General features: G+C 51.6%; 53 protein-coding genes and 1 pseudogene (1 of these 54 running past the window's edge). 28 read left to right on the top strand and 26 right to left on the bottom strand.

What is annotated here, in order from left to right; genetic code table 11:
* Positions 1-483, top strand: the 3' portion of a protein-coding gene (gene hslO / locus FFS57_RS18455; protein ID WP_137939287.1) for an Hsp33 family molecular chaperone HslO. 384 nt of this gene lie to the left of the window's left edge; 483 of the gene's 867 nt are visible here — the last part of the coding sequence; the start codon falls outside the window, past its left edge; it ends in the stop codon at positions 481-483.
* Here the strand turns inward: hslO and FFS57_RS18450 are convergent.
* Positions 477-1397 carry a transporter substrate-binding domain-containing protein gene (locus FFS57_RS18450; RefSeq protein ID WP_137939286.1) on the bottom strand — a complete coding sequence of 307 codons (921 nt, stop codon included), beginning with the start codon at positions 1395-1397 and terminating at the stop codon, positions 477-479. The genes hslO and FFS57_RS18450 overlap by 7 nt on opposite strands.
* Positions 1398-1532: 135 nt before the next feature.
* Between FFS57_RS18450 and FFS57_RS18445 the strand changes: the two genes are divergently transcribed.
* A complete protein-coding gene (locus FFS57_RS18445; protein ID WP_137939285.1) occupies positions 1533-2189 on the top strand; it encodes a fumarylacetoacetate hydrolase family protein in 657 nt (218 codons plus the stop codon).
* Positions 2190-2194: 5 nt separating this feature from the next.
* Here FFS57_RS18445 and FFS57_RS18440 read toward each other — a convergent pair whose 3' ends face one another.
* A complete protein-coding gene (locus FFS57_RS18440; protein ID WP_137939284.1) occupies positions 2195-2599 on the bottom strand; it encodes a putative zinc-binding protein in 405 nt (134 codons plus the stop codon).
* A gap of 321 nt (positions 2600-2920) precedes the next feature.
* On the opposite strand from FFS57_RS18440, the gene FFS57_RS18435 reads away from it, so the two are divergent.
* Together FFS57_RS18435 and FFS57_RS18430 are read left to right on the top strand one after the other, a co-directional pair.
* A complete protein-coding gene (locus tag FFS57_RS18435) occupies positions 2921-3703 on the top strand; it encodes a carbohydrate-binding protein (protein WP_171014055.1) in 783 nt (260 codons plus the stop codon).
* 78 nt (positions 3704-3781) lie between these two features.
* Positions 3782-4576, top strand: a complete 795-nt coding sequence (locus FFS57_RS18430) for a carbohydrate-binding protein (RefSeq protein ID WP_137939282.1) — start codon at positions 3782-3784, stop codon at positions 4574-4576.
* A 40-nt stretch (positions 4577-4616) separates the two neighbouring features.
* On the opposite strand, the pseudogene FFS57_RS18425 reads toward FFS57_RS18430, so the two are convergent.
* From FFS57_RS18425 to FFS57_RS18415, 3 genes and pseudogenes are all read right to left on the bottom strand, one after another.
* Positions 4617-5395, bottom strand: a pseudogene (locus FFS57_RS18425) (tRNA(His) guanylyltransferase Thg1 family protein).
* Positions 5385-5864, bottom strand: coding sequence for an AAA family ATPase (locus tag FFS57_RS18420; protein WP_349306747.1), 480 nt, complete (start codon positions 5862-5864; stop codon positions 5385-5387). The pseudogene FFS57_RS18425 and the gene FFS57_RS18420 overlap by 11 nt, the downstream one beginning before the upstream one ends.
* Entirely contained in the window at positions 5861-6445 is a 585-nt protein-coding gene (locus FFS57_RS18415; RefSeq protein ID WP_137939281.1) for a methyltransferase, read from the bottom strand. Before FFS57_RS18415 ends, FFS57_RS18420 begins: the two co-directional genes overlap by 4 nt.
* 112 nt (positions 6446-6557) lie before the next feature.
* Between FFS57_RS18415 and yoaA the strand changes: the two genes are divergently transcribed.
* The 4 genes from yoaA (at position 6558) to aspS (ending at position 11438) form a co-directional block, all read left to right on the top strand.
* The gene (gene yoaA / locus FFS57_RS18410; RefSeq protein WP_137939280.1) at positions 6558-8591 is read left to right on the top strand and encodes a DNA repair helicase YoaA; all 2034 of its coding nucleotides are present in this window, start codon (positions 6558-6560) and stop codon (positions 8589-8591) included.
* 100 nt (positions 8592-8691) lie between these two features.
* Positions 8692-8964, top strand: coding sequence for an FmdB family zinc ribbon protein (locus tag FFS57_RS18405; RefSeq protein WP_137939279.1), 273 nt, complete (start codon positions 8692-8694; stop codon positions 8962-8964).
* A 14-nt stretch (positions 8965-8978) separates the two neighbouring features.
* Positions 8979-9596 carry a DUF502 domain-containing protein gene (locus FFS57_RS18400; RefSeq protein WP_137939278.1) on the top strand — a complete coding sequence of 206 codons (618 nt, stop codon included), beginning with the start codon at positions 8979-8981 and terminating at the stop codon, positions 9594-9596.
* A gap of 48 nt (positions 9597-9644) precedes the next feature.
* Positions 9645-11438 carry an aspartate--tRNA ligase gene (aspS, locus tag FFS57_RS18395; RefSeq protein WP_137939277.1) on the top strand — a complete coding sequence of 598 codons (1794 nt, stop codon included), beginning with the start codon at positions 9645-9647 and terminating at the stop codon, positions 11436-11438.
* Between the two features lie 165 nt (positions 11439-11603).
* On the opposite strand, the gene FFS57_RS18390 is transcribed toward aspS, so the two are convergent.
* The 4 genes from FFS57_RS18390 to FFS57_RS18375 all read right to left on the bottom strand — a co-directional run bounded on the left by FFS57_RS18390 (position 11604) and on the right by FFS57_RS18375 (position 13577).
* Entirely contained in the window at positions 11604-12383 is a 780-nt protein-coding gene (locus FFS57_RS18390; protein ID WP_137939295.1) for a peptidylprolyl isomerase, read from the bottom strand.
* Between the two features lie 71 nt (positions 12384-12454).
* A complete protein-coding gene (locus FFS57_RS18385; protein ID WP_137939276.1) occupies positions 12455-12727 on the bottom strand; it encodes a BolA family protein in 273 nt (90 codons plus the stop codon).
* Positions 12724-13026 carry a YciI family protein gene (locus FFS57_RS18380; RefSeq protein WP_137939275.1) on the bottom strand — a complete coding sequence of 101 codons (303 nt, stop codon included), beginning with the start codon at positions 13024-13026 and terminating at the stop codon, positions 12724-12726. The genes FFS57_RS18385 and FFS57_RS18380 overlap by 4 nt, the downstream gene beginning before the upstream one ends.
* Complete coding sequence (locus FFS57_RS18375; protein ID WP_137939274.1) at positions 13026-13577, bottom strand: septation protein A; 552 nt, start codon at positions 13575-13577, stop codon at positions 13026-13028. The genes FFS57_RS18380 and FFS57_RS18375 overlap by 1 nt, the downstream gene beginning before the upstream one ends.
* Before the next feature lie 288 nt (positions 13578-13865).
* Between FFS57_RS18375 and FFS57_RS18370 the strand changes: the two genes are divergently transcribed.
* The 10 genes from FFS57_RS18370 (at position 13866) to FFS57_RS18325 (ending at position 22120) form a co-directional block, all read left to right on the top strand.
* Positions 13866-14705: a 3',5'-nucleoside bisphosphate phosphatase gene (locus tag FFS57_RS18370; protein WP_137939273.1), complete on the top strand. Its 840-nt coding sequence runs from the start codon at positions 13866-13868 to the stop codon at positions 14703-14705.
* 30 nt (positions 14706-14735) lie between these two features.
* On the top strand, positions 14736-15368 hold the full coding sequence (locus tag FFS57_RS18365; RefSeq protein WP_137939272.1) for an L-threonylcarbamoyladenylate synthase: 633 nt from the start codon (positions 14736-14738) through the stop codon (positions 15366-15368).
* Positions 15365-16006, top strand: coding sequence for a site-2 protease family protein (locus tag FFS57_RS18360; RefSeq protein ID WP_171014054.1), 642 nt, complete (start codon positions 15365-15367; stop codon positions 16004-16006). Before FFS57_RS18365 ends, FFS57_RS18360 begins: the two co-directional genes overlap by 4 nt.
* Before the next feature lie 24 nt (positions 16007-16030).
* The gene (locus FFS57_RS18355; protein WP_137939271.1) at positions 16031-17233 is read left to right on the top strand and encodes a tryptophan--tRNA ligase; all 1203 of its coding nucleotides are present in this window, start codon (positions 16031-16033) and stop codon (positions 17231-17233) included.
* Between the two features lie 75 nt (positions 17234-17308).
* Positions 17309-17662: a LiaF transmembrane domain-containing protein gene (locus FFS57_RS18350; protein ID WP_137939270.1), complete on the top strand. Its 354-nt coding sequence runs from the start codon at positions 17309-17311 to the stop codon at positions 17660-17662.
* Positions 17652-18506 (top strand): DMT family transporter, encoded by an 855-nt coding sequence (locus tag FFS57_RS18345; RefSeq protein ID WP_137939269.1) that lies wholly within the window; start codon positions 17652-17654, stop codon positions 18504-18506. Before FFS57_RS18350 ends, FFS57_RS18345 begins: the two co-directional genes overlap by 11 nt.
* Positions 18506-19327: a segregation and condensation protein A gene (locus tag FFS57_RS18340; RefSeq protein ID WP_137939268.1), complete on the top strand. Its 822-nt coding sequence runs from the start codon at positions 18506-18508 to the stop codon at positions 19325-19327. The genes FFS57_RS18345 and FFS57_RS18340 overlap by 1 nt, the downstream gene beginning before the upstream one ends.
* Before the next feature lie 144 nt (positions 19328-19471).
* Positions 19472-20059 (top strand): SMC-Scp complex subunit ScpB, encoded by a 588-nt coding sequence (scpB, locus tag FFS57_RS18335; RefSeq protein ID WP_502705928.1) that lies wholly within the window; start codon positions 19472-19474, stop codon positions 20057-20059.
* The gene (gene rluB / locus FFS57_RS18330) at positions 20043-21332 is read left to right on the top strand and encodes a 23S rRNA pseudouridine(2605) synthase RluB (RefSeq protein WP_249384064.1); all 1290 of its coding nucleotides are present in this window, start codon (positions 20043-20045) and stop codon (positions 21330-21332) included. The genes scpB and rluB overlap by 17 nt, the downstream gene beginning before the upstream one ends.
* 95 nt (positions 21333-21427) lie before the next feature.
* Positions 21428-22120 (top strand): GAF domain-containing protein, encoded by a 693-nt coding sequence (locus FFS57_RS18325; protein ID WP_137939267.1) that lies wholly within the window; start codon positions 21428-21430, stop codon positions 22118-22120.
* 55 nt (positions 22121-22175) lie between these two features.
* Here the strand turns inward: FFS57_RS18325 and arsC are convergent, their stop codons facing one another.
* From arsC to FFS57_RS18300, 5 genes are all read right to left on the bottom strand, one after another.
* On the bottom strand, positions 22176-22532 hold the full coding sequence (arsC, locus tag FFS57_RS18320) for an arsenate reductase (glutaredoxin) (protein WP_137939266.1): 357 nt from the start codon (positions 22530-22532) through the stop codon (positions 22176-22178).
* A 5-nt stretch (positions 22533-22537) separates the two neighbouring features.
* Positions 22538-23365 (bottom strand): metal ABC transporter permease, encoded by an 828-nt coding sequence (locus FFS57_RS18315; protein WP_137939265.1) that lies wholly within the window; start codon positions 23363-23365, stop codon positions 22538-22540.
* 5 nt (positions 23366-23370) lie between these two features.
* Entirely contained in the window at positions 23371-24096 is a 726-nt protein-coding gene (locus tag FFS57_RS18310) for a metal ABC transporter ATP-binding protein (protein ID WP_137939264.1), read from the bottom strand.
* Entirely contained in the window at positions 24093-25001 is a 909-nt protein-coding gene (locus tag FFS57_RS18305; protein WP_137939263.1) for a metal ABC transporter solute-binding protein, Zn/Mn family, read from the bottom strand. The genes FFS57_RS18310 and FFS57_RS18305 overlap by 4 nt, the downstream gene beginning before the upstream one ends.
* Before the next feature lie 210 nt (positions 25002-25211).
* The gene (locus FFS57_RS18300; protein WP_171014053.1) at positions 25212-26474 is read right to left on the bottom strand and encodes a peptidoglycan DD-metalloendopeptidase family protein; all 1263 of its coding nucleotides are present in this window, start codon (positions 26472-26474) and stop codon (positions 25212-25214) included.
* A 262-nt stretch (positions 26475-26736) separates the two neighbouring features.
* Between FFS57_RS18300 and tyrS the strand changes: the two genes are divergently transcribed.
* Positions 26737-27939, top strand: coding sequence for a tyrosine--tRNA ligase (gene tyrS, locus FFS57_RS18295; RefSeq protein WP_137939261.1), 1203 nt, complete (start codon positions 26737-26739; stop codon positions 27937-27939).
* Between the two features lie 93 nt (positions 27940-28032).
* Here tyrS and FFS57_RS18290 read toward each other — a convergent pair whose 3' ends face one another.
* Together FFS57_RS18290 and FFS57_RS18285 are read right to left on the bottom strand one after the other, a co-directional pair.
* Positions 28033-29799: a PAS domain-containing hybrid sensor histidine kinase/response regulator gene (locus FFS57_RS18290; RefSeq protein WP_249384063.1), complete on the bottom strand. Its 1767-nt coding sequence runs from the start codon at positions 29797-29799 to the stop codon at positions 28033-28035.
* 154 nt (positions 29800-29953) lie between these two features.
* A complete protein-coding gene (locus FFS57_RS18285; protein ID WP_249384062.1) occupies positions 29954-31297 on the bottom strand; it encodes an HD-GYP domain-containing protein in 1344 nt (447 codons plus the stop codon).
* 156 nt (positions 31298-31453) lie between these two features.
* Here FFS57_RS18285 and FFS57_RS18280 point away from each other — a divergent pair, with 156 nt between their 5' ends.
* From FFS57_RS18280 to FFS57_RS18245, 8 genes are all read left to right on the top strand, one after another.
* Positions 31454-32143: a TetR/AcrR family transcriptional regulator gene (locus FFS57_RS18280; RefSeq protein ID WP_137939259.1), complete on the top strand. Its 690-nt coding sequence runs from the start codon at positions 31454-31456 to the stop codon at positions 32141-32143.
* A 28-nt stretch (positions 32144-32171) separates the two neighbouring features.
* Positions 32172-34625, top strand: a complete 2454-nt coding sequence (locus FFS57_RS18275) for an acyl-CoA dehydrogenase (protein WP_249384061.1) — start codon at positions 32172-32174, stop codon at positions 34623-34625.
* A gap of 52 nt (positions 34626-34677) precedes the next feature.
* Positions 34678-35088: an acyl-CoA thioesterase gene (locus FFS57_RS18270; protein ID WP_137939258.1), complete on the top strand. Its 411-nt coding sequence runs from the start codon at positions 34678-34680 to the stop codon at positions 35086-35088.
* Positions 35089-35296: 208 nt separating this feature from the next.
* A complete protein-coding gene (locus tag FFS57_RS18265; RefSeq protein ID WP_171014051.1) occupies positions 35297-36901 on the top strand; it encodes an OmpP1/FadL family transporter in 1605 nt (534 codons plus the stop codon).
* 113 nt (positions 36902-37014) lie between these two features.
* Entirely contained in the window at positions 37015-39387 is a 2373-nt protein-coding gene (locus FFS57_RS18260) for a 3-hydroxyacyl-CoA dehydrogenase/enoyl-CoA hydratase family protein (protein ID WP_137939256.1), read from the top strand.
* 108 nt (positions 39388-39495) lie between these two features.
* Positions 39496-40701, top strand: coding sequence for an acetyl-CoA C-acyltransferase (locus FFS57_RS18255; RefSeq protein ID WP_137939255.1), 1206 nt, complete (start codon positions 39496-39498; stop codon positions 40699-40701).
* A gap of 255 nt (positions 40702-40956) precedes the next feature.
* Positions 40957-42192: an ABC transporter substrate-binding protein gene (locus FFS57_RS18250; protein ID WP_171014050.1), complete on the top strand. Its 1236-nt coding sequence runs from the start codon at positions 40957-40959 to the stop codon at positions 42190-42192.
* Between the two features lie 165 nt (positions 42193-42357).
* Complete coding sequence (locus tag FFS57_RS18245) at positions 42358-42924, top strand: chalcone isomerase family protein (RefSeq protein WP_137939253.1); 567 nt, start codon at positions 42358-42360, stop codon at positions 42922-42924.
* A gap of 79 nt (positions 42925-43003) precedes the next feature.
* Here FFS57_RS18245 and FFS57_RS18240 read toward each other — a convergent pair whose 3' ends face one another.
* Positions 43004-44620 carry a cyclic-di-GMP receptor FimW-related protein gene (locus FFS57_RS18240; protein WP_137939252.1) on the bottom strand — a complete coding sequence of 539 codons (1617 nt, stop codon included), beginning with the start codon at positions 44618-44620 and terminating at the stop codon, positions 43004-43006.
* 202 nt (positions 44621-44822) lie between these two features.
* Positions 44823-45989 carry a pyridoxal phosphate-dependent aminotransferase gene (locus FFS57_RS18235; protein WP_137939251.1) on the bottom strand — a complete coding sequence of 389 codons (1167 nt, stop codon included), beginning with the start codon at positions 45987-45989 and terminating at the stop codon, positions 44823-44825.
* 261 nt (positions 45990-46250) lie between these two features.
* Here FFS57_RS18235 and FFS57_RS25290 point away from each other — a divergent pair, with 261 nt between their 5' ends.
* Entirely contained in the window at positions 46251-48104 is a 1854-nt protein-coding gene (locus FFS57_RS25290; RefSeq protein WP_137939250.1) for an HD domain-containing phosphohydrolase, read from the top strand.
* A gap of 928 nt (positions 48105-49032) precedes the next feature.
* On the opposite strand, the gene FFS57_RS18225 is transcribed toward FFS57_RS25290, so the two are convergent.
* The 8 genes from FFS57_RS18225 to trxB all read right to left on the bottom strand — a co-directional run bounded on the left by FFS57_RS18225 (position 49033) and on the right by trxB (position 57271).
* Positions 49033-50076, bottom strand: coding sequence for a bifunctional UDP-4-keto-pentose/UDP-xylose synthase (locus FFS57_RS18225; protein WP_137939249.1), 1044 nt, complete (start codon positions 50074-50076; stop codon positions 49033-49035).
* A gap of 19 nt (positions 50077-50095) precedes the next feature.
* Positions 50096-51019 carry a formyltransferase gene (locus FFS57_RS18220; protein ID WP_502705927.1) on the bottom strand — a complete coding sequence of 308 codons (924 nt, stop codon included), beginning with the start codon at positions 51017-51019 and terminating at the stop codon, positions 50096-50098.
* Positions 51019-51963, bottom strand: a complete 945-nt coding sequence (locus FFS57_RS18215; protein ID WP_137939247.1) for a glycosyltransferase — start codon at positions 51961-51963, stop codon at positions 51019-51021. The genes FFS57_RS18220 and FFS57_RS18215 overlap by 1 nt, the downstream gene beginning before the upstream one ends.
* Positions 51964-52213: 250 nt before the next feature.
* Complete coding sequence (locus FFS57_RS18210) at positions 52214-53338, bottom strand: DegT/DnrJ/EryC1/StrS family aminotransferase (RefSeq protein ID WP_137939246.1); 1125 nt, start codon at positions 53336-53338, stop codon at positions 52214-52216.
* On the bottom strand, positions 53338-53709 hold the full coding sequence (locus FFS57_RS18205; RefSeq protein WP_137939245.1) for an SMR family transporter: 372 nt from the start codon (positions 53707-53709) through the stop codon (positions 53338-53340). Before FFS57_RS18205 ends, FFS57_RS18210 begins: the two co-directional genes overlap by 1 nt.
* On the bottom strand, positions 53706-55361 hold the full coding sequence (locus FFS57_RS18200) for a phospholipid carrier-dependent glycosyltransferase (RefSeq protein ID WP_171014049.1): 1656 nt from the start codon (positions 55359-55361) through the stop codon (positions 53706-53708). Before FFS57_RS18200 ends, FFS57_RS18205 begins: the two co-directional genes overlap by 4 nt.
* Before the next feature lie 194 nt (positions 55362-55555).
* On the bottom strand, positions 55556-56179 hold the full coding sequence (locus FFS57_RS18195; protein WP_137939243.1) for a Smr/MutS family protein: 624 nt from the start codon (positions 56177-56179) through the stop codon (positions 55556-55558).
* 138 nt (positions 56180-56317) lie between these two features.
* Positions 56318-57271 carry a thioredoxin-disulfide reductase gene (gene trxB / locus FFS57_RS18190; RefSeq protein WP_137939242.1) on the bottom strand — a complete coding sequence of 318 codons (954 nt, stop codon included), beginning with the start codon at positions 57269-57271 and terminating at the stop codon, positions 56318-56320.
* Between the last annotated feature and the right edge of the window lie 400 nt (positions 57272-57671).

Genomic DNA, 57671 nt, shown 5'->3' with positions numbered 1-57671 from the left:
CTGGAAGGGGACTCGATTGCGGCGATGCTGGAGAATTACATGCTGCGCTCCGAGCAGCTGGAGACCCGGTTCTGGTTGGCCGCTAATGATCAACGGGCCGCCGGGTTGTTATTGCAGAAGCTACCTGATGATAAGGGGGATGCCGATGCCTGGGATCGCGCCAGTCATCTGGCGGGTACATTGACCCAGGCGGAATTGCTTGAGCTGCCGCTCGGTGAAGTGATGCATCGCTTGTTTCATGAAGAAACCCTGCGTGTATTTGACGAACACGCAGTTGTCTTTCGCTGCTCCTGCTCACGTGAAAGGGTTGGCAGCATGCTAAAGATGGTTGGTGTAGACGAAGTGCGCAATATTCTGGAAGAGCAGGGTGGCATTGATATCCAATGCGAGTTCTGTAATACACGCTACCAGTTTGACAAGGTCGATGTGGAGCAAGTATTTGCTGATCAGCTCGTTCAGCCTGCCAGTGATACTCGTCACTGAGTCATGTGTGGAACGCCTTGCTGTAGGCCGGTTTGCGTCTTGCCAGGCTGATACCAAAGTTCCGGTCGATCAAGTGGGGTCAAGGGTGGGAGCAGCGGATTGTTCAATTCCAGCACTACCCGTTTCTCCAGCTGTGCAGCCTTCAGGTAAGGCCCCATATGTGCTTGGAACAGCTCGTCAAAGCTGCCGTCTTGGATGGCTTTTTCCAATCCACTGCGAATCAGCCTGGCTAGCTCCGCATTACGTTTATTGACAAAGAAATAGAAAGCGGTAGGGTAGTGCAGGGCAATATGGCGATCCACCACTACGCCGTCACTAGCATGCATGTCAGCTTCCGCCCAGATCTCGGCAACCGATCGCGGAAAATAGTCAAACCGGCGCATTGCCAAGGTTCGAAACAATGCATTGTATTCACCGATTCCCATGACTTGTAGCTTGTTGGCACGCAGAATTTCAGTATCTGGCCAATCATGTCCTTGTCCCGCGACAAACTTCGCCAAGTCTTGGACTGATTTCACGTTGGACAACAAATCCTGGCGATTTGCACTGATAAATGGAATACGCCAACCAATCAGTCCTTTGTAGATCGGGATGCGGATTGGTCGAAGGCGTTCCTCTCGATCGATGGATGTCATCGACCACACGACATTGACCTCACCCATATTGTGTTCCAGCAGGGCTAGTGCACGCCCTTGCTGCATATAGGTTTTGCTGGGCTGCAGGACATAATTGGCACCTGATTTCTTCAGAGCGAGCGCCAGCAGCAGGGTGGGATAACGGGTCCGATCGTCGGTATCGGTTTCTGGTTTTGGGTAGACGATGACCATTCGGCCTGCTGCTTGGGCGATTTGAGGCATGGCAGCAGTCGCCAGCAGGATGACCAGCGTCAGGCTGATTGCATACAAGGCAGGCATGATATTGGGCGTGACAACGAATGGTTTCGTTATAGCACTTGCGGTCCAAACCCCGCAGTGGCCTCGCATCATTGAGTGGCAGCCCAGCTTGTCGATTGCGCTACAATCTCAGCCTTGTTCAAGGAGAGCGTACCTATGCCGTTTGTCACTCTGCAGCCGACAGCGCAGCCAGTTCCTGTCGGCAATATTTATTGCATTGGCCGAAATTACGCCGCGCATGCAGCCGAATTGGGGAATAAGATCGAGGAGACACCACTGGTCTTCATCAAGCCAACGTCTTCCCTTCATCATCCAGACCAACCCGTCGCATTACCGGCATTTTCAAATGACGTACATTTTGAAACCGAATTGGTGATACTGATTGGCAAAGGTGGTAAACACATTGCTGAAGCCGATGCATTGCAGCATGTAGCGGGTTATGCGGTAGGGTTGGATTTGACTGCACGTGACGTGCAAAGTGCAGCCAAGGCCAAAGGGTTACCGTGGACGTTGGCAAAGGGATTCGACGGCGCCGCGTGCATTTCGGATTTCGTTGAGCCTGACGTGGTGGGGGATGTGGGACAGATTCAGTTCAGCCTGATGCTGAATGGTGTCCGTCGCCAGGCTGGCAATACGGCGATGATGCTGTTTCCGGTACCCTACCTGATCCACTATTTGTCGACAGTATTCACGTTGCAGCCAGGTGATCTGATTTATACCGGCACCCCGGAAGGTGTGGGTCCATTAACCAGCGGTGACGAGCTGGTGCTGAGCCTGGGTGACCGTACCATGGCGACTTTCAGCATTGCCTGAATGATTCAAGCGGCCAGCGGGCCAGGTGTCGTGGCGGGCTGACCGCTGGCAAGTTCACGTGCGGCAGCCTCAATCCAGGGCAATAGCTGGACTGCCTGGGCTGCATCAAAATCCGCATGTTTGTGTTTTTTGACACCAAAGGCCGATAATGTCAGGTGACATTCGGCCTCAACCTCAGCTTGCGCCAGACAGGCTTTCACACAATGCATCACACAGCCATCCAGTGCCAGTATCGGCCGACCGGATTGCGCCAGTTTGACCAAACCCGGCACCCCACCGCCCACGCCGGCAATGCACGACATTTCTGCCAATCCTGACCGATCCAGTTGCAAGGCCAGGTGATTGGCCAGCTGCGCTGCACTGGAGCAGCCCGAGCACGAATACACCAAGGGAAGTTTGTTCGTTTTCATGCAGGCAGTGTGCAACTGCTGTGGCGGGGCTTCCTTGATACAGATCAAATCATGTGTGGCACGCGGGTATCCCCGAGCCTCACCTCACACATTGCCGAAAATGTCTTTTCATTTCTGTTTTATGTCTTGTTCTGGATATCCGAAAGTCGTATCTCACGCACCAAAATAGGGCTGAAAGCCTTACTGGTAAAGGGTTTTCACTAGCTTGTGCATCGCAGCATGCTGGCCAAGAATGACCGTGAGTCATCATGATGGATATGCCCCCACACAGATTCGATGGTGACTAGAGAGGCAGGTCAAACCAACAAGAAAGGGCATAACATGAAACCCGTTTACCTGGCGTGGGGATTCGCGTCCATGGCGGTCGCATTACCGACATTGGCGAATGACGAGGTCGAGCTGATTCACGCGCGTAGTATCGTCAGCACCAAATACGGTATTTCGGTTCAAACTACCCAATTCAGTGTCAGGGTGAAAAATCTTGGCTACGCAAAGCAGGTCGCCATCCATTATCGACAGGCAAATGGCCAATGGCAGGATGTGGCGTTGCAATACCATGGCCCTGCGGAGCAGGGGGCCGAAATTTGGGCAGGCCAAATTCCCAACTATGGAGAAACAGGGCAGCCCGGCATGCCAATGGCACTTGACTTTGTCATTTCGTACCGAGTGAGTGGCAGGCAATTCTGGGACAACAATGCCGGCCGGCATTATCAACTCGCTCCGACGGCGGGTGATGCGTTATTTGGACGGAATCTGTTTGTTCCCAATCATGCGCCGACTGTCGATCATTTTTGGGGTGGCCAGTACTACGGCAACGTCGTGCTGAAGAATCTTGGTTATGACAAAGATGTGCAAGTCGTTTACACCACAGACCAATGGCGCACGCAACGTGTTGCCCATGCCAGCTTCTCACCGCATTACTGGGCCAGCACCTATGCACACACAGCCAACCCGAATCCGGCCGGCCAGGAAGTCTGGTCCTATACGCTGGATGTAGGGGCTGCGACCGAAGTCGAATACGCCGTGCGTTATCAGGTCAACGGCCAAACCTATTGGGACAACAACTTTGGCCGCAATTACCGAACCAGCCTGAAACAGCGGTAGCGCATAGGGCTTTTTGCTGCCGAACATAGCCTGGTTTGCACAAAGCCATGGCAAAACCGCAATCCAATTGAATCTGTGATGAAAGCCCAACACATGTACGCACGCCTGTTGTCGATGAGTATCGCCTTCGTTCTGATGAACCAAAACGCGTTTTCTGCTGATGAGATCAGCCTGATTCATGCTCGTAGCACTGTCATGACCAAGTATGGCTTGTCGTGGCAAAGCACTCGTTTCGACGCCAAGGTCAAAAATCTCGCTTATGACAAAAAAGTGATACTCGAATACCGCCTCCCAGATGGTCAATGGCGTCAATCAGATCTCAGCTATAACCGTCCTGCAGGGGGCGGCAGTGAAATCTGGAGTGGTGCCATTGGCAGCTACGGTCCGGCTGAACCACCACGGCTGCCCGGTGCCCTGCAATTCAGGGTCAAATATCAGGTGAACGGCAACGAGTATGTCGATGACAACCATCATCAGTACTTTCACCTGGCGGCCAATGCGGGCGATATGTTGACGAGCGCGACTGTGCTGGTGCCGGATCATGCCCAAATGGTTGATCAGTTCTGGGGAGGCCAATACCACGGCAGTGTGGTGGTGAAAAATCTGGGGTACGCCAAGGATATCCAGGTGCACTACACGACCGACCGCTGGCAAACCCAGCGAATTGCCTATCCGCAATATTTACCTTATTTCACCTATGGCTATTCGACAGTGGCAAATCCCAATTCCGAGGGCGTCGAAGTCTGGCCCTTCAGCTTGGATGCGGGCGGCTCAAGTGAGCTGGAGTATGCAGTGCGTTACAGTGTGAATGGGCAGACTTATTGGGATAACAATTTTGGGCAGAACTACCGTGTCGTGACCCGTAGAAATTGACTTGAAAGCGAGCAGCGTATTGTGCTGCTCGCACTTTTTGTCAGTCCTGTTTGTTCTGGGTTTGTTCGAGACGCTGCGCAATAAACAGGCTGTACTCGCCGCGCATGGGCAGCTCCATGTCGACTGTCAGACTGATGCGTTGGGTGGCAGTGGTTTCGCCGGTTTTCGGGTTGAAGCCCTGTTTGGTCATATGGTTCCAATACACGCCCACCCCTCATTTTTGCAAGTTGGGCTGGTGTTGAAGTTGATGCCTTGCTGGAACAGGAATTCATTCTTTTCTGCCATCGATAGGCGTTCGATCTGTTGAAACGCCACTTTTGGACTGATGCCTTGTTGGCGTTACAACCAGTAACAATGCGCGTTCAGTGCATTGCGATGGGCATCTTCGTGTCACCAGCGGAAGTAGTCGACAACCGGTGGGTTGGATGGTAGCTGCGATATTCGGCAGTCGAAGCACGCGACACGACCCAATAACAAGGAAAACTTGGCACTGGCCTCACCAGCTAGGATCGATTGATACTTGTGTAGCTTGCGGTTAAACGCGTTTTCGTGCGGATGGAGTAGTAGAGAGATCGCATTACTTTGGTTGTAACCGTAAATGACCTGAAAGCCGCAACCCATCAGAAGATGCTTGACGGTTTCGATCATCATATCCCGAAAACCAGAGTGAAAAAGTGCTTCAAAGTTACACAGATCCTTAGTCAGTCGGGTAAATCCCTGTCCATCCAAGCGCACCACCATCTGTAAGCTTGGTAAAACATAATGGTCATGGGTGGTTTCGAATACGCGCATCCTTTGGTCGAGTTCATCAAACTTCACGTTGCCATTCCTGAATCAAGAAACCTGCTGCTGTGTCCAGTGATACATAGTACAAGTGATCAAACCCTTCCTTATAGCTGGGTCGTTCCAGCTTGCGCAAAGTGGCGCGCAAACCGGCGTCAGGTACTTGCTGATGTGTGGGGCGATGAGTGTTGCGAACCAACGCGTCCTCCAGTTTCGAACTGAAATAGTACCCTACGATCTTAAATCCGGCAGCCTTGGCTGGCTGGATGTAGCGGGCACGATCGGTCGCCGTCGGATTGGTGTTGTCGACAACGAATGACTGCTTGGCCTGAATACAGCAGTTCAACAACAAGGCTTCACGATGGCGAGTTTTCAGCATGTCCAGATTAAGGCGTAGATGGGTGTCATACAGTCGTTGTTTGACAAAGGTAGATTTGCCAGTTGCCTGTAGTCCAATCAGGATCACGGCTTCCATGCCGGTTTGATGTTGGCATTGTTCGGTCATGCTTGTTTAGCCCAAACTTGCCACCACTCATGGTCCACGAACACCGGGATGGATTCGGGTGCCCGTCTTGATTCGATCAGCTTGAATTGTGTACTCAACAAACTGTCCAGTTCTGTTTGGCTGGTGCCGAAGGGTGGGCCCTTGGGGGTGTCTTTCAAAAAGAAGAAGCCGGCCAGTAAGCCTGTTTCTCTCAGAAGCGCTGCTTGTCGATGGGCGTAATCCACCCACAGAGACCGAGGCAGGGCACAAAGAAACGCGCGTTCATAGACCAGATCGAATCGCAGGCCAATATCAAATTTGAAGAAGTCACCAAATTGAACGTGCTTTGCATATGAGCCCAGTGTCTGTTGTGCTTGCTGGATGGCACCTTCGCTAAAATCAATGGCGAGGACATCCCAGCCGGCTTCGATGAATGCGATTACTTCATGGCCGCTGCCGCAGCCGGGAATCAATACGCGCCCCGGCTGTTGTGCGGCAAGCCAATGCAATAGGGTGGGTGGAACCTGGCCTGCATCCCAGGGGGTGGCTCGTGTTTGGTAGCGTGTTTCCCAGAATTCGGGTAGGGAACTGTCTTGTGCCATGGTGAAGGGCCTTGATTCGATCAGAAAGGTGGTTGTTGGAGGAGGCCGTGAGTCATGCAAGGTTGAACGTCGGCTTCTGGTACTATTAGGCGTTTGATTGTAGCGTGAGACGATGGCGGACCTCGATTTTCTGTTCAGCGAGACCGGGCCTTTGGCCGAGACAATTGCTGGTTTTCGGCCGCGCCGCCAACAGCGCGAACTGGCCCAGTCGGTACACGATGCCATCGAAAGCCAAGGTATTCTGGTTGCCGAGGCGGGTACGGGCACGGGAAAAACCTATGCATACCTGGTGCCAGCACTGACCTCTGGCGGTAAAGTCATCATTTCCACCGGTACCAAAACGCTGCAGGATCAGTTGTTTCAGCGTGATATCCCAACAGTGCGTCAGGCGCTGAAGGTGCCCGTCACGATTGCCTTGTTGAAAGGCCGTGCCAATTACGTATGTCACTACCATTTGGAAAAAGCGGCAATGGATGGCCGCTTCATGTCGCGGGACGATATCAGGCACCTGCAGTTGATCCGCTCCTTTAAAAATACCTCCTCAACAGGTGATAAAAGCGGGTGCGCCGGTGTGCCGGAAAACGCACCGATCTGGTCACATGTTACCTCCACCAAGGAAAATTGCCTGGGTGCCGACTGCCCTTATCACAAGGAATGCTTTGTGATGCAGGCCCGCAAGGAGGCTATGGCAGCCGATGTGGTGGTGGTCAATCATCATCTCTTTTTTGCGGATGTCTGGCTACGTGACGAAGGTGCGGGTGAGTTGCTACCAGCCTGCAATACCGTCATTTTTGATGAGGCCCATCAACTGCCGGAAGTCGCCAGCCTGTTTTTCGGCAACAATCTATCCAGTGGTCAATTGCTGGAACTGGCGCGCGATAGCCGTGCTGAAGCATTGACCGAAGCCAAAGATTTTCCAGCCTTGCCCGTCGCTTGTGGCAAGCTGGAAAAGGCGATCAAGGATTTCCGACTGGTGTTTGAGCAGGACAATGTACGTTTGCCCAAACATGCATTATCCAACAATGACAAGTTCAATACCGCCCTGGATGACTTGGCATCGGCTTTGATTGACCTGTTGAATTTACTGGAAATACAGGCTGAGCGAGGTGAAGGTTTGAAAAGCTGCTACGAGCGTGCCATGGCGTTGAACGATCTGTTACATGCTTGGCAGGCAGGCCCGATTGAACAGCCTGAGGTTGCAGAAGGTGAGATCAAGCCATGCCGAGAGAGTGAATCAGTACTTTGGGTGGAGGTATTCAGCCACGCATTTCAATTGAACAGTACGCCTTTGGACGTGGCTGAGGTTTTCCGAAAGCAGATCAATATCCAGAAGCGGGCCTGGGTGTTTACCTCGGCTACCTTGGCGGTTAATGGCGATTTCAAACATTATTGTTACGAATTGGGTCTGTTTGATGCGGCCACTGGGTGTTGGGACAGCCCATTCGATTACAAATCCCAAGCACTGCTGTATGTCCCCAAGCACATGCCGGAACCGAATTCACGCGAGTTTACTGCTGCAGTGGTAAACGAAGCGTGGCCAGCGCTGAAGGTGAGTGAGGGCAGGGCATTTCTGTTGTTCACCAGCTTGCGTGCCATGCGTGAAGCCTACGAGATGGTCAAGGCCCGTTTGGAGGAAGAGGGTTTGGCCTATCCACTGCTACTACAGGGTGAGGGTTCCCGTACCGAATTGTTGGAACGCTTTCGTGCTGCCGATCACGCCATCCTGGTCGCCAGTCAAACTTTCTGGGAAGGTATTGATGTGAAAGGTGATGCACTGCAGCTGGTTGTGATCGATAAGCTGCCATTTGCACCGCCGGATGATCCCGTGCTGTCGGCACGGGTGGATCAGATCAATAAGGCTGGTCGCAATGCCTTCATCGAGTATCAGTTGCCGCGGGCTGCCATTACCCTAAAACAGGGTGCTGGACGCTTGATTCGTGACGAACGCGATTCGGGTGTGCTGATCATCTGTGACACGCGGCTGGTCGATAAACCCTATGGCAAGCGCATCTGGCAGAGCTTGCCGCCAATGCTGAAAACCCGGGATGCAAACGTCGTGCCGCGCTTCTTTGCGCAAATTGCGTTGCGTCGCCAAGCTGATGATGCGCTAGATGTGCCTCAAGTAATTGAAAATGATCGAGATTGACCCAATATTGTGCAGTGCGTCCCCGAGTTGGGGACTTTCGCATCTCAATGTTATACTTCCGGGCTTTTACGCCTAGTCATTTGTTGCCAGGAGCGAAATCATGCCGATCTACGAATACCGTTGCTCGAGCTGCGGCCATCAAAAAGAAGTCATGCAAAAAATGAGTGATTCGCCATTGACCGTCTGCCCTTCCTGCAATCAGGCCACGTTTTCCAAAATGTTGAGCGCTGCTGGTTTCCAACTGAAGGGTTCTGGCTGGTATGCCACTGACTTCAAGGGTGGCAGCGGCGCTACTGCTGCTACCACCTCGAGTAGTACAACCGAAAGTGCACCAGCCAGCACGCCCTGTGGCGGCAGCTGCGCGTGTCATTGATCACGACCCTCTGAATGAAAAAATACTTTATCACTGGGCTGCTGATCTGGGTGCCGTTGGGGATCACGCTATGGGTGTTGAATACACTCATCGGTACCATGGACAAGAGCCTGCTGCTATTGCCAGAGCAGTTTCGCCCTAAGGCCGTATTGGGATATGACATCCCTGGCCTAGGTGCTATTTTGACGGTGCTTTTCGTCTTTCTGACTGGGTTGTTGACCGCCAATATCATTGGCCAACGATTGGTTGATTTCTGGGAGTCATTGTTTCATCGCATTCCCATCTTCAAATCGATCTATTCAAGCGTCAAGCAGGTGTCCGATACACTGTTCTCCAGCAGTGGTCAGGCATTTCGCAAGGCATTGCTTGTGCGATACCCGCATCAGGGCGCCTGGACCATCGCCTTTCTGACAGGTACTCCCGGTGGTGACGTGGCAAGACATCTGGCTGGCGACGACTATGTCAGCGTCTATGTCCCCACTACACCCAATCCAACTTCCGGTTTCTTTCTGATGATGCCGAAGAAGGATGTTGTCGAACTCGACATGAGTGTTGACGAGGCATTGAAATACATCATCTCCATGGGTGTCGTTGCACCCAATGGCAATAGTAATAATTCGAACGCCGGCTAAACCAGCCGGTATTCCATTTTTCCAAATCCATCCATCAGGTTAGAAAAAATGCGTACCAACTACTGCGGTCTGATCGACACACAATATCTGGATCAAATCGTCACCTTGCAAGGCTGGGTGCACCGTCGTCGTGACCACGGCGGCGTAATTTTCATCGACTTGCGCGATCGCGAGGGCCTGGTTCAGGTCGTAGTCGATCCGGATACCAAAGCAGCATTTGCTGTTGCTGATAGTTTGCGGAACGAATTTGTCGTGCAAATTCAAGGTAAAGTGCGCCGCCGGCCGGATGGCACCACGAATGCAAACCTGGTTTCTGGTGAGATTGAAGTGCTGGCAAAGGAAATCGAGATTCTGAATCCGTCGATCACGCCACCTTTCATGATGGATGACGATAACCTGTCGGAAAATACCCGACTGCTGCATCGTGTGCTGGACCTGCGTCGTCCAGACATGCAAAAGAATCTACGCTTGCGCTACAAGGTAGCACTGTTGGTCCGCAACTATCTGGATTCGGCTGGCTTCATCGATATTGAAACGCCGATGCTGACCCGCTCCACCCCGGAAGGCGCACGTGACTATCTAGTACCGTCTCGTGTGCATCCCGGCCAGTTCTTCGCACTGCCGCAATCGCCACAGTTGTTCAAGCAGTTGCTGATGGTGGCGGGTTTTGATCGTTATTACCAGATCACCAAGTGTTTCCGTGATGAAGATTTGCGTGCGGATCGCCAACCTGAATTCACCCAGATCGACTTGGAGACCTCGTTCTTGAACGAAGAGCAGATCATGGACATCACCGAGTCGATGGCTGTGCATGTGTTCAAAGAAGCAATCGGCATTGATCTTGGCAAGTTCCCGCGTATGACATACGACGATGCCATGTTCTATTATGGTTCGGATAAGCCGGACATGCGTGTCTCATTGCAGTTCACTGAGCTGACGGATGTCATGAAGGATGTACCGTTCAAGGTATTCAGCGGTGCGGCCAATATGGAAGGCGGTCGTGTCGTTGGTTTGCGCATTCCCGGAGGTGCGGCACTGAGCCGTTCGGAGATTGATGTCTACACTCAGTTTGTTGGCATCTATGGCGCCAAGGGCCTGGCTTACATCAAAGTTAATGACAAGGCCCAGTTGAACGATATGGGCCTGCAATCGCCAATTGTCAAGAATCTAACTGAGGCAGCGTTGAAGGCGATTATTGAGCGTACTGCTGCAGAGGACGGTGACTTGATCTTCTTTGGTGCAGATAAGGCCAAGGTAGTTAACGAGGCGATTGGTGCGCTGCGTATCAAAATCGGCCATGAAAAGGGCGAGGCTGGTGGTTATTTCGTCAGGGAATGGCGACCTCTGTGGGTTGTTGACTTCCCAATGTTTGAGCATGACGAGGAGGGGGATCGTTGGGTCGCATGTCATCACCCGTTCACGAGTCCGAAATTTGGTCACGAAGATTGGCTGGAAAGCAATCCGGGTGCCTGCCGTGCTCGTGCGTACGATATGGTGTTGAACGGTTGGGAAATTGGCGGTGGTTCCGTTCGTATCCATCGTGCAGATGTACAGTCCAAGGTTTTCGATGCGTTGAAGATTGGTCCCGAAGAGGCGCAAAACAAGTTTGGCTTCCTGCTGGACAATCTCAAGTATGGTGCACCACCACATGGAGGCTTGGCATTCGGCCTGGATCGTCTGGTTACACTGATGGCGGGGGCGGAGTCGATCCGTGATGTAATTGCTTTCCCGAAAACCCAGCGAGCGCAATGTCTGTTGACCAATGCGCCAAACGAGGTTGATGAAAAGCAGTTGCGTGAAGTGGGTATTCGACTCCGTCAGAAAGCTGAAACGACTGCCTGATTGTTGGTAGTGCTCAGCTGAAAAACGCCGTCAAATGACGGCGTTTTTGTTTGCTTGTCCAGTGCCATCGATTGGATGGTTTTGGTGCTTTCCCGGTTCGATGGGGTGGTGTCGATAAAAAAGGAGCCCGAAGGCTCCTTTGAAGTTCACATTGTTGCGGAAGGATTACTCAACCTTGGCTTTCGCACGTAGGTCTTTCATCAGGCTTTCCAACTGTTTTTGCTGCAGGAACTGAGCAATCTGCGGCTTCATTTCGTCCAGTGACGGTACAGGTGCTTCGCGAGTGTCTTCCAGCTTGATGATGTGGTAGCCAAACTCACTCTTCACCGGCTCCTGGGTGACTTGGCCCTTTTGTAGTTTGGTCATGGCATCAGCAAACGGCTTTACATAATTGCCCGGCGTACTCCAGTCCAGATCACCACCTTTTGCGGCGGAGCCCTTGTCCTCAGAGTGCTTAGAGGCCAGTTGATCAAACTTGGCACCTTTCTTAAGTTGAGCGAGCAGATCCTTGGCTTGCTTTTCTTCCTTTACCAGAATATGGCGTGCGCGGAACTCTTTGCCATTGGCGGCTTGGGCTTCTTTAAACTTGTCATATTCAGCCTTGATTTCAGCATCTGCAACCGGATGGCTCTTGAAGTAGTCTTGTACGAACGCGCGGAACAGTACGCCTTGGCGGGCGACTTCCAGCTCGGCCAGTACTTCCGCGGATTTGTCTAAGCCTTTCTTCGCTGCTTCCTGTTCGATCAGCAGGCCGGTGATCAGGCTGTCTTTAACCGCATTGCGCAATTCAGCGGAATCTTTCTGGCCACGTGCTGCCAATACCTTCAGCTGAGCTTCCAGCTTGGCTTGTGGAATGGCAACGCCGTTGACCACGGCAATATTGCCGTTGGCAGCAGGCTTGGTTTCTTCTGCAATGGCAGTAGCAGCCAGCGCGCCGGCAGTCATTGCAACGATCAGACGGGTAGTCAGTTTCATGTGTGGTTGGTCCTGATTAGAGTGAATATGTTTTATTGGGGTTACATTTCTTCTGGCGTATAAGCTTTGATGCTTAGCGCATGAATGCGCTGTTGCATCAGATCGCCTAATGCATCGTAGATCAGGCGGTGGCGTTCAATCCGGCTGTGACCGGTAAACGTTGCCGATACGATAGTCATCCAGTAGTGCCCGCCACCGCCCTTGGCACCTTCGTGGCCGGCATGCTGGGATGATTCATCCTGAATATCGATCGATTCAGGCGCGAGCACGCTCAAGCGTTCTCGCATCAATGCTTCGATAGGTGTGCTGATCATGTGGGCAGCACCTTTTTGAATGGCTTGACGGAGATGTGGCTGAAGACGCCTTTTGTGACATATACATCATCGTTAAACCAACGCTCCGCCGCTTCAAGTGAATCGAATTCAGCAATGACAATGCTGCCGCTGAATCCAGCAGGGCCAGGGTCAGGGCTGTCGATACTTGGACAGGGGCCAGCAACAAGTAACCTGCCTGCATCTTGAAGGGCTTGTAATCTAGCCAGGTGTGCTGCGCGCACGCTTAAGCGGGTATCAAGCGAATCTGGGGCATCAGTGCCAATCATTACGTAGAGCATCAGTCATTCTTTTCGGGGGCGTCTTCGATGTATTTCGACAGCATGAGGCTCTGAAGGATCACAAATACCAGCATCAGGCCCAGGCCGCCAAACATTTTGAAGCTGACCCAAGTGGCTTCACTGAAATTGAAGGCAACCAGTAGATTGATACCACCCATCATCAGGAAGAAGCCAACCCAGGACCACATCAATTTTGACCAGACTGGATCTGGCAAGCTCATCTGGCTGTCCATGACACTGCGGATCAGGTTTTTGTTGAATGCCAATTTGGCAATCGACAATACCACTGCAAAGGCCCAGTACAGTGCAGTTGGCTTCCACATGATGAAAGTCTTGTTATGGAGCAACAGCGTGGCGCCACCGAGCACAACGACCAGGCCCAACGACAGCCAAAGCATGCCATCTACCTTCCGGTGCTTGAGCCAGGTCCAGGCCACTTGTGCAATGGTGGCGATGATGGTTACGCCTGTTGCAGCGTAGATGTCATTATTGGTGACAAAGTACGTTGCAAAAAACAGGATGATTGGAAATAAGTCGAACAGAAATTTCATAGCGGGCGATTATGCAATGGGTCTAACAGCTTGTCCACGATCAACAGGATAAAGGTGTAAATAGACTTGATCTGAGGCGAACAGTTCCCTGGTTGCTCGGATAGTTTGTCGAGTGAGGATTGATGCAATGATGTGGTCATGGTTCCTTCGGGTGTGCTTGGTAAAGTGTGTGTCATTACTTGAGCCCAGGCCAAACGGAAAGATCAAAGTTCAGGTAAACCATCCCCATTGATTGGTCCATGTGGCTTATTTTGTTACCATGTAGAGGATTTCATATTGTCACTTATCATGCCCAAGATTGATCTGCATTGCCATTCCAATTGTTCTGACGGCGCTTTGCCGCCCGCAGAGGTCGCTACGCGTGCGGCTGCCCGGGGCTGTGAGGTATGGGCATTGACGGATCATGATGATGTACGTGGCTTAGCTGAGGCACGGGTGGCGGCTGAATCTGCGGGTATGCGATTTGTACCGGGTGTGGAAATCTCTGTCAGCTGGGATCGAATTACGGTGCACATTGTCGGTTTGAATATCGATCCTGAAAATGCAGTCTTACTGGCCGGTTTGGCTTATGTCAGGAGCGGGCGAGTACGACGTGCTGAGGCAATGGGTGAGGATCTTGCTCGCGTGGGCATTCAGGGTGCGTTTGCCGGAGCGTTGGCACGGGCGGACAACAAGGAAATGGTTGGGCGTACTCATTTTGCACGCTTCCTTGTGGAGAATGGTCATGTCAAGGATGTGAAAACAGCCTTCAAAAAATATCTGGTCAAGGGTAAGCCGGGTTATGTGCCTCATCAATGGGCAGAGATGTCAGATGCAATTGCTTGGATTCGGGCTGCTGGCGGGCAAGCTGTCCTTGCTCACCCTGGGCGTTACGAGATTGGAAAAGCCCGGATGCTGGACCTGATTGCTCATTTCAAGGCCGCTGGAGGAGAGGCGCTGGAAGTTGTTACTTCCAACCACACTGCCGAGCATGTCTCGCAATTTGCCCGTATGTCAGTTGAGCATGGATTGACTGCTTCATGTGGCTCGGATTTTCACAGCCCTCTTGATGGCTGGTGCGATCTGGGGAGCCTGCCGGATTTGCCCGCCAATGTCACGCCGATTTGGCACAACTGGCCCGAATGTTGATTCGGTGCCAGATTACCTTCACTTTTTCTCATGGCACAATTTTTCTCCATTCATCCTGACAATCCACAAGCACGTCTGATTGGGCAGGCCGTCAAAATCATTCGGGATGGCGGGGTGATCGTTTATCCGACAGATTCCTGTTATGCGATTGGCTGTCAGATCGGTAATAAGGAAGCGGTTGATCGTATCCGGCACATTCGTGATGTAGATGATAAACATCACTTCACGCTGGTCTGTCGAGACTTGTCCGAGTTGGCTACCTATGCCCGAGTGGATAATGCGCAATTTCGCTTGTTGAAATCGGCTACCCCGGGCTGTTATACCTTTCTGTTGATGGCAACCAAAGAAGTTCCTCGTCGTTTGCAGCATCCCAAGCGGAATACCATCGGATTACGTGTCCCGCAACACTCAGTGGTACAAGCTTTGCTGGCAGAGCTGGGTGAGCCATTACTGTCTTCAACGCTGATGCTGCCAGGGGATGAGTACCCGCAAACCGATCCTTATGAAATTCGTGACCTATTGGAACATCAGGTGGATCTGGTGTTGGATGGTGGGTACTGCGGTATGGAACCGACGACTGTCGTGGATCTGACGGAAAATTCGCCGGTGTTGGTGAGAAAAGGGAATGGCAATCTCAAGCCGTTCGGCTTGGAGGACGTGTGAACGAATTAAATCTGATTCAAAAAATTTGTGTTTATGCCATTCCTGTATTGTTTGCAATTACCCTGCATGAGGCTGCACACGCTTATGCGGCGATGCGTCTGGGCGATCGGACCGCTCATCAATTGGGGCGGTTGAGTCTGAATCCGATCCGTCATGTCGATCCTGTCGGAACGGTGCTGTTGCCTTTGATCTGCCTTGCATTAGGGAATTTTCTGTTTGGCTGGGCGAAACCCGTACCAGTTGATTTCAGGAATTTGCGCCATCCGTTACGCGATATGGTTTGGGTGGCCGCCGCTGGGCCTGCGGCTAATTTGATCATGGCAATCGGCTGGATATTGTTGTTCAAACTGGCTGTGTCCAATCCAGGTAACTATTTTGCTGCACCGCTGGCCTATATGGCAGAGGCGGGGGTCAGTATCAACGTATCGCTGCTGGTGCTGAATCTGTTGCCCATCCCGCCATTGGACGGGGGCAGAATCGCAGTAGGGTTATTGCCACGCAGCCTGTCGACGCCCTTGGCCGCGCTGGAGCCTTATGGCATGTTCATTCTGATCGGGCTGATGGTAACGGGGCTCCTGACATACATCATGCAGCCCTTGTTTGCGATTACGCTCGGCTTTTTATCATTAATCATTTAAAACCTGAACGACGGAATACAACACATGTTTCAAGACCGAGTCCTATCGGGTATGCGCCCGACCGGCAGTCTGCATCTGGGGCACTACCACGGGGTATTGAAGAACTGGGTAAAGCTGCAAAGCGAGCATGAGTGCTTGTTTTTTGTGGCAGACTGGCATGCGCTGACCACCAATTATGATGATCCGCAGATCATCGAGAGAAGTGTCTGGGATATGGTGATTGATTGGTTGGCCGCAGGTGTGGATCCGTCACAGGCGACACTGTTTATTCAATCACGCGTTCCAGAGCATGCCGAGTTGCATCTGCTGTTGTCGATGATGACGCCGTTGGGCTGGTTGGAGCGGGTGCCAACCTATAAGGATCAGCAAGAGAAACTGAGCCAGAAAGATCTGTCGACCTATGGTTTTCTGGGCTATCCACTGCTGCAATCGGCCGATATCCTGATTTATCGTGCCAATCAAGTGCCTGTGGGTGAGGATCAGGTGCCACATATTGAGCTGACTCGGGAAATTGCACGTCGCTTCAATCATTTGTATGGGCGTGAGCCCGGGTATCAAGAAAAGGCCGAAGCTGCAATCAAAAAGATGGGCAGCAAGAAAGCCAAGCTGTACGAAGAGCTGCGTAGCCGGTATCAGGAACAGGGCGACACCGAAGCGCTGGATGCAGGGCGAGCGTTGCTGGGTGAGCAGCAGAACTTGAGCCATGGCGATCGTGAACGACTGTTCGGGTATTTGGAAGGGGGTGGGAAAATGATTCTATCCGAGCCGGATGCGTTGCTGACAGAGGCTTCCCGTATGCCAGGGTTGGATGGACAGAAAATGTCCAAATCCTATGGCAATACCATCACCTTGCGGGAAGATGCCACCACCGTCAGCAAGAAAATTCGTACCATGCCGACCGACCCACAGCGAGTCCGTCGCACGGATCCGGGTGATCCAGCCAAATGCCCTGTGTGGCAGTTGCATGAAGTCTATTCCGCTGATGAAACCCGGGCATGGGTACAACAAGGCTGTAAGAGCGCGGGAATTGGCTGTATAGAATGTAAGCAGCCCGTGATTGATGCTGTATTGAAGGAGCAGGAACCAATGCGGGAACGCGCACAACTGTATCTGGATGACCCAACGCTGGTGAAGAACATCATTGCCGATGGCTGTGAAAAAGCCCGTAAACTGGCCCAGGAAGCCATGCGTGATGTGCGCGAGGCAATGGGCCTAGGTTATAGTTGATGAATCGCTTGGTTGGCCATGGTCGTTAGTAGTGCATGGCCATCCTGTTCAATTTCAGTTTGGGGATTGGATGTTGTGAGAACTGCATTAATACCGGTGGCGTTGATTGTCATTGGCTTGGCATGGCTGTTGGAAGAGTTTCATTTTTTTCCTGAGGTCAGCTGGCTCTGGATTACGGCGTTCGTTGCGGGTGGCGTGGCCATTCTGGTGATTGATGGCATCAACAAAAGCTCTGTTATCACCGGCCCGTTATTGATTGGTGCCGGGTTGACGACATTCCTGAGACAGCATTTTGATTTAAGCCTACGAGTGCAGTTGCCAGTGTTGATGGTGTTGTTAGGTGTGTTGATGCTGATTGCACGTTCACCGTCAATTCCCGACATATCGGACAACCGTTCTTCACGCCGACTGGATCGCAATGAGCCCTAAATCGCCTAATGGCTTGGCATTGGCGGCCATAGTTTTGTGGGCAAGTCTGGCGACCTTGAGTGTGAAACTTACCAACGTCCCCCCTTTTTTGTTGGTTGGATTGAGTTTGATGATTGGCAGTTTGGGGAGTGTGCATCGTATTCGTGAATGGCGTGTGCCACTCCGCACATTGCTCATCGGGTGCGTGGGATTGTTTGGTTATCATTTTTGCCTTTTCCTGGCTTTACGCTGGTCTCCAGCCCTGTCTGCTAATTTGCTGAATTACCTATGGCCTTTGTTATTGGTACTATTGTCACCAATGCTATTGCCTGGCTACCAAATAGGTGTAAACCATATTTTGGGTGGCATACTGGGTTTTGCTGGTGCGGCATTATTAATTGTTGGCGGAGATGGTTTGCAGATTCGTGCGGATCATGCCTGGGGCTATTTACTGGCTATCGCGGCCGCGGTTATTTGGGCAGTCTACTCCTTGTTGACAAAGCGGCTGCCTGCTTTTCCAACCAGTGCTGTTGGCGGGTTTTGCGCCATATCTGGCATGTTGGCATTGCTTTGTCATCTCTTGTTGGAGCCCAGTTATCAGCCTGTGCTTGCAGAATGGATTCAAATTGCCATGCTTGGTATTGGCCCCTTGGGTGCGGCATTCTTCCTGTGGGATGCAGCGTTGAAGCGTGGTGACCCGCGTATGATTGGTACATTGGCCTACTTGACACCGTTGCTTTCTACGGCTTCATTGGTATTGTTGGGTGGTTCGGAGCTGACCCCAATGTCGCTGGTATCGCTTGGATTGATTCTGGGTGGAGCATGGTTGGGCAGTCGACCTGCGCGACAGTCGGCTCTGGTGTAATGGATACTGTTGTCAACGAAGCAGCGCCGATTGCCAGCCTGTTTGGCGAACCCGTGCTGGAAATGCCACGTGATCTGTATATTCCACCAGATGCATTGCGGGTCTTTCTTGAGGCCTTTGAAGGTCCATTGGATCTATTGCTTTACCTGATCCGGAAGCAGAACATCAATGTCGTCGATATTCCGATGGCACGGATTACCGCCCAATACTTGGATTATATTGAATTGATGCAGCAGAATCGGCTGGAGCTGGCGGCTGAATACCTGTTGATGGCTGCTGTATTAATTGAGATCAAGTCGCGCATGCTGTTGCCACGTCCGGCAGTGGTGGGCGACGATGAGGGAATTGATCCGCGTGCTGAATTGGTGCGACGTTTGCTTGAGTATGAGCAAATGAAGCTAGCAGCGTTCAATCTTGAGCAATTGCCGCAGGCGGAGCGTGATTTTGCTTGGGCAAGTGCAATGATTGATCGCGTTGCAATTCAGCGACTTCCTGACATGGGTATTGATGATTTGCGTGATGCTTGGATGGCTATCATTGCGCGCTCGCAGGTTAATCGTACTCACAAGGTAACGCGGGAAGAGTTATCGGTGCGGGAGCATATGTCCCGTATATTGCGGCTATTGGCTGATGGCCGGTTCATCGAGTTTTGTCAGTTGTTTGATTTGGAGGCAACCAGACCCGTACTGGTTGTCAATTTCATCGCAGTGTTGGAGCTGGTGAAGGAGAGTCTGGTCTTCGTCAGTCAGGAAAAGCCTTACACACCAATCTATGTCAGGCTGAGTGTAGCAGCGGATCGGGTGGTCATGGCTGCCGAGTAGATCTGAGTACATGATAGGTTAAGTATACTGAGAGGCGGCAAGATTGTATGATCGCGATGAAATCGAAGCATGCCGCTATCTCCTGGCAGCGTGTGACGTTAGAATATACGGTTTTCATGCCACACCATCTTGAGTTGTCTGGTCGTGCGCATCTTGCCCTGGATTGCAGCATTGACCACCCATTCCCATCTCAAACTGGTGATTGAAGCCGCTTTGTTTGCGACAAGCGAGCCCTTGTCAATCTTTGACATCAAACGACTGTTTGATGTTGAGTTGCCTGCAGACGCCATTCGTAAGGCAGTGGCAGACTTGCGACATGATTGGCAGGATCGCGGTATCGAGCTGGTTGAGTTGGCATCTGGATGGCGTTTCCGTGTGCGCCCCGAATTCATGGGCCATGTAGATCGACTCAACCCGGAAAAGCCTCCGCGTTATTCTCGAGCAGTAATGGAGACCTTGGCTATTATTGCTTATCGTCAACCTGTAACGCGTGGGGATATTGAACAAATCCGTGGCGTTTCCGTGTCCACCAACGTTATGAAGGCACTGGAAACCCGTGGCTGGATTGATGTAATCGGCTATAAAGAAGTGCCGGGCCGACCTGGCCTCTATGCTACCACCAAGAAGTTTCTTGACGACTTGGGCCTTAATTCATTGAAAGATCTGCCACCACTGGCAGAGCTGGGCCAGCTCGTTATCCCTGAGGAATCCCGAATTGAGCAGATCGAATAATCGCGCACCGCGCAATACCCAGCAGTTTTTCCGATCCGGCACACCAAATGACCGTGTTGCCGCCGGGCGAAGTCGCGACAATGCGGTGCCCCGTAATCGCCAGCCCGACACCAATGTAAGCCCGGAAGGTGATCAGCAGCGACGAACTCCTGGAAACGGACCGCGTGGTCGCCAGCAGGGTGTACCGGGTAAGTCGTTAACAGGTGGATCATTCCAGCAGCCTACCGGTGGCCGGCATAGTCGTAGTGACTGGAATATGGATGATGCACGTAGTGGACGTGGCCGCCGCCGCGTAGCAATGGATATTGAATCGTCTGATGAGCATCGTCGGCAATTGGCGGAGGGGCGGCAACGTGCGTCTCACGACGAGGTGATTGACGAGGCGGGTAGCGCAGAATCAGGTGTGCCGCGCCGCAATACACCTAATCGCCCAAATGTGCCACGTGCACGTAAAATGCGCGAACGCGCAGGCTCTTTGAAAGAACAGAAGCGGGCCAATGACCTGCGTGAGCATCGTGTCGATCCGCGCAAGCTGGAGGATATGCGTTTACAGAAGATTTTGGCATTAACTGGCTTAGGCTCCCGTCGCGAAATGGAAGAACTTATTTCGGCGGGCAAGGTGGAAGTCAATGGTGCGGTGGCAACATTGGGCCAGAAAGTTGCGTTTGGCGACAAAGTCCGAGTGGATGGCAAAAATGTCTTTCTGAAGTGGCCGGATCGTTTGCCGCGTGTCATTTTGTACCATAAGCAGGAAGGTGAGCTGGTCAGCCGAGATGATCCGGATGGCCGCACAACAGTATTTGATCGTCTGCCAACGGTGCAAAGCAGTAAGTGGGTAGCGGTCGGACGTCTGGATTTCAATACCAGTGGGTTGTTGATTTTCACCACGTCCGGTGAGTTGGCCAACAAAATGATGCATCCTCGCTTTGAGGTGGACCGTGAATATGCCGTTCGCATTCTTGGTGAGTTGACCCCGGAGCAAATGAAAGAGGCCACCAAAGGTATCGAGTTGGATGATGGGCCGGCACATTTTCAGCATATTTCCGATCAAGGCGGTGAAGGGCGCAATCGTTGGTACCGGGTTGTGCTGCGGGAAGGTCGTAACCGAGAAGTGCGACGCATGTTTGAATACTTTGGTACCACGGTGAGTCGTTTGATCCGCGTCCGGTTTGGCCCGATCTCCTTGCCCGGTCGCCTCAAGCGGGGAACTTGGACCGAACTGGAGCCGCAGGATGTTCAAAAGTTGCTGAAGTGGGCCGGTCTTAGCTTGTAACCATGTTTGCTGGTGCGGGTGTTGAGTGTGGATATCAATAGTGGCAGCCACGAATAGCGTGATTGTGGTTTCTCAATCAGTGATTTTTTTGCCTTATGACTGAACTACACGTGTATCTTGAACGAGCAGGTTTGGCCACATACCTGCACGATGCAGTATTTGTTGAACATTGTGAACAAGCTTACTCCAGATTGATGGATTGTCCGCCATTAACACTGGATGGGGTGAAAATGACTTATCCCGTGCCAATGTTGAGTGAGGACGGAAGTTGTTCGCTGTTTGACGAACTGGCGCCTACACCATTTGATCTGAGGTCAGTGTTGGGTGGAGATACGACGGAGAATCGGTATTTACTCGCCCATTTGGATGCCTGGGTGGAACAGGTTCAGCGTGTTCAGCGCGTGGATTGGGTTGGGATTTATCAAAAACGGCAAGTTGCAGGTGAAGTAAGTCTCGTCAAGATGGTATACCGTGGTAATCCAAGTCGAGCGGTGTTCCCATTAACCGATGTATTTGCTGCACATTCCACTAATAGTTTGGTAGGTCTGTCAGGTCGGGCGCGGATCATTGGCGATGTTGGTAGGCATGTTGCATCTGGTGGGGCCTATTACACATGCGATCCGGCAGTGCAGGCGGAAGCATGTTTGCCTATTCTGGGACGAGATGGTGCTATCCTTGGTATTATTGATGCTGAGGATGTGCGACCAGGTTTTTTTGACGTGCTGCGGTTGGCTGAATTGGTGGCATTGTGTTTGATGAGTGCTGAGGTGCTTGAGCGTAGTATTTGATCGGGTATCGTGTGTGATGAATGAAAAAGGGGCCATTCATCGCCCCTTTTTGTTTTCAATGGCCACCCAATAGTGTGTGTAGGCGTTCTGGTGGCCTTGCAATGATTGCTTTGCCATTGCTGACAGCAATGGGTCGTTGAATCAGAATCGGGTTGGCCGTCATGGCTGCAATCAATGTCTCTTCGTCCAGAGTTGGGTTATCCAGTTGAAGTATTTGGTAGATTGCTTCATCGTGTCGCATGAGTTCACGCGCATTCAAGCCAAGCTGCGCCAATAAGAGAGTGAGCTCGGATGTGGAAGGAGGCTGTGTCAGATATTCCACTATATCTACTTCAATGCCATGCTCCTGTAGGATGGCCAATGCTTGTCGGGATTTTGAGCAGTGTGGATTGTGAAAAATACGTACAGACATGCTACTTAGCCTTTCCTGCTGGCTTTGAGTTGGGATAGCACCAAGCTGATTATATAGCTGCAGCCAGCCAGCAATATGATGGTGGCACCTGATGGCAGATCTGGTTCATATGAAATGACCAGGCCGCCAAGTGTGAATAATCCACCTAGGCAAGTGGCCATCAGCATGATGTGGGACAGCGTACGTGCCCACTGGCTGGCAATGGCTGCAGGCAGTGTGAGCAGCGCAATGACCAAGATCAGTCCAACCACTTGAATCAGGACTACGACAGTGACGGCTACCATGCAGAGTAGTAGCAGGTAGAAAAATGTGACGTGGATGCCACGCAGGCGGGCAAATTCCTCATCAAAGCAGACGGCCAGGAATTGTTCGCGAAACAGGTAAACCAGTATGACTACCAGAGTGTCCAATCCCGCCATCAGCCACAAATCTTGTGCAGAAACCATCAAGATATTGCCAAACAGGTAACTCATCAGGTCGACACTGTAGCCAGGTGTCTTGGCGACAAAGATCACCCCGACGGCCATGCCGATTGACCAGAGGGCGCCAATCAGGGTGTCTTCATGCTGTTTCAGTTTCAAGCTGATCCAGCCAATCAGCAGTGCTGCGGCCAACGCAGCAATTAGAGCGCCCTTGATGGGGTGGCTGCCAAAGAAATAGGCGATCCCCATGCCGCCCAGAATTGTGTGGGAAATGCCCCCTGCCAGATAGCTGATGCGCTTTACTACTACATAGCTGCCGATTAGACCGCAGCAGATGCTGGCTAATAAGCCACCTAGCAAGGCGTACTGAATGAAGGTTTGATGTTGAAGTGCGTCAAGGAATCCGGACATAGTCTTTAATGATGGTGAGCAATGGCGTGAACATGCTTGCCATAAATGCGCTCCAGCGTGGCAGGATCAATGGCATGGGCATCATGACAAATCAGTTCTCGGTTGAGACAGGCAATTCGATTGACATAATCCGAAATAAAGCCAATGTCGTGCGACACAATGATTACCGTAAGGCGTTCATTCAGTTGCTTCAACAGGTCAAAAATATTCTTTTCGGCGCGCATATCAATGCTGGCTGTGGGCTCGTCTAGTAGCAGTAATTGAGGGCCTGTTGTGAGTGCGCGGGCAATCAGTACTCGCTGTAACTGACCACCAGAAAGTTGGTCGACTGTACGCTTGCGTAAAGTCCATACATCGGTCTCTTGCATCGCGCGTTCGGCAAGTTGTCGGTCTTCATGGTTGAATCGTTGAAACCAGCGCCCAGGTTTTAGGCGACCTTGTAAGACAACGTGCTCCACGGTGATTGGGAAGTCTCGAGCAAAACTTGCATACTGAGGCACGTAGCCGATATCGCGGGCAGCCTCAGCGGGCGACTTGCCAAATAGTGTAATAACACCGGTGTTTGTCGTTAATAAACCCAACATCAATTTCAATAGGGTACTTTTACCCCCGCCATTTGGGCCAACGATGCCAAGAAAATCACGATGTTTTACTTCAAGACTAATACGATCCAGAACCGTGGTCGCGCCATAGTTGAAGCTCAGGTTGTCAATGAGAACGGATGGTGTCATGGGTTGTTTGCCAGCGAGGTGGCAATAAGTTTCAGATTGCCAATCATGTCTGGTGCCAAGTCGTCCATGACCAGAATTCGGGCGCCAACGGATTGTGCCACGTTTTCAGCCGCACGGCGGCTGAATTGAGGTTGGACGAAGATGGTTTTGATCTGCTGTTGTTTGGCCAGATTGATGATGCGAGTTACGGTTTTTGCCCCGGGCTCTTTGCCTTCATATTCAATGGCGATTTGGGTTAGTCCGTATTGGTCGGCGAAGTAGCCCCAAGATGGATGAAATACCATGAAACGTGAGACTTTTGCTTGCTGTAATGTTTGGCGGATGTTGGCATCGAGTATGTCAAGTTCTTGAGCAAGCGCTTTGAAATTATGATCAAAATCTGCCTTGCCTGCTGGGTCGATTGTGGTCAGGGCATCTCGTGCGGTGGCAGCCATGTGTTTCATCTGGCTCGGTGTTGTCCAAACATGAGGATCAAGACTGCCTGGGTGGTGGGCGTGTGTTGTATGATGTTCAAGTTCCAGCATGGCATCTTGTTTGCGTAAGATAATGCCAGCCTTGTGATCAATCATCTTTAGTCGTGCGTTCGTGCTTTGTATACGAGTTAGTAAACTTCGCTCGAAGGGCATTCCAACATACAGATACAACTGAGCTTGACTCAGTTTGGAGAGTTGGCTGGGTGTCGGTTCGAATGTATGTGGATCACGATTACCTGCGACTAGGGTATCGACCTGGACACGTACACCGCCAACGCGCTCTACTAACTGTTTCTGTGGCGGAATGCTGACAAAAACGAAAGTTACCGCTGTAGCGGACGCGGTGAAAAGTAGTATTGCGATTCCAAACACGGTGGTAAAACGGAAAAGATAATTCATGGGTTTAATGGTGTTATTGCAACATGGTTGCATAAGGAGTCATTATAGCTATCTGCCATCCGTGAATCAAAGCCATTTCTATTTGGGAAGGGAGTGAATGCGATAAATCGCTGAGAATTGGTTATGACTGCATGTGATAGTCAAATTGCCCGACTTGGAAAACATCAAGCCCTCGGTTGGCCGAGGGCTTGATGTGAGCACCATGTTTCTGGCAATTGCATTTGACTCAATGCTGGGATTGACTTACTCCAGTCTGGCCAGGTTGGTACCGTGTAATAGATCTAGCATATGGCTTCGTTCTGCAGCTATTTTTCGGAATGTATTCATGTCGGCTGTAGCAAGCTGATTGCCAATGGGAACTACGTTAGTTAGCGGATCTTTGGGTTCGCCATCTACGCGGAATTCGTAGTGAAGATGTGGTCCTGTTGCCCAGCCGGTCTGTCCAACAAAGCCAATGACTTCACCCTGACTAACTTTGGCTCCTTTGCGCACATTGGGTGCAAAGCCGCTCAGATGTCCATAAACAGTACTAAATTTGCCATTGTGCTTAAGAATGATTACGTTGCCATAGCCACCCATTTTGCCTGCGACTTCAACAACTGCATCTGCGGTGGCCTTTACTTTGGTGCCACTTGGCGCTGCGTAGTCCACGCCTTTATGTGCACGCCATTTTTGCAAGACTGGGTGGAAGCGTGCAACGGTAAAACCAGAGCTGATGCGGGAGAACTCAAGCGGGGAGCGTAAAAACGCCTTTTTTAGATTTTTCCCGTCAGCAGAGTAGTAGCCTTCCTTGCCTTCACGATCAATGAAGTAGACCATTCGGTAGGTTTTGCCTGCATTGGTGAATTCGGCTGCCAGAATCTTCCCAGGTTTGACCTGTTCGCCATTCAGCGTGAACATGTCATACACCACTGTGAAGCGGTCGCCTTTCTGCAGGTCTTTATGGAAATCGATGTTGGCGCCAAAGATATCCACCAGCTGGGCCGCAACTGCATCCGGCAGGTTCGCCTTGTCAGTAGCCGCAAATAGTGAACTGGAGATGACGCCGGATTTCATCACGGTCATCGTAGAATATGATGGCGTGTGATTATTGACTCGGAAGCTCTCGCCGTCGCGGGTCAGCGACAGAATGTTGCCGTCTGTATCGACATAGCGCAATTCAAGTAGTCTGCCTTCGCTTGTGCTGTGCGAGCTTAGATTGCGGCCAGCGCGCAGCTTGAAGAAGGGTTTGGCGCTATCATCGCCGCGTAAGAAAGCCTCGGCTTCTTTATCGTTTACCTGCATGCGGTTCAGCATGCTGGGGAGTGTATCGCCAGACCGAACGCGTTCTTCACGCCAGTAACTGCTGTCTTGATTCAATCGCGCGTTGTCTTCCGGCAGGGCGAGTCTGAGTGACTCGCTGACCATGGCGGTTTCAATCGGCTCCATTTCACTCATTGGGGCGATTGCAAATGCGCCGATGGTGGCAAACAGCGGTAAGCTGGAGAGTCCGATCAGCCAACGCAACTTGTGGTGCTTTGGCTTCTGCGTGGAATTTTGTGTTAAATTTAGCGGTTTTTGAAACGACATTCGTTGCATTCAATCCCTTGAAACAGGCGTGAGGGTACCCCAAAACGCGCTGGCATGCAAAGTAAAATAGTTATTCAGGCAATGACTTAGGTCGTGGTGATTGCCAGAAAACACCTTTCGTATGCGTGATTAATGGTTGTTGCAACTACCAACAACACAACGAGTGCCTGAGAGTTCACGATGAAGAAAGAGTTCCCCCATGTCCCAGGATAGTCAACAAGCGCTCAATGAAATCAAGCGTGGCTGCGAAGAGCTGCTGATTGAAGCGGAACTGCTGGAAAAGCTTAAAAGTGGTCGGCCGCTTCGCATCAAGGCGGGTTTTGATCCGACTGCGCCGGATCTACATTTGGGCCACACCGTGTTGCTCAATAAGATGCGCCAGTTTCAGGAGCTTGGGCATCAAGTTATTTTCCTGATTGGTGATTTTACGGGCATGATCGGTGATCCCAGTGGTAAGAACACTACTCGGCCACCCCTGACAAGGGAGCAGATTGCAGACAATGCAAAAACTTATGCCGAGCAGGTATTCAAGATATTGAAGCCGGAGATGACGGAAGTCCGGTTCAATTCTGAATGGATGGAACAGCTGGGTGCCGCTGGAATGCTCAAGTTGGCGGCCAGTCATACTGTGGCGCGCATGCTTGAGCGAGATGACTTTGACAGGCGTTTCAAAGGAAATCAGCCGATCGCAATCCATGAGTTTTTGTACCCTTTAATGCAAGGTTATGATTCCGTGGCGTTGAAATCTGATGTGGAGCTGGGTGGAACGGATCAGAAATTTAATCTGTTGATGGGGCGTGAACTGCAGAAGCAAAATGGCCAGTCTCCACAGGTGGTATTGATGATGCCATTGTTGGAGGGGCTGGATGGCGTCAACAAGATGTCCAAGTCGTTGGGTAACTATGTGGGAATCAATGAGCCGGCCAGCGAAATCTTCGGTAAGGTCATGTCCGTTTCAGATGAGTTGATGTGGCGTTGGTATGATCTGTTGAGTTTTCGTCCGCTGATGGAGATTGCCGCGTTGAAGCAAGAAGTTGCCACGGGGCGAAATCCGCGGGATGTCAAGGTGATGTTAGCGCAGGAATTGGTTGCGCGTTTCCATAGTCAGGCTGCTGCAGAGGCCGCGCTGGCGGAGTTTGAGGCTCGTTTCCAGCGCGGTGCGCTACCGGAGGATATGCCGGAGCTGACCTTGACGATTGAGGGCGATGGCATGGGTATTCTGCATGTGCTTAAACAGGCTGGGTTGGTCACCTCATCAGGCGAGGCGATAAGAATGATTGAGCAAGGTGGCGTGAAGGCCGATGGAGAAAAGGTGGTGGACAAGTCTTTGGTACTGTCTCGTGGTACCACAGTTGTACTTCAAGTCGGTAAGCGGAAATTTGCGCGTGTCACGCTCGCTTAAGCCACTTGCCGTATTGCGCCCAAAAGCTGGCTTTGCCAGCTTTTTTCGTGTTTTCGGGGTAATTGATTGGTTGCGTGTCGGGTATTGACACGGCTACTCGGTCGAGTTGCCGGCTATTGTCAGCATGGCATCAACCGCGGCAATCAAATCGGTAAAATTGATTGGTTTTGTCAGGTATAAGTTAAAGCCCGCTGCCAATCCGGCATGTATATCTTCAGGCAGGGCATTGGCCGACAAAGCAATGGCAGGTAGATTGGAAAATCGGTCGGTTGATCTGATGATGGTCAATGCGTCTTTGCCAGTCATGTCCGGTAGGTTCATGTCTGAAATCAGTAGATGAGGTTGGTGTTCCAATGCTTGGGCGTGGCCTTCGCTGCCTGTTTGTGCTGTCACTAGGTGCAGTTCTGGTCGGTATTTGCCCAAAATTCCTTTCAGCAGGAGTAGATTGGCTGGGTCATCCTCAATACATAGAACGCAATATTGCTGTCGCAGATGGCTGGAAGCTCGTTCTGGCACTACCATGGATGGTGCGGGTATTGCTGTTGAGGCGGTTGGCAGATCGATCCAAAAGGTGCTGCCGCTGCCTTCCTGAGAGTGCATGCCAACATCGCCCTCCATTAATTGCGCCAGGCGGCGTGTGAATGCCAAGCCAATGCCTGTACCTTCGATTTTGCTTTGTCGGTTACCAACACGTGTAAAGGCTTGGAAAAGCCGCGTCTGATCGGTTTCGCTGATGCCGATACCTGTATCGCGTACAGAGATGCGTGTCTGTTTTTCCGATGCTTGGATTTCGACCAAGACCTTGCCATGTGGGCGATTGTATTTACAGCCATTTGACAGCAAATTCAATACCATTTGTTTGAGGCGGGTGCGATCAGCACGTACCAGTGCAGGGGATCTGGGGCTTGGCAGCGAAGACAGGGTGCTGACGCCATATTGATTTGCAATTGGCTGGATTAAGGTCAGGCAATCATCAATCAACTCGTGCAGATTGACAGTCTCAGGCGAAATCGAAAGTTTGCCAGCTTCCAGCTTGGCGAAATCGAGAATCTCGTTGATCAGGTCGAGCAGATGCCAGCCAGCTTTGGTGATGTACTGTAAGGTAGTCTGTTGGTCGGCATTCACCTCATCAGCAAGTATTTGGGAGAATCCGATAATCGCATTCAGTGGGGTGCGGAGTTCATGACTCATTTGTGATAGAAACTCGGCTTTGCTGCGGTTGGCTTGCTCAGCTTCATCACGTGCTTCGCGAAGTGCGGATTCTGCACGTACCCTATGGGTAATGTCGGCAAAACTGAATACTCTCCCAACAACATGGTCGCGAATTGCCTGTGGCATGGAGTGTCGTTCAAAGACCCGTCCATCGATGAACTCAATCAGGTCACCGCTTTCTCCGTGTGGGTCTTCTGTGATATCGACCAGCCTTGCAAGATAACTGTCCGGATCGCAAACCTGTGCTGTCATTGCCTCCAGAATCTCACCATCATCCTGGCGGGCCAATAGATCGTCATCAAGTTGCCACATATCGGCAAATCGATGATTGATATTGACGATTCGGCCCGTGATGTCGGTAACCAAAATGCCATCGGCAGTGGCTTCCAGCGTAGCGCGCAACATCGATGTCGATTTCTCGAGTTCCTGATCGATATGCTGACGGGCGGATGTATCCCTGGCTGAGATTAGTAAGACGTTTTGAATTCCCTGAGCCGGTGCGATACGCTTATCAACATCAATCAGGCGACCATCGGCGCAACGAAATTGCCCTTCGGCATGGTATACGGGTTGAATGCAGCCAGCGCTGACAGCATCCCAGTAGAAAACATCCTGGAGCGACGCTTCAATATCTGTAATGGATAGCAAGCAGACCTGCTGTGCTGTGTAACCAAGCCTGTGAAGTGCTGTTTGATTCGCATGTAGAACCTGTTGCGAAGCGATATCAACAGCAATTAACAGATCGGTTGTGCAGTCGAGTAATGCGGCCTGCAGTGAGGCTTGCGTCGCTTCCACAACTTGCTCACGTCTTTTTGGAGGCGCTGGAAGCACCATCAAAGTAATAATTGACCCGCTTGCGTGGGCTCAGGTAGTCATGGATTTGTCGTGGAAGCTGGCCCGGTCGAATGCTGGCGACAATCGACAGGTCATCTTCCTGGGCCAGATCAACAATAATGGCCTCTGTTTTGGGGACATTCGGGTCGAATACGACTACGCAGGGCTTAAGTGGATTGGATGAATTGACAGACAGGATCATGCCTATCACATCGTTCGACAGTTTGACGATGGAGCCCGGTGGATAGACGCCTAAGCAGCGGATGAATGTCTTCAGCATGGTGACGTCGAAGTGGTTGCGATGCAGCGCAAACAGCTGAGAAAGGGCCTCATGCGGTGTCAATGAGTTGGCCGGATTGGGGCAATTGCAGAGATTGTCATACATGTTGACAATGGATAGCAGTTTTGCCAAAGGTGCAATTTGATCGCCAGCAAGATGTGACGGGTAGCCTGTGCCGTCAATAAATTCATGGTGTTGTAGTACGACCTCGGCTGCGCGTTTGCTTAAACCTACCTTGGCTCCGATCTTCAGGCCAAAAATCGGGTGCTGTTGTAGTAACTCCTGTTCGGCATGGGTCAATTGCTCGGTTTTCAGCAATATTCTGTCCGGGATTTCCACTTTGCCGATGTCGTGGAACATCGCCCCCATTCCCAATTCACGAATGTCCTCGGCTGGGAGTCCAATCTCCTTTGCAAGCATCATGGCAAGTACTGCTACGTTCAGTGAATGGAAGTACACCTCTTCACCGGCCACTTTGTCACTCATCAAGTGAATTGCAATTTCTTTATCCAATAGCAGTGAATCCACCATGCCTTCGACCAGCTTGGTGGCTTCTCGCAGCGCTTCTTCAGGACGGGCGAACAGGTTGCGGGTGATGTTCTTGATGGCGGTGGCAGCACCGTGAAATTTTTTCTCGCATTCTGCGATAGCAGTTCGTTGCTGATTCAGTTTCTCCAAGCGTGCTTTTTTTGCCTGGATAGCAGGGCTGTCCTGTGCGGGTACGGGTGGGGGTGGCGGTGTGGTTGGCTGTGCTTGACGGGGTAGTGGCTTCGTGTCGCTTTTGCGGGGATCAAAGCGGATGCGATTCAGTCCAAGTGAACGAATCGTTTCAATTTGTTCGTCATTCTTGATCTTGAAACTACCCAGTGGAAATGGGTGATCCATCCACCCCAAATCAAGGTGAATGTATAACCCAGCACATAACTGGTCCGGCGTGATGTACTCCGCATTGGTGGTGTCGGCCATGATGGGATTGAATATCACGTTATGTCGATACCAGCATAGCAGTTGTCGGCCGGGCTTGCTGAACATTACCGGCCATTGTGAAAAGAAGTTGCATTCTGGCTGAATTGAGCATTGAAGGGTATGGCGACTAAGCAATGTTGGTGCAGATTCCGGTTGACAAAGTGTTGGCGCAAACGTATGTTTCAAACAATCGTTTGATCAATATTTATCACGCCACCTGAGATGTCACTCACCGATACCAATAGAGACACAGCTACGCGTATTTTGGATGCTGCCGAAGTGTTGTTCGTCGAGCATGGTTTTGAGGCGACCTCGCTCAGAATGATCACACAGCGGGCAGAAGTGAACCTTGCTGCGGTCAATTATCACTTTGGCTCGAAAGAAGTTCTGTTTCAAGGCGTGATATCGCGTCGGTTGGCGCCTTATAACCAGGAATGTCTTCAGGAGCTGGAATACGCTCAAACGCATGCTGGTGATGGTGGGCTGGATGTGCAGGGGATCGTGTCAGCTTTCTTGCAGCCAGCACTTCGAATGGCAAAAGATCCCGCGCGCGGTGGCCTGATGTTCATTCGATTGATGTCACGCGTGTTTTCCGAACCGCACCAGGCATTGCGCGAGATGTTGCCCCGTCACTATCACGCAGTGCTGGAGGCTTACAGTGCAGCCTTGAAGCGAGCCTTGCCGCATTTGAATACCGAAGAAGTGTTGTGGCGCCTGCATTTCGCGTTGGGCACCGTCTTTTATGCCTTTGCTGGCAACGACGTGGTGAAGTTGTTCATGAAGAGTCACGTGCCTGGTTCCCGAGATCCACAACAGGTGGTGAATTACCTGGTGCCCTATGTTGTGGCTGGGCTGACCGCCCCAGGTATTCGGCACGTTGAAGGTATGCAAAATCAACAAAACCCGCAATAGCCCAGTATTTTAAGTAGGAAGATGTGCCATGTTGCTCTTATATATATTGATTCCTGTCATCGTTGTGCTGGTATTGGGTTACCTGCGTGCGCCGTTGATTGTCTGGTCTGCTGCTTTGTTGGCAGGTGCAGCTTACGTTTCGTTTGCGTTGACTTGCGGCTGGTTGTGGATTGCCTTGGCTTCTTCGCTGGCGGTACTTTTGAATGTCAAGTCTTTACGTCGTGCCGTGCTGACCGGGCCGATCTTCGCCCTGTTCAAGAAAATTACGCCAGCTATGTCGCAGACTGAGCAAGAGGCGATCAATGCCGGTACGGTATGGTGGGATCGCGATCTGTTCTCTGGCAAGCCGGATTTTCAGAAGCTGCACACTTTTCCCGCTCCAAAGTTATCGGCAGAAGAGCAGGCCTTTATCGATGGCCCGACCGAACAACTCTGCGGGATGATTGATGACTGGAAGATTACTCATGAATTGAAGGATCTGCCGCCGGAAATGTGGCAGTTCATCAAAGACAATGGCTTTCTTGGCATGATCGTCAAAAAGCAGTATGGCGGATTGGAGTTCTCCAATTATGGTCATGCCAGAGTGGTGACAAAGATCGCCAGCCGCGGTGGCTCGGCAGCTGTCTCAGTCATGGTGCCAAACTCCCTGGGCCCTGGCGAGTTGTTGCAACACTATGGTACCGAAGCGCAAAAGAACTACTATTTGCCGCGCTTGGCAAAAGGGATCGAGATCCCGTGCTTTGCTTTGACAAGCCCCTATGCCGGATCAGATGCAGGTGGTATTCCAGATTATGGCATCGTCTGCAAAGGTGATTACACCGATCCCCGCACCGGCCAGTACCATGAGAATGTATTGGGCATTCGTGTCAGCTGGGAAAAACGTTGGATTACGTTGGCACCTATTGCCACCATTCTTGGTTTGGCGTTCAAGCTGTACGACCCAGATCATCTGCTGGGAGACAAAGACGATGTGGGTATCACGTGTGCCTTGGTTCCAACTGAGCATGAAGGTGTGAGCATTGGCCGTCGTCATTGGCCAGGTGGTGCGGTGTTCATGAATGGCCCAACCTGGGGTAAAGATGTATTCATACCACTTGAGTGGATCATTGGTGGTCGTGAATACGCAGGTCAAGGCTGGCGGATGCTGGTTGAGTGCCTGTCGGTTGGCCGTTGCATCTCGTTGCCGGCCATGTCTGTGGCATCTGGTCAGCTGGCATCTTATGTGACCGGCGCTTATGCCCGTATTCGCGATCAATTTGGCTTGGCAATTGGTAAGTTTGAGGGCGTGGATGAAGCCATGGCCCGTATCGGCGGTTACACCTATCAAATGGATGCGGCACAGCGTCTGGCATTGGTGGGGTTGGATACTGGCGAGAAGCCGTCCGTACTATCTGCTGTACTCAAATACCACAACACCGAGCGCATGCGCAAAACACTGAATGACGCGATGGATGTGCATGGGGGCAAGGCGGTCGTGGTTGGCCCCCGCAACTATTTGGCACGTGGCTATCAGGCCATTCCAATCGCCATCACTGTCGAGGGCGCGAACATCTTGACTCGCAGCATGATCATCTATGGTCAGGGTGCAATCCGTTGCCATCCTTATGTATTGCGGGAAATGCGTGCTGCGATGGCAAATGATGCGGTTGATTTTGACGACGCATTCGTCGGACATCTGGGATTTGTCGGTAGCAACCTGATTCGCTCGCTGGTGTTGGGCATGACAGGCGCCAGAATTGTTGGCAGCCCCGTTACTGGTCCGCATGCGCGTTACTATCGTGATGTCACCCGTTTCTCAAGTGCATTTGCTTTGCTGTCTGATATGGCCATGTTCTCGCTGGGCGGTACATTGAAGTTCCGCGAAAAGTTGTCGGCTCGATTGGGGGATATGTTGTCCGGGTTGTATCTAGCAACCGCAGCTTTGAAGCGTTATGCCGATGAAGGCAATACACTTGAGGATATGCCACTGTTGCAATGGGCGGTGGAGTCCGCGCTCTATGATGTACAGCAGGCGATTGATGGCTTTCTAGCCAACCTACCTAATCGTCCGCTGGCCTGGGTGCTGCGCCAGGTCATTTTCCCGCTGGGTATGCAATTCAAACCACCTTGTGACAAATTGGGAACGAAGGTGGCGGGTTTGATGATGCAGCCAGGAGGCACACGTAATCGTCTGACTCAAGGTATCTACATCTCTAAAGATGAGCGTGATCCGATTGGAGTACTGGCCCCAGCATTACAAGCCACGATTGAGACAGATGCCATCGAGAACAGACTGCGCAAAGCGCAACGTGAAGGCACGTTGAAGGAAGTCGCAACTACATTGCGACTACAAGAGGCGCTCGACAATGGCGTGATCTCCCAGGCTGAGTTTGATGCAGTCAAGCGGGCTCGCTGGCTCAAGCGTCAGGTGATCATGGTGGATGACTTCGATATGCAACTGACGCAGCACGATACGCAATTATTCGAACGCCAGCCGGTCTAACCGCAGGGACGTGCATCGCTTATCAATACCTATGCGGTGACAGGAGAACACAATGACGGATCAGCAAGATATTCATACTTGCCTGCCGGATGCTCAGCCGATCATGCGCATCATGCCAATGCCGGCAGATGCGAATGCCCAAGGGGCAATCTTCGGTGGCTGGATGATGATGCAGGTGGATATTGCCGGCTCGATCGAAGCGCAACGTTGTGCGCAAGGGGCGGTGACAACTGTGGCGGTCAATGCTTTTCAGTTTCATCAGCCTGTGCATGTGGGCGACTTGGTCAGCTTCTATGTTGAACGCTTACGTGTTGGCAAGACATCCATTACGGTCAAAGTTGAAGTATTTGCTCAAAGGCACCCAGATTTGGTGAATGTGGTCAAGGTGACGGAGGCCATGCTGACCTATGTGGCTGTCGATGTCTCTGGCAATGCACGTGAATTGCCGCAGTTGGTAGGGTAAATCAAGGCTGGATGCGGGCTGTATTTGATTTGGATTGAGCCACGTTTTGTTTCATCGATAACAATGTCTTATGGCTGAGGGGGTCTCGCGAGGTGCGATTGAGCATCTAAAAAATTGAGGGTTTGCTCTAATGATGGCGCATGAATTGATGTATGCTTGCCTGCCCTCGAACGAAAAATGCGCGAGAACTAGTATGAAGGAGACATTTATGAAACGTAACGTAATCCGCTTTTCCCTGATGGCTATCGGCATGGTCGGTGCGCAAGTTGTACTGGCTTCTGGCTACCACTTCGGAACCCAAAGTGCTGCGGGCCAAGGGGTTGCCAATGCAAACAGTGCAGAAGCGGCTGATGCCTCAACCATTTTCCATAACCCGGCCGGCTTGTCCAAGCTGAACGGTACCAGTGTATCTGCGGTCTTGAATGTGGTGAACCCGACCGTCTCCTACAAGGATGAAGGTTCGACCATTTCATCGCCCGCATTGGCTGCGGCTGTGCCAACTGTTTTTGGGCAAGCTAAATCCACCGGGTCCAATGAAGGTGGGAAATTTGCAGAACGCACTGCGGTACCCCACTTTTACTTTGGTCACAAAATCAATGATCAGATGAGTGTGGGTCTGGGTGCCTTTGTTCCATTTGGGTCCAAGACCACTTACAACGAGAACTGGGTTGGCCGTTACAACGTGGTTGAAACAGAAGTGAAAACATTTGCTTTTAACCCGTCGTTTGCTTATCGCATCAACCCGATGGTATCAGTTGGTGGCGGCCTGACCATGCAGTATGCGAAGGGTAAGTTGGGCCGTAAGGTGAACTATGGTGGCGTGATTGCCGGCGCATTGGTCCGGACGATGCCGGCAGCAGCATCGCAGGCAGCGACTGGGGCGGCACAGCAAGTTATTGCGGCAGGTGGTAGTGCTGCACAGGCTCAGCAAGCTGGTCGTGTTGCGGCAGCAAGCGTGCAGAGCGATATGCTAGCAAAAGCTTCCGCTGCATTCGCCAACCCTGAATACGATGGCTACATTGCGGTCAAGGGGGACGATTGGGGCTTCGGCTATAACTTTGGCGTATTGTTCGAGATCGATCCAACTACGCGCCTGGGATTGTCCTATCGCTCCAAGATTTCGCACAAGTTGAAGGGTGATGCTGATTGGACCACACCGGATTCCGTGCGTAATTACACGTACTCTCTGGGCGGGACTACATTGCCGATTGGCGCAGGTGCAGCACAAGCGATTGCGGCACCGTTCAACCCGGCGGCGGGAACGGCTGGACATGAAGATTCCCGTGTAAGCCTGGGGGTGGATACCCCCGAGTCATGGTCGCTTGGCTTCTTCAAGCAAATCAATGATACCTGGGCGGTGATGGCTGATTACACTCGTACCCGCCATTCGCGCCTGCAGGAATTGCGTATCGATTTCGAATCGACCACACCTGACAGCATTACGCCAGAGCACTGGACTGATACCAACAAATTCTCCGTTGGTACCAATGTGCGCCTGAACGATGCCTGGATGCTGCGTTTTGGTTGGCAACTGGATCGCTCTCCGGTGACGGATTCGAACCGTACGGCCAGTATCCCCGATGGCAATCGCACATGGTACTCGGTAGGTGCTAACTGGCGCTTGTCCAAGAATACGTCGATTGATATGGCTTACAGCCTGGTGCGTGTCGATGTTGGTTCCATCAACTCCACCGATAACAATGACGGCAAATGGCCGGCAGACCCTAACTGCAACTGCAGTAACGGTACGATCCGTGGTGAGTATGACGTAAAAGCAAGCATTGTCGGGTTGCAGGTTAACCATGCCTTCTAAGCAACCTGGCATGAATGAACAGGGCATCTTCTAGCCCGATGAACGTGGGCTTGGCGGTCACCATGGGGTTGACGCCAAGCCCAGATGATTAATGTCCAACCCTCGAGGAAGCTATGTCTCAGACTTCTAAATTCGTGGTACGCAAGGTGGCCGTGCTCGGCGCTGGCGTGATGGGCGCGCAGATTGCCGCACACCTCGCCAATGCCAATGTAGAGGCCGTTCTGTTCGATTTGCCAGCTAAGGAAGGTAACCCGAACGGTATCGTACTCAAAGCCATTGACAATCTGAAGAAGCTGAAGCCTTCGCCTGTCGGCCGCAAGGAAAAGGCCGATTTCATCACTCCGGCGAATTATGACCAGCACCTCGAGCTGTTGCGTGAATGTGATGTTGTGATCGAAGCCATCGCTGAACGCATGGACTGGAAGCTGGATCTGTACAAGAAGGTAGCGCCATTCCTGAACGAACATGCGATCTTCGCAACCAACACCTCCGGCCTCAGCATCAACAAACTGGCGGAAGGTTGCCCAGACAGCATGCGTTCACGCTTCTGCGGTATCCACTTCTTCAACCCGCCACGCTATATGCATCTGGTTGAGATCATTCCTTGTGTAAATACCGATGCCAGTAAGCTGGATCAGTTGGAAGAATTCCTGGTGACCACCTTGGGTAAAGGTGTGGTACGCGCCAAGGACACACCAAACTTTGTTGCAAACCGCATCGGCGTATTCTCGATGCTGGCATGCATCCACAATGCAGATAAGTTTGGTATCCGTTTTGATGTAGTTGATGATCTGACCGGCCCACGTCTGGGTCGTCCAAAATCTGCTACCTTCCGTACCGCTGATGTGGTCGGTCTGGACACTTTTGCCCACGTGGTCAAGACCATGCAGGACACCCTGCCGAATGATCCTTGGCACCTGCTGTTCAAGTCCCCGGAATGGCTGACCAAGCTGATTGAAGCTGGTGCGTTGGGTCAAAAGGCCAAGGCGGGTATCTACAAAAAAGATGGCAAGCTGAAGCTGGTTCTGGACCCGAAAGCGGGTACCTATGTTGAGTCTGGCGTCAAGGGCGACGACAGCGTCAAAGAAATCCTGAAGAACAAAGATGTAACTGCCAAGCTGAAAGCTTTGCGCGAGTCCGAGCATCCGCAGGCCCAATTCCTGTGGGCGTGCTTCCGTGACGTGTTCCATTACATTGCTTTCCATTTGGCTGACATTGCAGACAATGCGCGTGATGTTGACTTTGCGATTCGTTGGGGCTTCGGTTGGTCTGAAGGACCATTCGAAACGTGGCAAGCTGCTGGCTTGAAGCAAGTTGCAGAATGGATCAAGGAGGATATCGCAGCAGGTAAGGGTATTGCGACTGCCGCATTGCCGGCTTGGGTGTTCGAGCGTGACACGCTGCACAGCGATGCTGGCTCTTACAGCCCGACCAAAAATGCACTGGTACCGCGCTCCACATTGCCGGTTTATCAGCGTCAACTGTTCCCGGCCCGTCTGGTTGGCGAATCAGCACCGGTTTACGGTGAAACCGTATTCGAAAATGATGGCGCACGCGTCTGGACCCAAGGTGATGGCGTATTGATCATCTCCTTCAAATCCAAGGCACATGCGATCGGTCCGGATGTCGTGGCTGCTGTCAACAAGGCAATCGACCTTGCTGAAGCGGGCTATAAGGGTTTGGTGATCTGGCAAACCGAAGATCCGTTCTCGGTTGGTGCGGACTTGATGTCCATGGGCCCGGCATTCATGGCTGGCCAGTGGGAGCAAATCGACGAGATGGTGCGTCAGTTCCAGAACACCTCCATGCGTCTGCGCTACAGCCAGGTTCCGACTGTGGCTGCAACCAAGAACTATGTCTTTGGCGGTGGTTGCGAATTCGCCATGCACTGCGACAAGATCGTTGCACACTTGGAAACCTACATTGGGCTGGTGGAAGTGGGCGTTGGTCTGTTACCAGGTGGCGGCGGATGTAAGGAATTCGCACTGCGTGCGGCGCAGGAGGCCAAGGGTGATGTATTCAAGTCACTGACTGACTACTTCATGGCGATTGCCACTGCCAAGGTAGGTACGTCGGCACAGGAAGGTCAAGAGTTCGGTTACATCCGCAAGTCCGACATGGTTGTATTCAATGAGTACGAACTGTTGCACGTTGCCAAGCAGCAAGTACTGGCTATGTACGAATCGGGCTACCGTGCACCGTTGAAGGTGAAGGGATTCCCGGTTGCTGGGCGTGCAGGTGCAGCTTCGATCCGTGGTCAGTTGACCAATATGAAGGAAGGTAACTTCATCAGCGAGCACGATTATCACATCGCTGCGACCATTGCTGACGTAATGAGCGGTGGTGATGTTGAAGCGGGTACGCTGGTAGACGAACAATGGGTTCTCGACCTGGAGCGCAAGGCATTCATCAGCCTGTTGAAGCATCCGAAATCGCAAGAGCGGATCTTCTACATGCTGCAGAACAACAAGCCGCTGCGCAACTGATCATGACTGAGCTGGAAGCCGCATGGAATGCGGCTTCTCGGTGCTCGAAGCGCCGCACTGGGTGCGGACTTCGGACAGGTCGATAGAATTCATTTGGAGAATGTTGAAATGACGAAGCAAGTTCAAGAAGCTTACATCGTAGCCACGACCCGTACCCCGGTCGGCAAAGCGCCACGTGGCATGATGCGGAACGTCCGCCCGGACGACATGCTGGCCCATGTAATCAAAGGCGCGCTGGCACAAGTGCCGTCGCTGGATGTCAATCTGATCGAAGACGCGATCGTAGGTTGTGCATTCCCGGAAGCCGAGCAAGGCCTGAACATGGCGCGTATTGGCGTATTGTTGGCTGGTCTGCCGAACACGGTTGGCGGCGTGACCATCAACCGTTACTGCTCTTCCGGTATCAATGCTGTGCAAATGGCAGCTGATCGCATCCGCACAGGTGAGGCAGATGTTGTGATCGCGGCGGGTTCCGAATCGATGTCCATGGTGCCGATGATGGGTAACAAGATTTCCCTGAATCCGGAAATCTTCGCCAAGGACGAGAATGTTGCTATTGCTTATGGCATGGGTTTGACCGCTGAAAAAGTGGCACAGCAATGGAAAGTATCGCGCGAAGATCAGGACGCATTTGCGGCTGAATCCCATCGTCGTGCTATCGCAGCGATCCAAACTGGTGAATTCAAGGATGAAATCACGCCGCTGGAAGCTATCTACCGTACACCAAATCTGGCAACGGGCGAAGTCGACATCGTCAAGAAATTGCTGGATACCGATGAAGGCCCACGCGCTGATACCAGCCTGGAAGGTCTGGCCAAGCTGAAGACGGTATTCGATGCCAAGGGTTCGGTGACGGCTGGTAACTCGTCACAGATGTCGGATGGCGCCGGTGCGGTAATCTTGGTATCGGAAAAGATCCTGAAGCAGTTCAACCTGACACCGTTGGCACGTTTCGTCAGCTTTGCGGTGAAGGGTGTACCGCCTGCAATCATGGGTATCGGTCCGAAAGAGGCAATTCCAGCAGCATTGCGCTTGGCTGGCCTGACACGTGACGACATCGCATGGATGGAGCTGAACGAAGCATTTGCTGCACAAGCTATGGCGGTGATTCGTGACCTGGAGCTGGATACCAGCAAGATCAACCCGTTGGGTGGTGCTATTGCGTTGGGTCACCCGCTGGGTGCAACGGGTGCGATTCGTACCGCTACGCTGATCCATGGCATGCGTCGTCATGGTATGCAAGGCAAGTACGGCATGGTGACCATGTGTATCGGTACCGGTATGGGCGCTGCTGGTATCATCCAAGTGCTGTAAATGTATCGAAAAAATTAATCAATACGTAAATTTGATTAGGGGAAGGTGTGCGCCTTCCCCTTTTTGTTGCTAAAATTTAGAGTATTTTGTCGAAACGGTCGTTTGACCGTTTGCGTTGGCAATCAGGAGTGACTGCTAGGCTGAAGGATGAGCCAATGGACTGAAGCGTAATGATTTTCCTGATTGTTGAGTTAATGTTCTAATATTAATATATGCTGATTTTTAAGATTCAGTGAGAGGATTGGGATGGCCATCATGCACTTGAAAAAGCTGGTTGCTGCCATAGGTATCGCGTTGGCGAGCACATTCGTCCAAGGGGCTGGCGTGTCGGATGATGTTGTACGTATTGGTGTGTTGACTGATATGTCCGGGGTGTATGCTGATGTGGGTGGCAAAGGCGCGACGCTTGCTGCTCAAATGGCCGTCAAGGACTTTGGTGGCAGAGTATTGGGAAAAAAGATCGAGGTGGTCAGTGCCGATCACAAAAATGAGCTGGACGATGCAATGGCTATTGCTAAAACCTGGGATCTGCAGCGTCCACGTGTCGATATGGTCACTGAATTAATGAATTCGCAAGTGGCGATCGGAGTATCCAAATATTTCTCGGAACGTGGCGTGGTATCCATCAAAACCGGCGCTTCGACCTCTGCGTTGACCAACGATGCTTGCAGCCGGTTGGCGGTGGATTGGGTTTATGATGCTTATGCGGCCTCTCATGGCTTGATGCGTGAATTGATCAATGACGGTATCAAGAGTTTCTCGGTGATGGCAACCGATTATGGCGATAAGACTGACAAAGCGACCGCCAATGATATTTTCCTGGCCGCCATGGCCGTGCGTAAGGCAGGTGGCAAGGTCTATGCGCCATTTGTTAAAACACCCCCATCAAATGTTGATTTCACCCCATATCTTTTGAAAATGCAGGAAAGTGGGGCGCAAGGGATGGTGTTTGCCGTTGCAGGCGGTGATTTTGTCAATGCCGTTAAGCAAGCCCGCGAATTTGGCTTGTTCGGCCCGGAGCAGGAGCCGGTTGGCATGGTGGTATTTGACAGTGATATCAAAGCATTGGGGCTTGATGTCGCACAGGGCATGAAGTTCATTACCGGCTTTTATTGGGATCGAGATAACGAAACCCGTGAATTTGCCCGGCGCTTTTTTGCCCAAGCCAAGAAAATGCCAACGGCTTCACAGGCTGGGGTGTATTCGGGGGTGATGCATTATCTACGCTCCGTACAGGCTGCAGGGACCGATGAGGGAAATGCGGTGATGGATCGGATGCGAACCACCAAAGTCAATGACTTCTTCACCAAGGATGGCTATATCCGTGAAGATGGTCGCATGATGCATGATATGTATCTGGTTGAAGTCAAAAAACCGCTGGAGTCCAAAGGTGAAGCCCAGTGGGATCTCCTGAAGATCAAGCGCACATTGAAAGCCGATAACGTATTCAAGCCGTTGGCACAGAGTACCTGCCCGTTAGTCAAGAAATAAGTCCAGCAAGCTAGCCAATATTGCTGCCAGCTCAGCTCATGCTATGTATGTAACAGGCTGGTTAATGTGCGGCTGGCTTGACATGGTTCGATCAAGCGAACAATATAGCGCATGATTAGAATATAAGCTCTAGTCGAGTTGGGTTTTGAAATAGAGGGGGATGTAATGAAGAGATGGATTCTGTCGTCAGCACTGGTGGTGGCAACCCTGCCTGCTTTCGCTGCGGAGGTCGCGGGTGTCAAGCTGGATGATAAAGTTGCGGTGGCTGGCAGCGAGCTGTCGCTGAATGGGGCGGGGGTGCGCACCAAATTCGGTTTGGCCAAGGTTTATGTGGCAGGATTGTACCTGTCTGCCAAGAGCAGGGATGCCGACGCTATCATCGGCGCCAAGCAGACGCGTCGCGTGACCTTGGTTATGAAGCGTGATGTTGAGGCAGAAAAGATGCTGGATGCTTTCAAGGAAGGCATCACAGCCAATACCAGCGGCGCCGAACTGGCAGCCATTCAGCCCAAGATTGCTGAAATGGAGAAGATCTTCAAGGCTGTACGAGAAGTGCGTGAAAATGATGTGATTCATTTGGATTTCAATGCTGATGGGTCGACACGAATCACCGTGCGTAATCAGCCTAAGGATGTGATCCAGGGCATGGATTTTCAGGCAGCTATGCTGAGAATCTGGCTAGGCAAGAAGCCAGTTCAGGATGATTTAAAGAAATCGATGCTTGAAGGCTAATCCAGCCTGTTGGATAAGCAAAAGCCGTGGCCTAAGTCACGGCTTTTTAATAGGTTGCACGATGGGTGCCCAAAGTCGATTAATGCTTGGCAAGTACTGCAAATGGCGCTCGGGTGTAATCACTTGCTTGCTCAATCGAATGTTTGAGGCGAATCGTGAATGATTTTCCTTGGGCTTTTAGTTGTAGCTCTTTGCCAGTTTCAAAGTCTTGGGTCGGCATGAGTAGACATCGGGGGAGCATGCCATCATCGGCTTCAGGCAAGTAGATGGCGTTGGTGGTCATGAGGCTTTGCTCGGTCATACCCGATGCCGCAGAATGTAATTCTACAAGTACAGGTGTGTGATTGATGGTTTCGATGCCTACATAGACTTCGCCTTGGATATTCTTCTGAATACGGCGAACGATGCCAATAGCAAAACGTGCTTGTTCTTGGGGTTTCAGTCCAATTAAATCGCCCACGGCCAGATCGTCATCAAAATCTGAAGTGAAACTGGCGCCAATCCCATATTGACTGGCATTTTCCATTTGCCATTCACGCAGCTCTACGCTCAGCATATCCGGTTCGTCTTCTGAAATGACGGGTGCACTGTTTGCAATGATCTCGATACCAGTATTGCCTTTGCCATTACGACGAAGTTGCTTGAAACGTTCTGGATGACGAAGTTGTTCCAGCGTTTTCTGTAAGCCATGAATGACCTGGATATTTTTCTCTTCGCGCTGTCGCTCATGTTTGCGAGTGGCGCTGGCCCCTTCGCGTGACCATCGATTGGCGATGTTCTCCAAAAGATCCATTCCGGAAGGAAGTCGAAACGCTTCGCTCAACCCCAGGCGGGCGGGTAGTTCCCCTTGCTTCAATTGCTCGATGACCTGCTCAATGCGTTCGATCAGCAGGTCAGTACTCCAATACCGATATTTGCTGTCGACCATATTGCGGCGCAATTTACGGGCGGGTTTGGGCTCGTCCAGATTGACGGCAAACAGCTGTCGATGTGGCCGGACTTGGCTGTCCAGTGACAGTAAGTCAGTCCAGGTTTCCAGCCAGTGGGTCACCATCAGGATTTGTCCGGGAAGCAGCGAGGCGGGAACGGCCAACTCCAACATCAGTGGGCGTAGGTATTCGCGAACGCAGCTGGTTGGTAACTCACCTGGAAACAGCCGAACCTGATTCCGGGCAAACCCTTCCGCTTCGGCAAAGGTATAAAAGCGATGTAGATTGCGCCAAACCTTACCATCGACCGGCAAGTAACGAATATGATGCCATTTGGCAATCATGCCGAAGTAATATAGGCCCCGCGCAGTCACTACGGGCAGATCGGTATTAACACCGCGTGCTGGTTTTTCGGCATATTGTCGAAGGCAGGTTTTGTAGGCGTTTGCCATTTCGGTCCAGAACGCCATGATCGTTGGCAGGTAATGCTTGCCAAAGCCAGTATCTGCAATGTAGTCCTCACAAAGCGACTGTTGTAAGGGTTGTGCTTTTTCATCCAAGTAAAGAATGGTTTTGATGCGCTCTTTTAGATTCATCCTGGCATTGGTGTTGAGTGCTGCCAGTGTTTTGACAATTTCCGCCTGAGCTTGATGAATGTCGCCTTGTGGTAATTCTTGCACCCAAATGGTGGCTGACTTGAGGTTATGAACCCCATCTGCCGGTGGGCGGCGCAGTAGGGCCGAAATCAGGCCCTTGAAGTCGAACATCGCTAGCCTTTCTAGTTTCCCTGTTCCCGGTGCTACTGGTTGGTCTGCGGTAAGTAAAGCAACATTCGAACATCGGGATATTATTTTAATTATGCAATAGTAAACTAAATTAGAGCTAATATTCAATGATTTTGATGCATTAAGCATGCTTGGATTTTCACTTATCTCCTTGTCATTGCTTGATTTGCGGCGCACCAGTCATTTAACTTTTAATGAATGTTTTGATTCGAGCTCCTGCTTCGCGCATGCGCTCAATCGATGTAGTGTAGGCAAAGCGCAGATACTGGCTGGCAGCAGTACCGCCAAAGTCCAGGCCGGGTGTAATAGCAACATTAGCCGATTCGAGTAGGCGGATCGCAAACTGCTCGGCATTGTCCGTTAGGTGGCTGGCATTGGCATAGATGTAAAAAGCGCCTTGAGGTTGAGCGGGGATGTCAAACCCCAGTTCTGTCAGCATGGCCAACAAGAAATCCCGGCGCTCACGAAAGCATTGACGGCGGCTTTCCAGCAAAGCTAGCGTGGTATCACTGAATGCGGCCAGTGCTGCATATTGTGCTGGGGCGGATGGTGATAGGAATGCATTCATTGCTAGTTTCTCGATGGCTGGGATTGCATCGAGTGGCGCAATCAGCCAACCCAGCCGCCAACCTGTCATTTGGAAGTATTTGGAAAAACTATTGATGACAAAAGCGTTGGGTTGGCGGGCTAACACAGTTTGGTCTGGCTGGTCATAGATCAGGCCCTGATAGATTTCATCGACCAGCAAAGCTGCATTGTGCATTAGGCACCAATCGCCAATCTGTGCCAGTTCATCGGGATCAATCAATGTGCCAGTCGGATTGGCTGGGCTGGCAACCATAACAGCACGGGTGCGTGACGACCAGTGTTCGCGGGTCAGTGCAGCAGTCAATTGGAAACGTTGTGCTGGCCCCACTTCAACCAACCTCGGAACGCCCTCGAACATGTGAATGAAATGCCGATTACAGGGGTAGGTCGGGTTGCTTAGAATCACCTCGTCCCCGGGGCTCAGTATTGCACTGAGCGCCAATTGCAACGCACCGGATGCGCCAGGAGTGATGACAACTTGGGCAGGATCGACAACCACTTTGTAGTGATGGGCGTAAAAATGTGCAATGGCGGCACGTAGCTCAGGAATGCCTAATGCAGGGGTATAGACCGTCTTTCCCTGTAGCAAGGCTGCGATGCCGGCTTGAACGATATCTGGCGGAGTAGGGAAGTCTGGTTCGCCAATTTCCATGTGAATAATGTCATGACCTTTGGCTTCCAGCTCTTTTGCTCGCGCAAGGAGTGCCATGACACGGAAGGGTTCAATGTATTCGAGGCGGCTGGCAAGTTTGAGCTTAGGCATGATTGTGACGTGATGGCCGAGTAGATTCACCAGTATACCCATGCCAGTGTGGCGACCCAATGTGTCAGCAGCTGCGCAAGATGTTCATTATGTTCTCTCCTTGGGATTTGTTTGGTAGGGTGTTTTTCTTGAGCTTTAATAATTTCTTGTTATTTTAGTTGGTTGCTGATTTTTTCAATAAGTAATTAATATCGTATTTTTGAATGTAATCATGGATCTAATTGACTACACTGAGACAGGGTATTCGGGTAAGGGTGTAGCGTGGAAGCGACATGGTTAATTGGGGTCAGTGATCAGAGCTGGCTGGAAAGGGTGGCAGCGGTGTTGTTGCCAACCTATCGGGTTTGTTTGTTGGGCGATCCATGGTTGGCTACACACCCCGCAGGTGTAGCACTGGTGTTGTTAGGTGTGGGTGCTGTTCGGCCTGCTTGGTGCCAATCCGAGCCCTTTGGCGGATTGGTAGCTGCTTTAGAGGGTGATATGGATGTGCCGCTGGCTCTATCCATATCTGATGAGGCGCTGGCCCGGCTGATCGAAACGGCCTGCAAGGTGGCAGGTAACCGTGCCCGTTTGATGATGCTGGAGGAGGAATTGCGCGGGCAGATGCAGAGCCTGCGAGAAATTACTCAGATCGGCATATCGTTGAGCTCAGAAAAGGAACTGCCTCGCTTGTTGGATGAGATATTGAAGGAGGCGCGCAAACTGGCGGATTGTGAAGCTGGCTCGTTGTTCCTGGTTCGGAAAGATGGTCCCGTACCCATGCTGCAGTTCAAACTGTTTCACAACGAGCGATTGCCATTGCAATTGCCGGAACGGACATTCCGTATCGACAAGCAGTCGATAGCAGGCTATGCAGCGCTGACTGGCCAAATTGTCAATGTTGGCGATGTCTATGCGCTTCCGGGCTCCTTGCCCTACCACTTCGATCCAAGCTTTGACCGTACTTATGGCTATCAGACGCGGGAGCTGTTGACTATTCCGATGCGCAATCATCAGGATGAAGTGATTGGAATCGTGCAGTGTCTGAACGTCAAAGCTGTCCATCGGCAAGGCCAGCCTTTTGATACAGACACCTGTGAAATGTTACAAGCCTTGGCCAGTCAGGCAGCGGTGGCGATCGAAAACAGCCTGTTGCTCGACAATATTCGTAATCTGTTTGAGGGATTTGTTGCGGCTTCTGTGATGGCGATTGAAGCTCGTGATCCAGTAACCAGTGGTCATTCTTTCCGGGTGGCTGATTACACCTGTCAACTGGCTGATCTGCTGGCGCGATCGCCTATAGCACGTTTGCGCGATGCCGAGTTGAATCGAGCGCAATGGCGTGAATTACGCTACGCTGCATTGCTACATGATTTTGGCAAAGTGGGTGTGCGGGAGCATGTGCTGAACAAATCCAAGAAGCTTTCTCATGAGCGGATGGACTGCATCCGGTTGCGCATCTTGTGGCTTAAGGAGCGGGTGATGCGGGAATTTGCTGAACAGCATCCCCATTGCCCTCATTGTGGCCATGCGCCCGGCACATTGCTGGTCGAGCAATGCAGGGCACAGTTAATGGAGCTCGATACCTACTTGGCATTGTTGGAGCAAGCAAATGAGCCTGCCATGCTGCACCGTGACGATGCTGATCGTTTGGCACAAATTCGAACGTTTCAGCTGCCGGTAACCTTTTGGGCTCATGAAGGATTGTTGTCGGATGACGAATATACTGCATTGTCAGTAACCAGGGGCAGTTTGACATTGGATGAACGTCATGAAATCGAATCCCATGTCAGCCATACCTATACCTTTCTGGCTGCCATACCGTGGACAGGCGATCTCGCGCAGATACCGATGATTGCAGGCAGTCATCACGAAAAACTGGATGGCTCTGGCTACCCTCGGGGTTTGAAATCTGACGAGATTCCGATTCAAACACGCATGATGACCATTGCCGATATCTTTGACGCCCTTACCGCACGTGATCGGCCTTACAAGGCCGCGATGCCAATTGATCGTGCACTGGATGTCTTGAATATGGAGGTACGGGATGGCAAGCTGGATTCTGATCTTGTCAATCTGTTCATTGAGGCCCGAGTCTATGAAGGTGCCATGTCTGCGGTCGAGCAAGTGGCGTAAAATTATTCGATATCGAATAAAGTTCGTATATGCGTTTTTTGAACATTTTTATCATGGGGTGATGTAGATCATTACTAGGAGGAGTAAACGCCGAATGATGAGTATTAAATTAAGACGAATGACTGGAGGTGACATTGATTGTGCGGTGCAACACTTTGAAAATTAACCGTTTATCTGCTGGTGATAAGCGTTCGGTTGTGTTTCGGTTTTTTCGTATATTCATGCGAGATGGATTTTGCTACAGTTTAGTTACGCCATACCAGCTTGCGTGTGGCGGCAAGTCAGCAGTACTTACTACCTGTTCAGCCCGCTGACTTGATTCCAAGCTGCAAAATATGGAGATACCAACATGGGCCGCGTTGTCGAGCTGGCTAGTTATCGTAAAAAAACAGTCCAACACGAGGATTTTGGGCCGGCGTTCTATTGCACGCGTTGTGCGTGTGAGCAGTTCTACCTGCATTCATCAGGGGATGTTCGATGCGTCAGCTGTAATGCAGTTATGCGTAATATAAGCGTGATCGTCGGTCGGGTGGCCGAGGGTCAGATTTGATATTCGACGCCGCCCCTTGTTAATGGCCCGTCCTTGATGGCTTAATGTAAAATTAAACAGGTCTTCCAAGGGTAATCTCGTCTTATCTCGGCACATGAAGTTTGGATGGTGTGCCGTATCCCTCTACTTTCCAATAAATTCCAATTTGATTAAGGTGGCATGGCCATCGGTACTAAATTCGTCTGTTCCTTTCTTCATGAACATTAGTGCATGGTAACGATTGGCACCACAGGATGGTTTTCATGGTCAAGTCTAGAAATATCCTGTTTGGCCACATGATAGGGAGTCATCTAATCGCCCGAGGCTCGGCAAATAAGCAAATGAAAAAAGAAAGGGCAACCCCAAACGGGTTGCCCTTGGGTGTCATACTGCAGAAAATCATTCTACCAGTCGGCGCGCTTCTGCGACTTGATTGCGGTAAGCATCAAAGATATAGCGTAGAGCTTCTTTCATGCTGAACTGGGGCTTCCAGTCCAGGTCTTGCATGGTGTTGTCGATTTTTGGGACACGGTTTTGGACGTCTTGATAGCCCTTGCCGTAATAGTCACCAGAACTAACTTCCACTAGATTCACGTTCAGTGCGCTGTCACGATACTCCGGATAGGTTAGTGCCAGTTCCAGCATCATTTCAGCAAGTTCGCGTACTGAGAAGTTGTTGCTGGGGTTGCCGATATTATAGATTTTGCCAGAGGCGCGACCGTCCTTGTTTTCAATGATCTTCATCAGCGCGTTGATGCCATCGTTGATGTAGGTGAAAGCACGTTTTTGTTCGCCGCCATCGACCAGCTTGATGTCTTCTCCGCGAACGATATGGCCCAGAAACTGGGTGATCACGCGGGAGCTGCCTTCTTTCTGGGTGTGGATGCTGTCTAAGCCAGCGCCGATCCAGTTGAACGGGCGAAACAGGGTGAAGTCGAGCTCATTGCGCGAGCCGTAGGCGTAGATAACACGATCCATCAGTTGCTTGGAGCAGGCGTAGATCCAGCGTTGCTTTTCGATCGGGCCGTAGACCAATTCGGATTCATAGGGGTCGAACTGGCTGTCATGGCACATACCGTACACTTCCGAGGTGGATGGGAACAGGATACGTTTGTGGTATTTGACACACTGGCGAACAATGGGTAGGTTGGCTTCGAAGTCCAGTTCGAAGACGCGTAGCGGGTCTTTCACATAGGTAGCCGGAGTGGCAATGGCGACCAGTGGCAATACGACATCACATTTCTTGACGTGATATTCGATCCATTCCTTGTTGATTGTGATGTCACCTTCAAAGAAGTGGAAGCGTGGGTTGCCCAGCAGATCCGTAATCCGATCGGTGTTCATGTCCATGCCGTACACCTCCCAGTTGGTGGTATCGATGATACGCTTGGACAGGTGGTGGCCAATAAAGCCATTCACGCCGAGAATCAGGATTTTCTTCATGATGTGGTCCTAAATAAGTTCAGGCAAGCGTTTGCGGCGTGTGGCCGAAGCGTTGCATAAAGCCGGCCGCATCCAGGGGAGTGCCAGCGAGTTCCAATTCGACGATGCGGAGAATACTGCCATCGCCACAATTCGCAAAGAGCTTGTTGTCTTGCATATATAAGGTGGGCATTGCTGTGGTAACGAGATGTTGGCTGACTACCAGGGTGCGTAAAATGCGGGCGGGTTGGCCGGCAATGCAGGTATGTGCACCAGGGTAGGGTGGGGCGACAGCCCGCACCAGATTGTGTATGACGATGGCTGGCTGAGCCCAGTCGATGCGGCCATCTTCAGCCTTGCGACCGCCAAAGTAGCCCCCCTGCGACAAATCTTGCGGAAAGCGTTGCGCGGTACCTGCCAGCAGAGCTGGCAGGCAGCGATACAGTGTTAATTCCGCTGCTGTGGTAACTTTCTCAAATACCTGTTGAGCGGTGTCATTGGGCAGAATGGGAACAGATTGTTGGTCGATAATTGCGCCATTGTCCGGCTTTTCGTTCATCACATGCAGGGTCGCGCCGGTTTCGATTTCGCCATGAATAATGGCCCAATTTACTGGTACGCGACCGCGATACTTTGGTAGTAATGAGCCATGCATGTTGTAGGCCCCGCGAGGTGCAACGGTCAATAAAGGGGCTTTCAGCATATGGCGATAGTAGAATGAGAATAGCCAGTCGGGTTGGGCTGCCTTAATTTGGTGGAGTACATCATCTGTGTTGGGGTCTGTCGGTTTGATGACCGGGATGTCGTGCAGGGAGGCCAGTTGGGCGACACTGTCAAACCAGATGGCTTCATTAGGATTGTCTTCATGTGTGACGACCAGGCTAATCTCAACGCCATGGGCCAGCAAGACTTCCAGGCAACGCACACCCACATTGTGATAGGCGAAGACTACAGCACGCGCCATCAGGCATCCTCCTGCTTTTGTTCCAACACCGCCTGTACGATGTAGCGTGGCCGGTTGCGTACTTCATGATAGATGCGGCCAATATATTCGCCCAATAGTCCGATACCAAACAAAGTAATGCCGATCAGGAAAAAGGCCACGCCAAACAGGGTGAATAACCCACCCTCTTCAGGGCCGACAATGACCCGACGGGCAGCCAATACAACAACGAGCAGGCCTGCAATAAAGGAGATGGCCATCCCTAGCATTGAGAACATCTGTAACGGTACAATTGAAAAACCGGTCATCAAGTCAAAATTAAGCCGGATCAAGCTGTATAGCGAATATTTCGATTCGCCTGCAACCCGTTCGTCATGGCCGACGATCACTTCGGTAGGCTTGCTGGCAAAGGTGTAGGCCAGTGCGGGGATGAAGGTATTCATCTCGCTGCATTGGTTGATGGCATCAATGATGTTGCGATGGTAGGCACGCAGCATGCAACCTTGGTCGGTCATTTTGATACGGGTGATTCGCTCGCGCAGCCGGTTCATGGCACGGGATGCAATATGCCGCCAAGTGCTGTCGTTACGCTGGCGGCGTATCGAGCCGACATAGTCGTAGCCTTCATCCATTTTAGTAAGCAGCGTGGCAATGTCTTCGGGTGGGTTTTGCAAGTCGGCATCCAGGGTTACCACATAATCACCGCGTGAATGTGCAAAACCGGCCAGGATGGCACGGTGCTGTCCAAAATTTCCATTGAACAAAATGACACGGGTAACATCTGGGCGCCGTTGGAACTGCTCACGTAATATCGCTGGCGAGCGGTCTTTGCTGCCATCGTTGATGAAAATTAGTTCATAGCTGCGACTCAGTGCATCCAATGCTGGGTAGAGACGGTCGAACAGGGCTTGCAGTCCGGCTTCCTCGTTATAGACTGGTACGATGACAGTAACTTGCGGCGTCATATGGTTGTTGGTTTCGCCTGTATTGAAAGTTAACACAACAGGAATGGCGATCCCATTGTCCGCGCAACCCCAGGAATGATGAGGCAAATCAGCATCGTGTGGCTGATTGACATGCGACAGGGCAATCCGTCTCAACAGTGCTTTGCCACTGTTGGTCCACAGACGGGTAGGGATGCATCCTGGCCTACTTTGATGCTATCGGTTCAAGTTTCGGCTGCTGACCAGGTACTTGAAGTGCGTTTAACATTACTTAGTGCAGATTGGCTGACACGATCTCATGCACTGCCTCGCACACGCGTTCCACATTGGTAATTTCCATCAATGGAAACAGCGGTAGCGTGATGGTTTCACGGCCCACTTGTTCTGCGTGGGGGAAGTCCCCCTCTTGCCAGCCTAGCTGGCGGTAAAGTGTGAACAGGTGCATGGCCGGGTAATGTACACCTACACCAATTCCTTTGGTATGCATTGCCTGAATGAAATCACCACGATTGATGGTCAGGCGATTCAGTGGCAGGGTAATCTGGAACATATGCCAATTGCTGTGCTCGAAATCAGCCAGTGGCAAACCCAGGCCAAGCGAAGTGTCCAGCTTGTCAAAGTAATGCTGTGCCAATTGTTTGCGTTTGCTGGTGAATGCATCGATATGCTTGAGTTGATTCAGGCCTATGACGGCTGCGATATCAGTCAGGTTGTATTTTCCTCCGGCAAGATCAACGTCCATATTGCCGTCAGGAAAGCGCACCACGCCTTGCAGACGCAATTTTTCGAACAGCGGAATTTGTGCTTCGTCGTTCAGTACCAGACAACCCCCTTCTGAAGTGGTCAGATTTTTGTTGGCGTGAAAGCTGATGGATATCAGATCGCCAAAGCTGCCAACACGTCGCCCACCCCAAGTGGCTCCCATGGACTGGGCGGCATCTTCGATCACCCGTAAATTGTGTCGGTGGGCGATGTCATACAACTTGTCCCGATCAACCGGCAGCCCAGCCAAGTCGACAGGCATGATGGCTTTGGTTGCTGGTGTAATGGCGGGTTCAACCAAATTCAGATCAATGTTGCGGGTGATCGGGTCGATATCGACAAACACTGGTTTTGCACCGGTGTTAAGGATGACATTGCCGGTAGCAACCCAGGAGAGCGGTGTGGTGATCACTTCATCGCCAGGTTGCAGATCAATCAGCCGTAATGCGACTTCCATGCCGCCAGTGGCGGAATTCAGCACTCGTACCGGACGGCCGCCAAAGTACTCGCTCAGCGCCGCTTCAAATGCTTTGACTTTGGGTCCGCTGGTGATCCAGCCAGAACGTAGCACATCACCGACATCTGCAATGGTTGCTTCGTCAATTGTGGGGCGGGTAAAGGGAAGAAAATCCATTAGCTTCTCGCTACAAGGCAAACGCCAACAATAATGACACCGATGCCCACCAGGCGCATCGCCGAGACGGCTTCGCCAAACAACCACCAGGCTGCCAGCGCATTGACCACATAGCCGATTGACAGCATCGGGTAAGCAATGCTGACTTCGACTCGAGACAGGGCCAAAATCCATACCACTACACTGATGGCATAGCAGGACAGGCCACCGAATATATAAGGATTGGTTGCCAGTTTCCAGCCAATTGGCAGGATGTTGGACGGTTGAAATTCAAAGTGACCAATTGTGTTGGCACCAGCCTTCAGCAATAGCTGAGCAATGGCATTCAGCAAAACACCAGTCAAAATCAGGGAAAATTCAGTTAGTTTCATGGTTTGGTAATAATGACTCGACGAGTATCGCGCGCTAATACACGCATGGGAATCAGGCTACTGCTGGCATAGTGCTCATAGTGGCCTGGGGTCATCAGTGCATAAGCGACGGGTAATTGTTGCCAGATTCGTTGAAATTCAGCTTCCGTCCGGATGGCTTTGTCAGGCTCGTGGGTTTGGCCAAGTTCCAGTTCGTCAGCATAGTTCACCATGGTTAACGTCCGCTTCAGGTAAAACGGTAACGTTTGGTCATAGGTGTTGACGGCGAAGAAGGGTGCATTCGGTTGCAGCTTGTCCTTGATCTGCTCAACCAGATGATATGACGAATTGGACGGGGCTAAGCTATTGTGGCCGCTGAGAAACAGTGAGCTAGCCAGTACGCCACCTAGTGCAATTGCCATCAGTGTGTGGTCAATCCGTTGCCGGTGCGCGGACCACCAAGCCAGCGCAAAACAAATAGTGGCGAACCAGGCGCCTACTTGAATCCATATTGCATATTGTTCGATCAGTGCGCGTGGGGTTTCGTTGCTGTCATAACGCAAAAAGCTTGGCACGATCATCAGCACCGCGCTCAGTGTCAACCAGATCACCAGCAGGATTAACGCATGTTTCTTCAGTGATTCCGCAGTCTGTTTGGCCAAATGATCGCCAATCAACAAGGCCAGTGCTGGGAACATTGGCAGGATGTAAGCCGGGAGCTTTGATTTGGAAATACTGAAAAAGACGAAGATGAATGCACACCAAATCAAAAGCAGCCATTTGGGCTGAAACACCTGGCTTACTACACGCAAGCGTGCTTGCCAAGTACTGCCGATCAGCCAGCCAAGCCATGGAGTGAGGCCCAACAACAGGATTGGAGCGAAATACCAGATTGCGCCATCGCGTCGCGCACCATCTGTTGCAAAGCGCTGAAAGTGTTCATGAATGAAGAAGAATTGTAGGAATTCCGGATTGCGATGTGACACCAACACAAACCAAGGCACAACGACAGCAGCAAATAATACGAACCCGGCCAGCCAATGCATTCGAGCTAGTAATGCCCACTGTCGAGTCATCAATATGTACAGGATCAGTGCCATGCCTGGGATAACGGGTCCGATCAACCCCTTGGATAGCATCGCACCACCCATGGCCAGCCAGACGACATACATCCAGTTACGGCGATTTTGTGGAGAGGCCTGATCACGTTGCGCCAGCATGAAGCCGACCAGTGCCAGTTCCAGGAATAGGGATACACCCATGTCAAGTGTGCTGATATGGCCCAAGGCCAAGTAGTAGAAGCTACTGCCCAATACCAGTCCGGCAATCAGGCCGCTACGTCGGCCAAATAGCTGCCAGCCAGCAAATACAGCCAGCAGTACCCCCAGAAAGCCTGTCAATGCAGTCCACAATCGAGCAGTCCATTCGCGCTCGCCAAAGGCTTTGAATGCGGCAGCAGTCGCCCAGTATTGCATAGGAGGTTTTTCGAAATACTTCAGGCCGTTCAGTCGTGGGGTAATCCAGTCATTGGTCACCGCCATTTCTCGTGAAATCTCGGCATATCGCCCTTCATCGGGCTTGACCAATTTGCGGTAATCCAGCTGGCCAAACCAAATTACGGCAAAAATCAATAGCAGCACTGCCAGGATACGCTTTGATGAGAAATCAGACACGGGATATACAATATTCAGTGGAAAAGGCGGCATTCTACCACTATCGTCTTATCGTCCGCTTGTTTTGGCCGATACATGCAGATGTGAGCTTGGCGCTTTCCTGAGTCAGACGGGTATGGCAAATTTCAGCTTGAACGTAATTGAATTGCCACACTACGCTACAGATAAAATTGATTCGGGGCCGAGTTGGGTAATTAGTTACTGCCGCGCAACAGTACGATTAATGCACCAGAATCGCCATCCACTTTACGGGCTTGGCAAAACGCCAGCACTTCATCACGTTGTGTCAGCCAGCCTGGTACTTTGGCTCGCAGTACAGATTCCCGATTTTTGGATCCCAGCCCTTTGCCGTGGATGATGCGCACGCAACGCTTGTTGTCACGCTTGCATAGGTAAAGAAACTGGGCGATTTCAAAGCGAGCCTCATCCACTGTCAGGCCGTGCAGATCAATTTGCGCTTCCACTACCCAGTGCCCACGTCGTAGTTTCTTCAGTGTATCGCGCCGCATGCCTTGTCGCACATAGGCGGGTTCGTTGCCAGTTTCCGGTCCGAACTCCCACTCGCTCCAGTCGCTCATGGAATCGACCAGTGCCTGCTGTTCGTCAAGCTCATGTTGTCGCGCAACGGGCCAGGGTTTGGGCGGATTTAATGCCACGCGCGGTTGATGGCGAAGTGGCATGACATCCTTCATGGCAGCATTGAATACTTGCTTGTCCAGCTCGTCAGCGGGAATAGGCGCGGGTTTGACGGTGGGGATGGATTGCTGCACGAGGCGCTTGCGGAGTGCCTTGAGTCGGGAGAGTGCGTCGTCGTCCATGAGAAAAACCAACAAGCTGCAAAAAAATTGAAAACGGCATGCAGGCCGGTTGGGCGCGCATGCCGAATTTCACGATATCACAGCTGACGGCGACGGCGATACCGGTCGCGTATGTTGCAACTGCAATCGGTGGCAGGATTATTTGTTCAGTGAAGCCAAATATTTATCCGCATCCAGTGCAGCTTGGCAGCCTGATGCTGCGCTGGTAACTGCTTGGCGGTAAATGTGGTCCTGTACGTCACCTGCAGCAAAGACACCTGGGATACTGGTTGCGGTGGCATTACCGTTGCGGCCACCCTTGGTGATGATGTAGCCATTTTCCATCTCCAGCTGACCGGCGAAGATATCGGTGTTCGGCTTGTGGCCAATGGCGATGAAGCAACCCATCAGTTCCAGATCCTTGGTGGCGCTATCGCTGGTGGATTTAATACGGACGCCAGTCACGCCGGTATTGTCACCCAATACTTCGTCCAGCGTGTGATTCAGTTCCAGTGTGATTTTGCCGGCGGCGACTTTTTCCATCAGGTGGTCGACCAAAATCTTCTCGGCGCGGAAGCTGTCACGACGGTGAACCAGCGTAACATGGCTGGCAATATTGGCCAGATACAAAGCTTCCTCAACTGCGGTATTGCCGCCACCAACCACGCATACCTTTTGGTTGCGATAAAAGAACCCATCGCAGGTTGCGCAGCCGGATACCCCCTTGCCCATGAAGGCTTGTTCGGATTCCAGCCCCAGGTACTGGGCAGACGCACCAGTGGAAATGATCAGTGCATCGCACGTGTATTCGCCACTGTCGCCAATCAGTCGGATCGGTTTTTCATTCAGCTTGGCGGTATGGATGTGGTCAAAGATCATTTCGGTGCCAAAACGCTCGGCATGTTGCTGAAAACGCTGCATCAGCTCCGGGCCTTGTACGCCGGTGGCATCGGCGGGCCAATTGTCAACATCGGTCGTGGTCATGAGCTGACCGCCTTGCGCCAAGCCGGTGACCAGAACCGGCTTGAGGTTGGCGCGCGCGGCGTAGACGGCGGCGGTGTAACCAGCCGGGCCGGAACCCAGGATCAGTAAGCTGGAGTGTTTGGCAGTCATGATGAACGGTTTCCTTGGTCTTTAATCGAGGTGATTCATTTTACCAACAACCAAGACGTAGCCTAGTCTTTGTTGCATTTTATTTTGTTGATGTTATTGATAGTCGTTAACTATTCATCGGCGATCTTAATCGTAATGGAGTCATTCTGGATATGCGTTTGGAGTTCATATTTTTTATGAAAGCCTTGTGAGTTATGTGCATTCACTTTGCATGGGTATTTTACTGTGTTGTTATTATTCATGGATTTACATGGAAAATGCTGTGGTATCATCACGCGCACCTTCTAAGAGCCTGTTCAAAGTCTTTGTGATTGGTTGAATGTGAGACACTTGGGAGATGAGAAAAAGCTACCCGAGCGACATTAGTCGTGCCCAATTTGAAGTGATCCGGCCATTACTG

This window comes from Chitinivorax sp. B (genome assembly GCF_005503445.1).
Lineage (GTDB): Bacteria > Pseudomonadota > Gammaproteobacteria > Burkholderiales > SCOH01 > Chitinivorax.
The sequence above is the reverse complement of the archived record's forward strand: the minus strand, read 5'-3'. Positions and strand labels throughout refer to the sequence as shown.

Coding starts and splice junctions, on each gene's coding strand:
- FFS57_RS18325 (WP_137939267.1), top strand. CDS start 21,428: ATGACTGAACTACACGTGTATCTTGAACGAGCAGGTTTGGCCACATAC.
- FFS57_RS18375 (WP_137939274.1), bottom strand. CDS start 13,577: ATGAAATTTCTGTTCGACTTATTTCCAATCATCCTGTTTTTTGCAACG.
- FFS57_RS18265 (WP_171014051.1), top strand. CDS start 35,297: ATGAAACGTAACGTAATCCGCTTTTCCCTGATGGCTATCGGCATGGTC.
- yoaA (WP_137939280.1), top strand. CDS start 6,558: ATGGCGGACCTCGATTTTCTGTTCAGCGAGACCGGGCCTTTGGCCGAG.
- FFS57_RS18305 (WP_137939263.1), bottom strand. CDS start 25,001: ATGCAACCATGTTGCAATAACACCATTAAACCCATGAATTATCTTTTC.
- FFS57_RS18235 (WP_137939251.1), bottom strand. CDS start 45,989: ATGCCTAAGCTCAAACTTGCCAGCCGCCTCGAATACATTGAACCCTTC.
- FFS57_RS18195 (WP_137939243.1), bottom strand. CDS start 56,179: ATGGACGACGACGCACTCTCCCGACTCAAGGCACTCCGCAAGCGCCTC.
- FFS57_RS18450 (WP_137939286.1), bottom strand. CDS start 1,397: ATGCCTGCCTTGTATGCAATCAGCCTGACGCTGGTCATCCTGCTGGCG.
- FFS57_RS18440 (WP_137939284.1), bottom strand. CDS start 2,599: ATGAAAACGAACAAACTTCCCTTGGTGTATTCGTGCTCGGGCTGCTCC.
- FFS57_RS18240 (WP_137939252.1), bottom strand. CDS start 44,620: ATGTTCGACTTCAAGGGCCTGATTTCGGCCCTACTGCGCCGCCCACCG.
- FFS57_RS18365 (WP_137939272.1), top strand. CDS start 14,736: ATGGCACAATTTTTCTCCATTCATCCTGACAATCCACAAGCACGTCTG.
- FFS57_RS18435 (WP_171014055.1), top strand. CDS start 2,921: ATGAAACCCGTTTACCTGGCGTGGGGATTCGCGTCCATGGCGGTCGCA.
- FFS57_RS18210 (WP_137939246.1), bottom strand. CDS start 53,338: ATGGATTTTCTTCCCTTTACCCGCCCCACAATTGACGAAGCAACCATT.
- FFS57_RS18340 (WP_137939268.1), top strand. CDS start 18,506: ATGGATACTGTTGTCAACGAAGCAGCGCCGATTGCCAGCCTGTTTGGC.
- FFS57_RS18285 (WP_249384062.1), bottom strand. CDS start 31,297: ATGTTCAGCAAGCCCGGCCGACAACTGCTATGCTGGTATCGACATAAC.
- FFS57_RS18315 (WP_137939265.1), bottom strand. CDS start 23,365: ATGTCCGGATTCCTTGACGCACTTCAACATCAAACCTTCATTCAGTAC.
- FFS57_RS18385 (WP_137939276.1), bottom strand. CDS start 12,727: ATGATCAGCACACCTATCGAAGCATTGATGCGAGAACGCTTGAGCGTG.
- FFS57_RS18255 (WP_137939255.1), top strand. CDS start 39,496: ATGACGAAGCAAGTTCAAGAAGCTTACATCGTAGCCACGACCCGTACC.
- FFS57_RS18420 (WP_349306747.1), bottom strand. CDS start 5,864: ATGACCGAACAATGCCAACATCAAACCGGCATGGAAGCCGTGATCCTG.
- aspS (WP_137939277.1), top strand. CDS start 9,645: ATGCGTACCAACTACTGCGGTCTGATCGACACACAATATCTGGATCAA.
- FFS57_RS18260 (WP_137939256.1), top strand. CDS start 37,015: ATGTCTCAGACTTCTAAATTCGTGGTACGCAAGGTGGCCGTGCTCGGC.
- FFS57_RS18370 (WP_137939273.1), top strand. CDS start 13,866: ATGCCCAAGATTGATCTGCATTGCCATTCCAATTGTTCTGACGGCGCT.
- trxB (WP_137939242.1), bottom strand. CDS start 57,271: ATGACTGCCAAACACTCCAGCTTACTGATCCTGGGTTCCGGCCCGGCT.
- FFS57_RS18280 (WP_137939259.1), top strand. CDS start 31,454: ATGTCACTCACCGATACCAATAGAGACACAGCTACGCGTATTTTGGAT.
- FFS57_RS18215 (WP_137939247.1), bottom strand. CDS start 51,963: ATGACGCCGCAAGTTACTGTCATCGTACCAGTCTATAACGAGGAAGCC.
- FFS57_RS18345 (WP_137939269.1), top strand. CDS start 17,652: ATGAGCCCTAAATCGCCTAATGGCTTGGCATTGGCGGCCATAGTTTTG.
- FFS57_RS18310 (WP_137939264.1), bottom strand. CDS start 24,096: ATGACACCATCCGTTCTCATTGACAACCTGAGCTTCAACTATGGCGCG.
- FFS57_RS18270 (WP_137939258.1), top strand. CDS start 34,678: ATGACGGATCAGCAAGATATTCATACTTGCCTGCCGGATGCTCAGCCG.
- FFS57_RS18415 (WP_137939281.1), bottom strand. CDS start 6,445: ATGGCACAAGACAGTTCCCTACCCGAATTCTGGGAAACACGCTACCAA.
- FFS57_RS18245 (WP_137939253.1), top strand. CDS start 42,358: ATGAAGAGATGGATTCTGTCGTCAGCACTGGTGGTGGCAACCCTGCCT.
- FFS57_RS18380 (WP_137939275.1), bottom strand. CDS start 13,026: ATGCTCTACGTAATGATTGGCACTGATGCCCCAGATTCGCTTGATACC.
- FFS57_RS18445 (WP_137939285.1), top strand. CDS start 1,533: ATGCCGTTTGTCACTCTGCAGCCGACAGCGCAGCCAGTTCCTGTCGGC.
- FFS57_RS18400 (WP_137939278.1), top strand. CDS start 8,979: ATGAAAAAATACTTTATCACTGGGCTGCTGATCTGGGTGCCGTTGGGG.
- FFS57_RS18430 (WP_137939282.1), top strand. CDS start 3,782: ATGAAAGCCCAACACATGTACGCACGCCTGTTGTCGATGAGTATCGCC.
- FFS57_RS18250 (WP_171014050.1), top strand. CDS start 40,957: ATGCACTTGAAAAAGCTGGTTGCTGCCATAGGTATCGCGTTGGCGAGC.
- FFS57_RS18275 (WP_249384061.1), top strand. CDS start 32,172: ATGTTGCTCTTATATATATTGATTCCTGTCATCGTTGTGCTGGTATTG.
- FFS57_RS18355 (WP_137939271.1), top strand. CDS start 16,031: ATGTTTCAAGACCGAGTCCTATCGGGTATGCGCCCGACCGGCAGTCTG.
- FFS57_RS18220 (WP_502705927.1), bottom strand. CDS start 51,019: ATGGCGCGTGCTGTAGTCTTCGCCTATCACAATGTGGGTGTGCGTTGC.
- FFS57_RS18390 (WP_137939295.1), bottom strand. CDS start 12,383: ATGACTGCCGGCGCGCTGGCTGCTACTGCCATTGCAGAAGAAACCAAG.
- FFS57_RS18405 (WP_137939279.1), top strand. CDS start 8,692: ATGCCGATCTACGAATACCGTTGCTCGAGCTGCGGCCATCAAAAAGAA.
- FFS57_RS18225 (WP_137939249.1), bottom strand. CDS start 50,076: ATGAAGAAAATCCTGATTCTCGGCGTGAATGGCTTTATTGGCCACCAC.
- arsC (WP_137939266.1), bottom strand. CDS start 22,532: ATGTCTGTACGTATTTTTCACAATCCACACTGCTCAAAATCCCGACAA.
- FFS57_RS18205 (WP_137939245.1), bottom strand. CDS start 53,709: ATGAAACTAACTGAATTTTCCCTGATTTTGACTGGTGTTTTGCTGAAT.
- tyrS (WP_137939261.1), top strand. CDS start 26,737: ATGTCCCAGGATAGTCAACAAGCGCTCAATGAAATCAAGCGTGGCTGC.